The sequence below is a fragment of the Methanogenium cariaci JCM 10550 genome (assembly GCF_001315945.1).
Classification (GTDB): Archaea; Halobacteriota; Methanomicrobia; order Methanomicrobiales; family Methanomicrobiaceae; genus Methanogenium; species Methanogenium cariaci.
Genome location: NZ_BBBG01000004.1, coordinates 1 through 53,053 on the forward strand (window position 1 = coordinate 1; position 53,053 = coordinate 53,053).

Sequence of the window (53,053 nt, forward strand, 5' to 3'; positions counted from 1 at the left end):
AAAAACTCCTGGAACTTGGCCTTGCTGCGCGAGGAATAATGCATGCTTACATCTGAAGAGAAAGAACAGTTTATTCGTCAGATCCCGATTCTGGGAGAAGACGGGCAGGAAAAACTTAAACATGCCGCGGTACTGGTGGCGGGAGCGGGAGGGCTCGGAACATCTATCGCCCTGCACTGTGCCTTTGCCGGATTCGGCACGGTCCGTATCGCAGACTGCGACAGAATTGAACGCTCGAACCTGAACCGTCAAACTCTGTACCGGCTGCATGATATCGGGAAGATAAAAGCTGATGCGGCAGCGGAGAGAATACGGGGGGGAGTCACCCCGTATCTCAAGGTGGAAGCAGTAAACATGACCATCACGCCGGATAATGTGCTGAAGATCACAGAGGATATGGATATCATCATTGATGCAATGGACAACTATGATGCCCGGTATATTCTTGCAGATGCGGCAGAAGAACGCGGCATCCCGTTTATCCATGGCGCTATTGACGGATTCTACGGCCAGGTTGCAACCATCATACCGGGCCGGTCCGCCTGTCTGCGCTGCATAGTTCCCCATCCCCCTCCCAGAGAAAAGTCCCTGCACTCTCGGCCACGACAGGCATTGTCGGCAGCATCCAGGTGACAGAAGCGATAAAGTGCATTGTGGGGGGGACGGGCACCCTACTTACCGACAGGATACTGATGTGGGACGGGCTGCATGGTGATACGGCTTTGATATACATCAGTTCTCTCAGAGACTGTCCGCACTGTGGAAATAAGGGTGAAAGTTAAATGGAGCAGAAGAGATGAAAGTGACGGTAAAGACATTTGCAACGCTGCGCCGATTTATGGAGAGGGAATCCCATATGGATGTCGAGCCCGGCATCACCATGGGGGAATTCCTTGAGATGCTCACAGCAGCACACCCCCCCGGCCTCAAACATGAACTGTTTGATGAAACGGGCGAACTCCGAAAGTATGTGAACATCCTCAAGAACGGAAGAAACATCCATTTTATCAACGAGCTGGGGGGACGGTCCTTGAAGAAGATGACCTGATTGCCATCTTTCCGCCTTCCGGTGGTGGATGAGGAAGGAATCCCCCCCATCCCTTTTTCCAATTCTACGCGTTTTTTCACTGCGGCACGGGAGGACAGATACAGCATGTTCCGATGCACAGATATATGCCCATATGAGTAATATTCAATGGTGGAGAATATCAGTTATGAAAGTATGTATCACATCAAAAGGCGATTCACCAGAATCAGTTCCAGAAAACCGCTTCGGAAGAACCCCGTTCTTTGTCGTATACAACGATGAGACCGGAGAGGTCATCGAGGCAATCAACAATGCAAGCGCAAATGACGCAAGTGGTGTCGGACCAAAGGTTGTCCAGATGCTCGTCTCAAAGGGCGTCAACGTGGTTGTCACCGGACAGGTTGGCGGCAATGCCAACAAGGGCCTTGAAGTCGCAGGCATTCCCACCTATGCATTCGGTGAGGCAACAACCGTTGCAGAGGCATATGTTGCGTACAAAGCAGGAACACTGGCCCGTATCGTCTAAAAGGAGTGACGATTCCATTACTACCGGAATGAAGATCGTTGTAGCAAGCGGCAAAGGTGGTACCGGCAAGACCATGGTCTCTGTCAACCTCGCATGGGCATTATCACAGTCACAGGAAATACATCTGATAGACTGTGATGCTGAAGAACCGAACGTCCATCTCTTCTATCCCGGTGGGAAGAATGAAGGGCCGGTTACAATGAATGTCCCTGAGGTTGACAGCGAAAAATGTACTCTGCGGTGCATGCGGAGAATTCTGTCGGTATGGAGCAATCTCAGTTCTAACTGAATCAGTGATGTTTCAGGCACACCTCTGTCATTCATGCGGCGGATGTATACTGTCCTGCCCGGTGGATGCCATCACAGAAGTTCCCCGCCGGATTGGAATGATTACCCAGAGCCATCCCTCACCCACACTCACCATAATCTCTGGCATTCTTGATGAAGGTGAAATTGCTGCACCGGCAGTAATTAAGGCCGCAAAAGAAGCGGGAGAATGGGACGGTGTGTCCGTTCTTGACGGCCCGCCCGGCACTGCCTGCCCGGTTATTGAGACACTGGATGGTGCCGATGCGTGTATTCTTGTCACTGAATCAACACCCTCCGGCCTTGCTGACCTCAGGCGGGCTGCACACCTCGCAGAGGCTCTTGGTATCCCATCAGGAGTTGTCATTAACCGAAGTGACAATGAGGACGGCCCAACACTCGCATTCTGCGCAGAAGAAGGGCTGCCGGTTCTTTTAACCATTCCTTTTGACCGGGAGATCGCTGCAATACAGAATCGGGGGGGTGCCATCCTCTGCTCAGAAAAAGAAGATTGGAAAGAGGCTTTTTCCCAGCTGTACAAGGACACCATGCTATCGCAGGAGGTAAATCATGAAGACCATCGCAGTGATGAGCGGCAAGGGCGGCACCGGCAAGACCATGGTCGCCGCCGGATTTTCTGTATTTTCAGACGAACGACTGCTTCTTGCAGACTGTGATGTCGATGCGGCAAATCTCAGTCTGCTTTTAGAGACATCAAAGACCGAATGCCGCCCGTTCATGGGACTGGAGTGCGCAGCCATTGAACAGACCAAGTGTGTTGGATGTGGGATTTGTCAGGTTTACTGTCGATTTTCTGCAATCAATCAGGAGGATGACGGAATATTTTCTGTTAACCCCCTGAAATGTGAGGGATGCGGCGTATGCTCCTTGTCTGCAGAGAAGGTGCAGTTACCATTTCCGAACGGCAAAGTGGCGAGGTCTGCCATTCTGACAGCCCGCATGGTCGTCTCTTCCATGCAGAACTCTTCCCCGGCTCCGGCACCAGCGGCCGTCTGGTCTTTGAGGTCAAAAAGGACGCTCTGAACGACGAACCGGATGTTCCGGCATTTCTGATCGACGGCCTCCGGGAATCGGCTGCCCGGTGATCTCTGCCATCAGCGGTGTGGATGCCGTTGTCCTTGTGACGGAACCCGGCATATCAGCCCTCCATGATCTCAGGCGGCTGGTCACGATCTGCAGACAGTTTAAGGTACAGATGTTTCTGGTGCTCAACAAAGCAGACCTTGACGAGGAACGGGCAGATGACGTCAGAAGTTACTGTGCGGATGAAGCAATTGAGATCATCGGAACCATACCCTTTGACCCGGCAGTTATCGAGGCTGCCCGGCGCGGGGGGGAATCTGTCGCAGGCATGGACGCCCCGGCTGCAGTGAGTCTGAAGGAATCTTGGAAAAGACTCTCTGCTGTGATGGGGGGGATCTCACAATGAACTGTGGTGCCGGAGGGGGGGCAACCGACGACGTGGCCGCCCCCCGTCGTGCCAGGATGATAGAGACCGAAGGCATGTGGCGGTGTTATGCTCCCTGCTGTGGGAGAGGTCAGCACCCGCAAGAGACGGTCACTCTCCTTCCCGAAGAGCTGGAGGCATTCCGGCTGGTTGACAGCGAGGGTCTGGACCAGGAATCTGCCGCAGAACGGATGCATGTCTCCCGGAGAACACTCTGGCGTGATGTCCATACTGCCCGCAGGAAAGTGGCTGATGCCCTTTCAGAAGGAAAGGTCATTGCATCTCAGACTGTGGGCACGCAGATCAGGATGCCTGCATCCTTTCAGATCAGGAGAATGAAACCCTGCCGCAACCGGAAGAGTAATTATGCACATATGAGTAATAATGATCTGTTACACAGGAGTGATAAAAATGCCAGGATTTGATGGAACCGGGCCCAGCGGACGTGGGGGCACGGACAGGCCGTGGGCAGGGGGCGTTGCCTGCCTGCGGGAACAGTCGCACCAGAACAGGGAGCGGCAGCCGGATCACCGGAAACAGTGCCGCCTGCACCTGCCTATCAGTTTGGTATGGGAGGGGGATTCGCTGCTGGCCGTGGCAGAGGAGCCGGTGGCCGCGGGTGCGGTCGTGGATGCGGCCGTGGATTTGGACGCAGATAACCGAAATCAAAACAACCGGGAATGCGATTTCCCGAAAAACAGGATCTTGCAGAGAACAGGTCTGCTGATCTCTCATCCTTTTTACTGTCAGACGAATTCCATATGATTAAACCTGAACACATACCAGGTACGTATATCCATGGAATCACACACTACGCAGATACTATCCATTGCCACAATCATTGTTCTCATTGGTATCATTTTCTCTCTCGTTCTGTTTCCCCAAGTGATATGTGAAGGAAAAAACGGTGAAGAAGCATCGGACACCCGTGACACGCTTTATCAGGTATCGACCATCAACGCCCTGCTCCAGAGTGTCTATGACGGTATCGTTCCCATCGGTGAGGTCAGAAAGCATGGCGACACCGCCATCGGTACCACGGATGGGCTTGATGGGGAGTTGATCGGGGTGGACGGCGCGTATTATGTCATCCGTACGGATGGAGTGGCATATCCGCTCGCAGACACCGCAACCACTCCGTTTGTCTCTGCCACGTTCTTTGATAGTGATATTACCATCCCTGCTGATACCATTGCCAATATCAGCCGGTTTGAAGATCAGCTGGAAGCAGGGCTCCCGTCTGCAAATGTGGTCTACGCCATCCGCATTGATGGCACGTTTGACTATGTGGAGACACGGAGTGTGCCAAAACAGTCCCGGCCGTATCCGAAGCTTGCAGAGGCGGTAAAGGAACAGACGGAATTTGAATTTCATAACACCACCGGCACCATCGTGGGCTTCTGGTCACCGGAATTTGTGAGCGGCCTCAATGTGCCGGGGGGGTATCATATCCACTTCATCACCGATGACCGCCGCGCTGGCGGGCATGTACTGGACTTCAGTATGACCGGTGGGGAGATTGAAGTCGATATCACCCCCCCTGACCTTTACATCGTGCTCCCCCCCACCGAGGGTGATTTTTATCAGGTCAACCTCACCGAAGACCTGAGTTCGGCACTGGCATCCGTTGAGAAAAATTAAATTCCTTATTTTCCGGATGGCATGAGAGCAGGGTCCGATCCAAAACAAAAGAGGCGGATCGGATTTATTCTGCCATCATCTTTGCGGGAACGTGCGCCAGTGGCGGAGGCAAAATCCCCTGCCGGGAAAGTTCGACCCATGCCCTGCGTGTCACCTCTGACCGGAACTCAAACTCGGATCGGAGATCATTGACATATGCCTTGCCACGAACTCTCCGGTAGAACGGATAGTCCTGCAAAAGAACCGTATATGGGCGTGTGGGGGGGAGACATACACATATTTCGAGGTGATGAGTGCGTCTTTGAGAATATTCATTGCCAGGCCTGCATCCGACCGGGAATCGATGTAGATGTCAATGATGACCATCATCTCAGTCTTTCCGGCATTCTGGCTTGCCGTAGCTCCTGAAAGATGGCATAATTCGGAATGGATACCACCGAATCGTCAGGGGGGGTCACCACCCGGGTTGCCCGCAGGCCGATATCGGTGACCTCACCATACGTACCGCTGACCTCTATCTTGTCACCGATCTGGTAGGGTCGTTCAAAGGCGATCACAATGCCGCCGATGATATCGGCAAAGATATCCTTGAGCCCAAATCCGATTGCAGCGCCGAACAGTCCGGAGAACAAGGCAAGTTCCGTAAGGCCCGGATCAAAGATGGTCTTCAGGATGAAATACAGCGCAGAGACGTAGACAACGATCTTCAGGAGAGGGATGACCATCGTCACCGTGATACGGTATCTGCCCGCCTTTTCAGAAATCTTTCGCAAAAGAAAATCCGCGACTTTGACGATGAGGTATGCTGCAACAAGTGTCAGAACAATCGTGATGGCGGCATCCGGATCCGGTATGGCCAATGTGATCAGGGAACCGTCAGCAGCAGAGGTCACATTTATTTCTGCCATCTACCACACCATCCTGATACGCGTTACATACCCCCCCTTCACACAGCTGAGCGCCTCGGGTTTTATCTGGAAATATCCCTTCTCCTCAACCACCAGTCCCTGGTTTGTCAGGCGGAAGAGGGCCTGTTTCAGGTTTATTTCAGGCCCTGCGATCTCTGCCAGATCTACCACGCTGACTGATTCCATGGAGAGGATGATCATGAGCAGGAATGACTCATTGATATCAAGGTTGATGGCACAGGGAATGTCGGGGGGGATGTCCGCCACCCGGAGCGTCTTCCCTTCAAGGGTGGTGTCCCATAACTGCTCTGCCACCCCCCCATAATTGCCATCTGCAATCCGGACGATTTTGTCAAAGGCAGTCTCTTCGGCATCTGCGGGATGAATACGGTTTGCATCGCCATTTGTTTTACGGAGGTGCGGCACCGGGACAGTGAACGGTTTTTTTGAAAAGGGCAGCCTCATCGTCCACTGATGAGCAGAAATGAGGGGGGGGCCTCTTGGGGGGGCGTTTCTTCCCCGATAAATTCAATGCCCTCCGTATACCGGGACATGATCAGTGGTTTCAGGGTCTTGCTGTTAATGTCGGGCAGATCGATGATGACCGGAAAGAAGGTGTCGATGTGTCGGGTTGCCTGAAGATAGGACCAGGTAAAACTGTTCCACTGGGTGATGAAGAGCCGCTCTGATGTGGAGAGGTGATCCAGAAAGGCATCCAGCATTGCAAATCCGCCAATCTTTCTCGTGGCGAGGAAATGGCAGTGATCCATCACCACGATATCCTTGTGGCCGGTGATTTGGGTGAGAAAATTCCTGCTTTTGACAATCGAGAAGAAGGGGAGGTGAATAACCCGATCCGGATGGCGACGCAGTATGCCGTCCATCAGGATGTTCTGACCGGCGAACGGGTCAGCGATGACCGCGATGTGAGACGGCCGGTTACGGTCATATGCATCCACGACCGCAGTGATCCTGTCCCATTCAGTCTCAAAAAGGATGGGGGGGTGAGTAAGATCTGCGGCAAAGTCCGGATCCCTGCCCATATGTCAGATAACGGTAGCGGAGCCTATATCCTTATGCTATTCTGTTTTGGTGAATTCACCCAGGCGCGAAGACCGCATGGATCATCGGTCACCCACCCGTCTGCACCGGAGGATGCTACCTTTTGGTATGCTTCAGGGGGGGTATTGAGTGTCCAGGTGATGACAGACAGTCCCTGCCGGTGTGCCTCTGTGACCATCTCCTGCGTGAAAGTATTGGTACGTGGAAGAATAGCATCCGCACCAGTATAAAGAACCGGGGGGGCAAACGGGTCGTCGCAGTCCGTGGAGCAGATGAGGCCTGTCTTCACCCGGGGGGGGAGCAGACGTTTTACCGCCCGGATGCTCTCCGGGTAAAAGGAGACAATCCAGAGGGAGTCAGGATCATATTCGCAGAGAATACTGCACACGGCCTCTTCGGATCCGGATTCTTTTATCTCTGTCACGATTCCGCAGGACGCAGGCGGAGGTCACACACATCCTGCAGTGTCGGGATGGGATGGCCATCCCCCCGCGTCGAACTGCTGAATCTCCCGGAGCGTCTTTTCGCTGACCAGCCCGCTGCCGTCTGTTGTACGGTCAAGGGTGGCATCGTGCATCACCACCGGTATGCCGTCTTTTGTCAGGCGTATGTCAATCTCCACAAAATCCGCGCATCTCATCCCTTCCTTCAGGGCGGTTACGGTGTTTTCCGGATGGATGGCCTGTGCTCCCCCCCGGTGTCCGACAATAAACATGCCTTTCCCTGTGGGTATTCAGGTAATATGAACTGGTCGATGATCACGGGAATTATGGACATAAAGGAACGGCCGTTATAAAAATCAGGAAAAAAACAGTAACATCTGTCCGGGCAAAAGGTATGGTTGCCTACGAAATATCAAATGAATCCAAAAAACAGGCCTCCGGCTCATTACCGGGGGGGGATTTTTACCATTTCTGCAGAGACCGTTGACGTTGCAACGTCTCTGTCATGTTCACCGAATGATATCCGCGAAAGCTAATGTCCCGGATACCGGAGCGGCAAAAAAAGAAGATTAGTATCTTCTGTATTCGGTGCGCGGTCTCTGAGGACGTGCTTCGTCGATTCTAAGTGTGCGGCCTTCGAACTCGGTCTCGTTGAGAGCTTCCATTGCTTTCTCTGCCTCTTCAACGGTGCCCATCTCAACGAACCCAAATCCTTTGCGCTCAATGACACGGACGTCCTTAACATCGCCAAAATCTTCAAATATTTCTTTGAGTTGAGCTTCCGTAACTGAATACGTAAGATTGCCAACGTATAACTTGCTGCTTTCCATTTAAGTACTCCAATCTGGGATAGTATCTCAGATAGTATGTACTATCTTGGCGCTCATCGGTTATATTATGTCGTGCTGTCTCCCGTGAAATGATGGAGAGACCAACAGACAAATCAGTGCATCAACTGTGCTGGCAGGACGTGCATTTGCATGCCTGACTATTCTGTGAAATATATGGCTTCTGCAAAAAATAGTGAGTGAATTCCTGGCGGATTCTTAAACGGGACGATACATGGGAAATTTACGTGATGCACTTCGGATTCAGAAACACAGATGCAGGTATTTCTCCACGCGTATCTGATCATTCAGAGATGTCTGTGATACGGGCTTGGACGGCACGGTGTCAGCCGACCTATCATCTCAGGGGGCGCACCACAGGATATGGAGTGCCGCCCCCCCATATGAAAATGAGGAGGTACGAAATAAAAATAAAAAAACATTCTCTCCCCATGGGATACAGAAATCTGTTCTGCATGGGTGGCGGACACCTCATATTATCCCGACATTTCCCTGCGGCATATATTTTTTATATGTTAGTGTAGTAGTAGGGAATAGTGAGAACCATGATCTGTATGGGATATGCAAACATTTCAAATGAAAACAGTGAGAAGCTGAAGGCAATTGAAAAAGAGATGGGCGTGACACTTCTCGCCTATGAAGTTCCAACCTATTCTAACCTGAATGAAGATGACCTGAAAAGAATCAAAGATCTTGAAAAAGATCTGGGTATGGCACTGGTTGCATACGAAGTGTGATCCGGCCAGATTCATTCATTTTTTTAAGATGCTCCGGCAGATCTCAGTCTGTTTGGACTCACACTCCCTATCAGGAGTTGAGAATATTTGTCAGGTGCTGATGCAGTCTGGACAGATAGCCCGGTCACCATGGCTTGGGGAGATCATTTACCCGATCAGAAGGTTATCTTCAATAAATCATACTCACCCATTTGTATACTGAACAGATACCCAAAAATGGACAACCCACATGTCAGACGCAAAGAAAAAATACGGCACAAAAGGCGCCCGCAATATGGATGAGATTGCAAGGACCATCTTTGCCCCCGATATACCCAGTCATCGCAGAGATGATTATTGGGATGTCCGGGATTATGAAAGGCACCTGTATTGACCTTGGTAGCGGCCCGGCAATACTTTCAATTGCTGTTGCACAGCAATCCGATCTTTCAGTTATTGCGCTGGACTACTCAGATGACATGCACAAGGCGGCATCCCGCAATATTGAAGATGCAGGTCTTTCCAGTCGTATTGGTATTCTCTGCGGCGATGTGCATGCTATGCCTTTTGATGACGACTCTGCAGATCTCATCATCAGTCGGGGGGGATCCATGTTCTTCTGGGATGACATTCACACCGCCTTCCGGGAGATATATCGGGTATTAAAACCTGGTGGCATGACCTACATCGGGGGGCGGGTTTGGCAACAAAGAACTGCGGGATGGGATTGCAGCTGCCATGATCAAAAAAGAACCCGGAATGGAAGGAATTTAACCAAAAGAATATCTCACTTGAGAATGCAGAACGTTTTCAGACCATGCTCAATGAAATAGGCGTGCCGAAGTACAAGATTATGCTCGGGGGGGATGAAGGATTCTGGATTGTTATATCGAAGACTGAAACAGGGGGGGCACTGGCCTGAAATGCACCATCTGCAATCACCGCCATTCCATGGACTCCAAATATTCATTGATATTATCTGAGTGATAGTGGCACGGGAGCTCTCCCAGACAGGATTTTTCCGTAGCATTCTGTCATTATGTTATCTGACTGCTGATCTGATTTCAGCATCTGCAAAATATCCAAACTGTTTCCTGTTGTACCATGTTATTCTGTTTTTTTTCAAAAAATCCCTGTATTTCGGATAGTATGAACGATATGCCGCAATAATACCATTCTAAAATGTATGGGCTTGAAAAATACGGGATTTAAGCCATTTTCTGTTCAATATGGCGAATTTAATGGCGATTGTCTACCCTCATATCTCCTTTATCCGGCATAGATATAAATAGAATTGCCCCTTGATCCGTCATCGTATGGAAGGGATAGAGTTAATCATCCAGACTCGGGCATTTCCCAGCCATGGGCGGGCTCGCGTTCATGAATCAGTATTGCCCTTTCTTGGGGGGGTAAAAGAAGGGGGGGAAGCCATTGAGGTGCATAGCATTTCTCTGAGTGATGATGAAAAACCAAAGCAGGTCATAGTCACCATCTACGCTGATGCAATGGTCGAGAAAGGGGGGGTGATACGAGTAAGTCCGGAAGATATTGCAAAACTTGCTGTAGCGGAGGGCGACATGGTAAACGTGCAGCGAAAAGTTCCCATTACAGAATATATAAGTAAAAAAGTGGGCCGGACAGGAAAGGCGGTTCAGGAAGGGGCGGGCCATATGGGGGGGGAAAGTATCGAAAAAGGCGCAAAAGAGGTTGGCGCAAAGATCATGCCGGGTAATGAAAAAAATGAACCCGAACCCAAGCCTGAGGAGTGAGCGGGAAAATGGCCACAGAGTCACTTACTCTTGAATGGTGGTCGTGGTTTCAGTCGCTTTTATGGGTCATACTCATCTTTATTGGTCTCATCATTCTCTTTTACATCATCAGGGAGATACACGATGCCAAAGTGGCGCCCCGGCTCGCAGAGATTGAACTGGAAAAAGAGAAACTGCAGTTGATGAAACTTGATTATGCTCACCGGGGGCCAGCCATTCTTCCGGGTACCTCCGGAAAAACTGGAGGAAATTAACACTCTCGATCAGGAGAATATCAGAATGGAGGCCGATATCTTTGCGAAACAGAATGCAGTTGACCGGAGAATCCAGCGGCTGGAAAATTCGGTGAAGAGCACAAAACTGGACCATATGGTTGAAAAAATAAAAGACGAGGAGAGAAAAATCCGGTGATGGAATATGTATGAAACAGAAGGTTCCAGGACACGGCAAAAATCTTCATTTACCGAATCACTGGCATCGGTTCCCCCCCAAGCCATTGACAGAACGCTGCCTTCTATGGATAAACGCCTGGGCGAGTACCTTGATGCCAATATCACATCCCTCATATCCGAATGGGGGCTGGTCACACGCTTTACCCTTGAGGATCTTGAACACCGTCTTGATGCGGTCAGTACAGATATTAGTGGCCTGGAGAAGGAGAAGGTCGCACTTAAAAACAGGGCATCTGCTCTTGAACAGGCCCTGCGTGAAGTGGAGGAGAGGTGATGGCAGGATTTGATGATTATATGAATACCTATCTTGACCGCAGGATGAAGGATATCATTGGAGAATGGAATCTTGGCACGATGCAGGATCTGGGAGATTATCAAATTCGTCTGCGCCAGGTAGAGAATGATATCCAGGAGATGGGTCATTTCACGCAGGACGCTGATGCAAAACTCACTGATATGGAACAGAGGCTGGAGAAAGTCAGGGAGGGGAAGAAATGACCATAGCCGAGGTTCTCCTGACAATCATTGTCATCGCAATAATCGCATTCATTCTCTATTACTATTTCAGAGGATCATCCGGGCATGTGTCAATAGGCCGCCCGATGGAAAGCCGGGTGGACGAGTATCTGGACCGTCACTTTGAACATATGGTTGAAGAATGGTCCCTGATGGATACGTATCAGGTACGGACATTTCGTGAACACAATGATCCGGCACTCACGGAAGAAGAATACCGGATGAATGGTCTGAAAGAATTCAGGCATGAGATGACGGATACCCTTGCAGGTCTGGAGGAGCGACTGAATGTTCTGGAAAGAGAAACCCGCAGTGAATAGCCGGGCCCATAAGCCGGTACCGTTTTACGCATGCCTGAAAGGGGGGGACATTCCTTCGATGCGGAAACAGGGGGGGAACCTCCGCAGAAGGATTCGTCCTCCTTCTCAAAATATTACTGTGATCTCTGCAACGATGCCTTTCCCCCTCACCATGTTGCGCCAGTGCACGCTCTGCGGCAGATGGGCCTGTTCTTCCTGCTGGACACAGGAATTTTATGTCTGTAACTCCTGCCACGGTACATATAAACTCCATATTCAGCCATTGCTGCAGTCAGGTTCTGTTGAACACAAGGAATGACAGACTGCCCGGAGATGATATCCATACGGTTTGCTGAATGGTTCTGGTAATTATGCCCCCCCCGTCGTCATGAGTGAAACTCTTATTATGCTGCCTTCAGGGTGAACCGGATTGCCGCACCATCTTCAGGCTTTCCGGGTACCCGGTCATCTGCAGATACTGCCATGGTATTCTGCCACCAGACTCCCGACAATGAACAGCCCCAATCCTTTTCCACTCCGTTTTCCCTCCTTCCGGAAGCGGTCAAAAATATGGGGGGGTTTCATGTCATCGGGAATTCCCGGCCCGTTATCGGCAACACACACCACAACATCCGGCCCGTTCTGTTCCACCGTAATGGTGATCTCAGGGTTTGGAGCAGAAAATTTGACGCTGTTTCCCACGAGATTCATAAATATCTGTCCAATAAGGTCATCTGCGAGGACCATCAGATCCGTTCCGGAATAGTGGAATATGGCATTCTCATACCGTGATATCTCCATCCGAATGACCGCATCCATACTGACCTTGCGCAGGGCTGTGGTCCGTTCACGCAGAGTCCGGATGGTGGAGACATTGGTGATGATATCAATGCTCAGGTTTACCGATGCGAGGGAATTTTCGGCATATTTCTTCTCATTCCCTTCCAAAGTGCCTGAGAGGATCTCAAGGTATCCCAACGCTCCGGTATTCGCATTGTTTATATCATGTGCCATGATGTCAAGATAGAGATTCGTCTCATTGTTGGCTATCTCCAGCCGTTTGAGTAAAAATGCCCTCTCCACTGCAGTTGATATCTCAGAACAGACTGTTTCCAGAAAGTCCCTTTCCTTATCCGGAACCGGATGGTTCCTTCCATTGAAAAGAAGGATGCCTCCTACAGCCTTTTCATCACAGACCAGCGGGAGAATAGTGGCGTTACAGATCTCAGGGTTTCGGAAGATAAAGTCTGCTGACTTCGGGTTGTCAGGGCCCGGGGACATAAATACTGAATTACCACTGGTAAAAACATCGCTGACCAGCAGGTTCCTGAGATCCTGGGGGTCAAATATCTGCATGACTGCGGTATCTTTTGGATTTTTTCCGTATAGATATCTAAACTCTTCGGACTGATAATTTTCTGTAAGAGAAAATATTCCACCCATCTGATAGCCCAGGAGATTCACTGTTTTTTTCAAAAGTGCAGAAAGAATCACATCCGGATGGTCGGATTTATTCCCGATACTGATAATCTGATTCAGGTGACTGAGGTTTTCATTTGAAATGCGCAGTTTTTCCTGTGCACGCTGAAGTTCAGCATGCTGCATGATGGCAGTATCATATGCCGAGAGGAGAAAATCAAATGTTTTCATCCGGTCTGCGGGTATGTGATAATTTTCCCCCCATTATGGAAATATGGTATCGATTTCGCAGTATTGTCTGCTCCCGTACGCCGTTTTGGTGCGGAAAGCATACTCTTCACCCGATCGATGAGATATTTCTCGTGATACGGTTTGGTGATAAAATTGTCCGCTCCGGCCTGAAGGGCATGTGCAACATCCCTGCTGTCTGAAAGGGCAGTGAGCAGAATAATCGGAATATTACAGTATGCGGGATTTTTTTCAGAATTTCACAGAGTTCATACCCATCCATAACCGGCATAATTACATCACTGATAATAAGAGCGGGTTTTTTCACTCTGATCAGTTCGAAGGCTTTTTTGCCATCTTTTGCTATCGCTGTTTCATAGCCATGCCGCTTCAGCATATCTCTCAGGGCTTTAGCCTGAGTATGGCTGTCTTCGACAATCAGGATATACATCTGTCCACCATATCTATTGTATATTATATGGTATGGCCGGATATATTTGAATGTACCGATATTAGCCTATTTTGATGATTTACTGGGGATAATGCAGTGATAAACCGGATTGTTGTGATAATCCTGATACCTCATATGCCCAGGCCGTAACCCGGACATCACAGATAGGGGTGCATCTGCTCTTTTTGCACTCTGCATTCAATGATCGGTGTCCTTCCTGTTATTCGAAGAGACCTGCAGAAAATATGCTGTCGGTGACGGCTTGCCTGCTGCTAACCGGTGCGAAAGGCAGAGACGTGAGGAAATGAGTGCAGTGCCGGGTGGGTCTGCGGGCGGTTCGCAGAGTGCTACGGATAGACCCATTCACTCGGAATACACGCAGCATAGTTCGCAGTTTCTGCAATGCCGGACCTGCTCTTTTTTCGTGGTATCAGAGGTTCGTAAAGAGACGGATGCCTTGTCTGCGTCCATCCGTGAGAGGCACCGCTCGCGGCTATAATTTCCATGGGGGGGAAATGCCTGCTGCGGACAGTGGTTCTGACATGGCCGGCTGCATTCACCGCAGGGCGGGAGGTATTCACGAACCTGCGGCTTCTCCACATCAAGGTCTGCCCATAGCGCCCGGAAGCGTATCCGCGGGCCGAAACCGGGCACGATGACCAGATTATTCCTTCCAAACATGCCCAGTCCGGCGAGCACTGCCGCATCTTTCAGATAGATCCCGCCGTCAGATACCGCATACGGTATGTCATGTGCCTCCCTGCCATGCAGTTCACAAAGCCACTGGGATAGAGCTGTCGTGATCCCGTAGAGCATCCGGTCTCCGGGTGTGCTTCTGCCCTCCTCCCACCAGTCCATCTCAGGATGGTCAGTACTGTGGTACAGCCCGAGCACAATGACCGACCCGGAATCACGGGCCAGCCCCTGCGGCCCGGCACGCTGTGCAGACGGGCAGTCACGGAGCAGACGGGCCGGAACAAATCCTGCCACGCTCGCACCGAGAGCGATGGCTTTGGCAAGGAGTTCGTTCATGATCCGGTGGTCTTGTTCTTTCCCCTGCGTATCCTCCGGTTTCATATCATCACTGGTATTGCATGGGGGGGCTTTTCAGAGAAAAATATGTTGCTGAAAAACGAAAAGGCACATGACATACCTGCATTAGATAATCCCGGTGGCCGTAAAAAGAATAGGCGCTGCTCATGTTCCTGAAAAACAGGAGGCTGGTTACCTATGGGCCTCTAGTGACTGCCCGTCAAAAGAAGAGAATGAATTGGACAGAATGGAATGAAATTGAATCTAAACAGCAGCGATTGGAGGAAAAATAGATAAATTCAGGAAATTCTAATCTGAACCGCCCAGATCTTCGAAGAATTTCATGCCCGTAGGTGCGTGCTGTCCTACTTCCTCATAGAAATATTTCACATAGCCCGGTTCTGAATCCTCAATCGACTGCTGGATGGTGCGCACCAGCCAGGTTGGCAGAATTTCATTTTGATCCAGCGAGTTCATAATGACAACAACTGCTTCATCTACATCGGTCTTATTTTTCCATCGGTATCCCATGACGTATCACCTCTTATCCTGAGGGGGGTATAATGTGAATACTCCTTATATAGGTAACGGCGACTGCGAGGATCTCCGGTCAGCAGCACTTCGATAGATCAGGTTCAGTGCTTCGGCAAGCCATTTGCAGAGAAGGTCAGATCGGATTCTCGCACTGCCCGACTGAATATCTTCTGCATCCGTGCATTGTTCCAAAGAGGAACTGAGGTAATCAACCTCTGCCTGAAGATCGGGGGGGTCCACATCAATTGCATTAAAACAGTCTGCGATGACCTGCGGTGCTGGCCACCCGCCTGCACCCGGTTTCATGGAATATGTGCTCGTTCTCCCGACAACACGGATCTCTTTGAGTGAGAAGAAGGATGCCTCTTTGAGATCCCGTAGGGTAAAGGAACGATCTGATGGATGGTTATGCGTGAGGATACTGTCGGTGATCCGCTGCTTTAATTCCTCGGGGATGACGGTGAAAAATCCGCTTCCGGTGTTAACGGCATGGAGTGTCAGTATGGAATCTCCCTCTTCAGAGAAAATACCGGTTATCTCCGCATCCCTCAGGTGTCGGATTTTGCGTTCAAACCGGACAATCTCCGGGTGGACCGCAAAATCAGTATCTCTATTCATCTCCTCCCCCCCGGAGGAACCTCATCGGATCTGCCTTCTGTTCGATTTTTTGGTTCAGAGGCATACTATTCGGCCTATGGCATTCAACAATTGCGGCAGAACACCGGACAGATAGACGATCGGTGGAATCGGGGAGAATTATTCCCGGATTATCCGGATGTAACTGCTGTATATCAGCACCCTGTATCGGTTTTGAAGCAATGAACGCATGAACATGTGAGAAACCGGGCATCTTCCTGCTCATATCAAACCACCCAATCCAATCTTCAAAACAGGTGAGCAGGTGATAAAATACCTTCTGCCCATACGGGCAGACCCTCTAGTACGAAATATAATCCGGATGATCTACGACAGTGCATCTTCCCTGTTTTCCGACTCCGTAATTCCATCTATCATGATCTGGGCTCCAAAAACGGATCCATCCTCGGATAACGGTGATATGTAACCCCTGAACTGGATATTTTTCCCCCCCATTTTGACCGGTATCCGACATGCATGAAATTTACCTGCACCCCCCCCGTCTCAAGAGCCCGTTTCAGAATATCGGAAAGCCCGGCACCTTGCAGGGTGGGAAATGTCAGAAGATTTATGTTCCGGGTCTCTTCTCCTTCCAGCGAATTTAGTATCGCCATCATCTTCGGGTTGACATAGTCAATGATCCCTTTCCGGTCACAGGTGATGATACCAACAGGAGAATTTTCTGCCAGGGAACGATAGCGTTCCTCACTCCGGCGCAGCGCCTCCTCTGCCTGCTTGCGCCAGGTGATATCTCGTGATACGCCGAGCACTCCGGCCGGACTTCCGTGAACATCACGCAGACAGCGGACTGAATTCTCCACCCAGACCGTGGAACCGTCCTTACAATACTCCTCTGTCTCAAAGAGAATAGTTCGGTTCGGGTCAGCAGTCCCGGTTGCTTCATGTGCCAGTTCTTCCTCAAACCGTTGCACTACCCTCTCACAGGATTTTGGTGTCATCTTCTCTTCAAGGGACTGAGCCAGATCCTCTTCAGCCGTGAAACCCCCCCGCATTGTTTTCCCCCCCGATGGGCTGACATAGGTCAGGTTAAATTCCATATCAAACATCCAGATATTGTCTGCAGCATTATCTGCGATGAATCGGTATTGCTCCTCACTCCGCCGCAGTGCCTCCTCTGCTCTCCGGCGGGACACTGCGTAGTTGATCTTGTTGATCAGTTCGGCAAACTGCGCACGGGGATCGCCCCCCCCTTTCTGAATATAGAAATCGACTCCATTGTTGAGCGCCTCAATGACGACATCTTCGCGGCCCCCCCTGCCGGTAAAGATCAGGAATGGAATGGTATTTCCTTCGGCCCTGAGGAATTTGAGAAATTCAATACCATTCATCTCCGGCATCTCGTAGTCAGATATGATGGCATCATAAGAATGCTCTAAAAGCATTCCGATGGCTTCCAGCGGACTGGATGCAATAGTAACAACAAAATTCCCGGAATGCTCCAGATACCGTTTGCTCAGTTCAAGAAGTGCAGGTTCATCATCCACATATAAAATGGACCTTGTATCGGATTGGTTACCTGCAGATATCACATATAATCGGTTTTCAAATCATACATATATATGTTTTTAATTGTACAAGGCCCATCTCGATTCTGATTTGCTATATTGAAATGTGCCATACGTTGCAGATGATAGGATCTGCATAAAAATCAGCGTTCATTTGTAAACCCGGAAAACAGCACACATACATACTCCCACAGGTAAACATGACTGAATGGATATCACAATGGGATACAAAAGCGGAAACAAAAGTGCATGTCACACCTCCACAGGCAAGGATGACTGAACAGGGGGGCCCATATAAATACTACAACACGAGAAAGAGATGTCAGACCCGTTTACTCAGTCACCTCCACCAGTATCTGAACCTGTACTCAGAGGAAATAATATGTTTTGAGGACGCATCTGTGACATCCATACGCCCGTTTGAAACAATCGACCGGATTGAGATCCGGCATTTGACGAAGACCTACGGGGGGGATGTCACCGCGGTCTCAGATGTGAGTCTTGATGTCGTCGGCGGAGAACTCCTGGTATTGATTGGAGGATCGGGATCGGGCAAGACGACAACGCTTAGAATGGTCAACCGTTTAATCGAACCAGATTCGGGTTCGGTCAGCATCAACGGCACTGATATCAGGGAATTCGATGCAGTCATCCTCCGGAGAAATATTGGTTATGTGATCCAGCAGATAGGTCTCTTTTCGCATATGAATGTGCGTGACAATATCGGTCTTATCCCGAAGATTGAGAGCTGGAAAAAAGAACGAATCGATGCACGGGTACACGAACTGCTTGAGATGGTTGACCTGCCGCCGGAGACTTTTGCTGCACGCTATCCGCGGGAACTCTCTGGTGGCCAGCAGCAGAGAGTGGGTCTCGCACGGGCGCTTGTCATGAACCCGTCTCTCTTCCTAATGGACGAACCCTTCGGTGCCCTCGACCCGATATTACGAAAACAGCTGCAGGAAGAATTTCTCACCATTAAAAATGACATTGGGCGGACGATCATCTTTGTGACCCACGATATTGACGAGGCGTTCAAACTCGGCGACCGGATTGGTATCATGCATGACGGAGAACTGGTTCAGGTTGGAACACCAGAAGAACTGATCTTCCATCCGAAAACGGATTCTGTTGCACATCTCGTCGAAGCCAACCGGAAATTCCGGCATATCGAAAGTTTCACGGTGCAGGATCTGATGTCACCCCCCCTTTCAAAACGGTATTTTTTCGATGCCGCGATGCCTGTTGCAGAGGCGATGGGACGGATTCTTTCAGAAACCAGTGGCATTGCAGTTATCATGGAGAAAGGAGTGCTGGGGGGGAACAGTTACCCGACACGACATCATCAAAAACCGGAACCGCAGTCTGGTTCTGGGGGGATATTGCAACGGCACCCCCCCTCACGGTTGCACCGGAGGATGCGGTTGTCCCGGTATTGCAGGAGATGAAACAGAAAAACCGATCCTCAGCACTGGTCATCACCACGAAGGGGGAGGTATCGGGAATGCTTATTTCTGATAGCGTCCTCTTCCATATCATTTAGCAGGAGGACAGGCGGGGGGGGAACATGGTTGTTGAAAAGGTAATCGCGGTCTGGAACCAGTTTCACCTGACAGAGAGAACTGTGGAACATCTCCGGATGTTCTCGATATCCCTCGCCATTTCCGTCATTCTCGGTATCACTCTGGGAATTGTGCTCTACCGGCATCGGCGCTATGCAGAACCGGCGTTAAACGGTCTCAATGTCCTTGAAACATTTCCGGATATGGCCCTCCTTGTTTTGCTGATACCTGTCGTGGGAATTGGGGGGGAGGTTCCCACGATGATCGCCTGTATCATCTATTCGTTGCTACCGGTCACCCGGAACACCTACACCGGGCTTGTTTCCGTGAGGCCGGAGATAATTGAGGCAGGAACGCAATCGGCCTGACCGAGGGAGAACTTGTCAGAAAGATACGCATTCCGGTTTCACTGCCGATGATGGCCGGGGGGGGAATCCGAATTGCCATCGTCTTTACGATGGGCATCGTCACGTTGGGGGGGGTATCATCGGTGCCGGGGGGGGACTGGGGGGGCGCCCCCCCTGCAGACGGGCATCGTCCTCCTCCTCCCGGAGGTTATTATCGTCACCGGTCTGTGGGTGGGCATCCTTGCGGTCATCTTTGACGGGTGTGCAGGAATCATTGAGAAACGACTGAGCGTGAGGTACGGGGAATGGTAGCCCTTGAGGCAGTGCTGACTGCCACCGTGCAGCAGGTGGTTCTCGTGTATGCGTCACTCGCGGTGAGCATTCTTGTCGGGATTCCCCCCCTCGCGGTTCTCGCACTCCATAACCGCAGCCTGGAAAAGATCATCATTACCTTTGCAAACCTGGTGCAGGCGATTCCGACATTTGCCGTTGTCGCCATTGTCGTTCCGTTGATGGGCATCGGATTCTGGCCCGCCATCTTTGCGATTATGCTGCGGGCCCTGCTGCCGATTGTCAAAAATACGTGGACGGGACTCTCGTCCGCTGACCCGGCGTCCATTGATGCGGCAACCGGACTGGGCCTGACCTGGTGGCAGACCACCCGGTTCATCCGGTTTCCGCATGCCTATCCCCCCCGATGTTTGCCGGCATCAAATTCGCCGCCGTTCTTGCAAACAGTGTCGCCATCCTGACTGCAATCATCGGTAGCGGGGGCCTTGGCACGCTGGTTTTCGAGGGTCTTGCAGGCATCAATATTACGACCATGCTTGCGGGGGCCCTGCCTGCCATTCTGATTGCCATATTCCTGGATGTCTCATTCACCCGTCTGGAACACCGGCTGATTGCGGGCAGATGGTTTGGCAGCGGTGGCGGCCCGTTCTCCTGAAGATCTTTGCTCTCCTGAATAACACATATATGTCGGTAACTACCTATGCAGTGCGAGGGAATATGCATGAAGGGGGGGATTGCACTATGGGGGGGGAATTTTGATGGCAGGCATACTGATTCTTCTGTGCGTTGCCGCCGGATGTTCGGAGACCGCGGGGGGGGAACCGACGCCACAGGGCCGGGGGGGAAACCGCTACGATTGTTATCGGGGGGGGAAAACCATTCAATGAACAGTACATCCTTGCGGAGATGCTTGGGCTGCTTTTGGAAGAGCAGGGATATAAAACCGAGATCAAGTCAGGAATGAATGACCTCACCCTCTATGAGGGCATCAAAAAAGATCAGGTGGACGTGTATGTCGAATACACAGGGACTGCGTATTCACAACTGCTGAAGCTTCCGCCCCCCCTTGAGACATGGAACCCGGATGTGGTGCATGAAGACGTCGTATCCGGGCTTTCCAAAGAAGGAATTACGGTACTATGCCGACTGGGGGGGTTCCGGGATGATTACACCATCGCCGTCAGGAAAGGCTGGGCTGATGAAAACAATGTCAGCACAATAGAAGATCTTGTGCCATACGCAGGCGACATGGTCTTCGGAAGCGACCTTGTGTTCCATGAACGCGAAGACGGTCTTCCTCGGGTCAGGGAGGTATACGGCATCACCTTCAAAGATGTAAAACCCATGTCGCCGACACTGGTGTATGAAGCAATCGCAAACAAACAGGTCGATGCGATTCCGCCCTACACAACCGATTCACGGGTGGATCTCTACCGTCTCCGGACGCTTGAAGACACGAAAGCAGCACTTCCCCCCTATGAGTCAATGATTGTGATGCGTGATGGTCTCGCAGGCAATGAGAACGTCACCGCGGCACTGCTTGTCCTTGAAAACAGGATTGACACCGAAACCATGCGCAGTCTCAATGCAGAGTTTGATATTGACAAACGTGACGCACGGACAATCGCGAGGGATTATCTGGTCAGGGAAGGGTTGATCTCCGGCTGATATTGGATGGAATGGTGGCGTTACATCGCCGTTTTAGGGTGCTGGATCGGGAAAACAATTCGGCACCCATTTTCGTTTATCTCCCGGCATCGGTGATCCGGAAGAGTTTGTCACCGGGTCTGACCGGAACGGATATTTTTATGCCGCAGTTTTCTCCTTTTTCGACAGACAACACAGACCTGTGATTGATCTGTATCTCGTCGATGACATGATAGTGTGCGGGTGTCTTTTTACCGTAGATGAGAATTTTATCACCGACACTCAACCCGTTCGCACGGATGGCGAATTCTGCCACCCGGATTTTCGTGTAATAGTTTACCACCTCGCCGCAGTAGGTCTTTGACTCTGTTGCCGCAGGCCCCCCCGGCTGATCCAGTCGGTATCAAGACCCTTGTAAAATCCCTCAGTAAATCCCCCCCGGTTGTAGGTCTTTGCGAGTTCTTCAGTGAGCATATCGACAAGGGGGGGAGTATACCTGCCTGCAGCTATTGCGTCCAGCGCCCTCCGGTAACAGGACACGGTTGTCTTCACATATTCTGGGGGGGCCGTATTCTGCCCTCAATCTTAAACGAGCTGATGCCTGCGTCAATCAGTTCGGGAAGTGTCCCAATTGAGCAAAGGTCTTTGGGGGGGCTGAGGACATAATTGTGGCCGAGAATATACGCATTGTCCTCGTCTTCCACATCGATAATTTTGTAGAGCCTCCGGCAGGGCTGTATGCACTGCCCCCCGGTTTGCGGATTTCCCGAATGTCTCGCCGGACAGAAAACACCTGCCGGATTCACTCACGCACATCGCACCATGAACAAAGGTCTCAATCTCACAGTGCAGGTCGTCACGCTTCGCCTCTCTGCTGATGGCAGCGATGTCTCCGAGGGAGCATTCCCGTGCCAGAATAATCCTGTCAGCGCCCATTTCTGCATAGCACCGGAATGCCTGATAGTTTGAGACACTCGCCTGAGTTGATATGTGGATTGGGATTCCTGCTTTTTTTGCCAGATGAAACACTGCCATATCCCAGCAGATGATGGCATCCACACCGGCATCGACGGCAGCCGCCACTGCCTGCTCCACTCTTTTCAGTTCATGGTTGTAATAGATCGTATTGAGTGTCAGATATCCCTTCGTCTGGTGTTCATGCAGGTAACGCATGACGCCCGGCAGTTCATTCAGCTCAAAATTGCCTGCGTTATCCCGCATATTCATATTTTTAATGCCGAAGTACACAGCATCAGCACCATTCTCCACCGCCGTCTGTAAGCATGACCAGTCACCGGCAGGTGCCAGCAGTTCCGTTTTTGTCATCAATTCTCTTTACCCACGCTTGAAAGTTCAATTGTCCCAATCGTCATTTGGAAGGCAACCCTCGTCATTTATTCGATTTTGATTCCAGTGCTCGGGCCAGCCGCGACCGCTCAAGGGCGACGCCCAGCTGCAGGCCGATTGACGATATATTGTCCAGACTGGTTGGCAGGTAGGGTTTCACATCCCTGCTGCCCATGTTTAAGAGGCCCACCACCCGGTCACCGATTTTTATCGGCAGGATGAGCAGGGTGCGCAGCCCGTTTTCTCTCATCGCAGGGTCCAGCATGACAAATTCCGGCATATCGGGGGGGGTGATGTATATGAGATTCCGTTCCCGGAACGCCCGTTCAAAGAGGCCGTCAAACATACCTGATATGCACATCTGCCGGAGATTTTCCGGCATGTTCCGGTGCACCCGTGCCGTCATCTCATCCTTCTCGTCCTTGAGGTAGACGCAGCCCATCTCAAAACCTAGGGAGGACATCGTTGATTCAATGGATTTCTCGAGGATGGATGTCTCGTCCCTGGTGTCGTTGAGTATGCCCGATATCCCGTTCATCGCAATCAGAGTGTTGATAAACTCAGACCTCTCCCGGTCCAGCCGCTGCATCTTCAGGGCGGTAGATATCTCGTCTGCGACAAGCTCCACATTTTCAATCCCGGTGGTGCTCACATCCGTATTCATGAACAACAGTATTGCTCCCGTCGCCCGCTCTTCCTCAATGATTGGCACCGAGACGACGTTCGTTACGGATGCCACGCCGGTTCCTTCCCTCAACAGAGAAATGATCGGATCATCCTCTCCTGCAGAGACGCTCTCCAGCGTTTCCATGCAGCGGGTTATGAGAGGCGAGATGCCAGTCTTGATCTCGTCTGTCACATCAAATGTGCTGTAGGCCGTGTGCATGTCGGCCATAACTATGGCGCAGTGGGCATACGGCAACAACTTTTCCCTGACACCCTTCATCGCCTCCTTTAACAGTTGTGCCTCATCCTGAGCGTTGCCTGCTGCCCGGATGATATACAGCAGGGCTTCAAGGTGTCTCCTGCTCCGCTTTCTGTTGGAAAGATCCTCTCCTACGATGGCAACGCAGCCGGTCTGCACTCCTGTGGCGGGCAAAAAAAGAGAGATCCGGTAGGGCCGGTAGATGCCTGCCTTCTCCATCAGGTCCAGTTCCATGGCATGGGCGATGCCGGTCTTTTTTGCCCTCATCGCCCCCTCCAGCTTCGCTGTCTGGTAGGGTCGGATGAGCTCCCGGATGGTTGCTGCTTCCGGGAAGAGAGATGCGAACAGCCGGTTTCTGAAGATAATCCGCAGATCATCATCCAGCGTCAGCACGATCATCTCGGGATGGTCCAGCCGATCCTCCAGTTCTGCCTTGTGGAGCTGAATTTCGCTGAGTTCAAATGCCATGGACGCCAGCATGCTGACCTCACGGGACGGAGATTCATCATCCGGACAGATACCCATATCCGGTTTTGCATCCGGGGGGGTCTGTTTTACCATCCACAGTTTGTTGCGGCCGATGTGTCGGTAGTCCAGAATCTCTTTTGCATGGAGCATACCCAGATACTTCAGAACAGTCGCCCTGCTCTTGCCGATGCCCATCGAGATCTTGTCAAGCATGCACTCTTCCGGGGGGGTGTGTGACTGCATGTATGACAGGATCAGGTTTTCTGTATCCGAGAGATCAGGTGTTGGCGTCATATGAATCTATACTATATAGTCTAATGTCGCTCCGCCCTTATTAGCGTAACGGATCCGGGTGCTGCCCCCCCGAACAGAGGGATTTCCCGGAATAATCAGGTATGGTCTGCTCGAATTTCCTGAACGATATAGCGACCTGCGTAACTATTAAATATGCTCGAACTATATCATATAGTTAGACGATGAAGTAAAATCTGGGCCCAGAAGCCCGCAGATTAACTTTGAACCACGGAGAGGAAAAACGATGACATACGATATAATCGGAAACGAACTGAAAGAACTGCTTGGACTGAAAGGCAGCCCTGTTGCCGTAAAACTGGTAAAGAACAAGGCTGACATTCCCGCTGGCTATGATAAGGTGCCGGAGAAGAGCCGCCACTGCCAGTTTGTGCAGGATGCCCGGCTTACCGGAACGAAAGGATATGCCACAAAAGAGGAGCACATGTGCAAGGGCGGTGCCGGTGTCATGGGTATCGAACCCATCCCCCCCGAATCTGTCGCCAAAGGGAACACCTACCACAAACTGGGCAACTTCAAAACAGCAGAAGGGGCACTTGACACAGTCAATGCCATCCCGAAGAGCAAGGGGAGTTACTATGCATCCCTTTACTCCCCCCCACTGGAGACTGCGGAATTCGAGCCCGATGTTGTTGTGATCGTTGCCACACCCCCCCGACAGGCGCTGAGACTGAGCCAGGCCTATCTCCACGAAAAAGGCGGCAGAGTATCCAGTGACTACTCCGGCATTCAGTCGCTCTGTGCCGATGCGGTCGTCGCCGTCAGAGAGCGGGGCGTGCCGAACATGACACTGGGCTGCAATGGCTCGCGGAAGTTTTCCGGCATTGCAGAAGAGGAAGTCATCCTCGGTATCCCGCCGAAGAACCTGCCTGCCATCGCTGAGGCGCTGAAGATGTTCAAAGACAAGTGGGGATGATCATGGTAAAGACCATCAATGCACAGGGAATCAAATCCCCCCCCAATTCAGCCATCCTCGCAGATAATGTCATCAAAAACATGGATGACCCCCCCGGAGAGGAGATACGCTTTACGCTCAGCCCGGGTGCTGAGGAGGGCATGGATGCCGTCGCCCGTAGGCACGGCTACACGCTGGAGATCACGAACTCAGATAATCTTATTGAGGCCCGAATGATGCCTGCAGGAAAGACCATGAAGGAAATTAACGTAACGGGGGGGACTTCTGTCCCGGCCCCCCCGTGATCACCGTGGGCAACATCCTTGCCACTCTTTCCACAGGAGAGAGAATGAAGGTGATCGCCGCCAGTCAGGAGACTCTGGACGACATCACCATGGCGGTGAAATCCGCAGGTTCCACCGTTGTTTCGCAGGGCACAGAAGGGGGGGAACGCTACTACCTGATCGCCGAGAAGGCAGAGAAGCAGGAGCCGTCTCAGCCGTGGTGAACCGCGACCGTGTGGTGATTGCGCAGAGCAATGGCATCGGCAACGCCGAGCGGGCGTATGCGACCTTCCTCTTCTCGCAGGTAGCCCTGAGCATGGGCAAAGAGGTCACCATCTTCCTGTTGATGGACGGTGCGGGCATCGCAAAGAAAGGCAATGCGGCAGGGGGGGTGAAGCACCCTGATTTCGAGCGGCTGGATCTTCTCATGGACAAGGTGATCAAGGCCGGTGCAACCGTCTATGTCTGTGAACTGAGCGCAAAGTTCCGGGGGGCATCGGCCCGGACAATCTGGTTGACGGCGTCCGGCTTGCCGGTGCCGCCACCTATCTCGAACTGGTGAGCAACCCTGGCAATGCCATCGTAAATTTCTGAGGTGAAAAAAATGGAAATAACATATCAGGTCATTGCCCTTGCAGTCATGTTCAGTGGAATCGTCAGCGGGTTTATCACCTTCAGGATGCTGGGGATGAAACTGGCGCCCCCCCATTTCGGTGCGCTCATACTCGCCCTGCTAGTCACTGTCGCCGCTGTTCTGACCGGAAATATCGCCGTCGCGTATGTGGCTGCACTCCTGCAGACAGTAGCCGCCGCCACGGCCTACACCCAGATGTGGACAACGCTGAAGTACAGCTTCCAGACATCACCGGGATACGGGCCCCACCTTGCACTGGTGACGCTGCTTCCGGTGCTGGCTTTGGCCGGAGTGATGCTGTAACCCTATTGCGGATGCCATATCTTCCACAGATACCCCACACAACCACTATTTTCCACAAAATATTTTTTCATAACATCCGGATAAATCCTGGCAATTTCATGAATCAAGCGTACAAAACCATAATTTTCACGCCCTCTTTCTGTGGCACCAATCCTCGTCTCACCGCCCCCCCCGCCACGGCTCCCGCAGGTGGCAGGGCAGCAATCACGCAGCGGGCAGGTGCCGCAGTTCCGGGGGGTGGGTGGGACACCCGGTTACCGCAGCATACCCGGCAGTGAGCGCTGCCGCATCATCCCCTCCATATGCATCCCTGAGCCGGGCCGCCTCAATGGCGACCTCATCCGGGACTGATTCCGGGTAGTACCCACTCCACGCTACATCGGAGAGTCCCGCCTCCCGGCACATTTCACAGAGACGTTCCATCTCATCACGCGACGGGCCGGGGGGGTGATAGTAGAGGACATTGTTGGGCCGGAACCCGATGAGGCGGTAGGGCACCGTTGCATCAAGAGAGGCGATGAACTCCGCGATGGCGACCACCTCGCCATCTGTCATCCCGGGAATGACCACTGTCCGCAGAACCCGAATCTTCTCCCGACCCTCATGCACAAGATACTCTGCATTCCTGAGCACCGGGGCGACCGGAGCACCGGTCAGGGCACGGTGGAGTCCATCGGAATATGCCTTTATCTCGAGGGTGATAACATCGCAGAAGCGAACCGTCTCCGCCATTGTTTCCTGTGTTGCAAATCCACCGGTTGAGAGCCCAATCCCACAGCCAAGTTCCTGCCGATCCACCTCACATGCTACCTCTCTGATGTAGGGGGGGAGGTGGATGATCGGGTCACCACCGGTGAAACTGATAGTGTGGATGGAAGGCCCTTCAAAAGCCGTAATTCGCTCCTTAGCGTCAGCCACCAACACCGCCGGCGGCACATACCCGGCATAATACCAGCCGGGATCAGGATACTGCGAGATGCGGTAGGCGTTGCAGTGGAGACAACGGTAACAGCAGCCAGCCAGGGTGACAATGTAACTCCGGAGGGACGCAGAACACATCGTTGCTGCCACCTCTGCCTGACCAACACGGCAGACACCAGTTTCTCCCTGCAAACGGTCAACACCACACTGCCACTCACACAGGCGGCATGAACGATACCCTTCCATACCTTCCGTTGGCGTGCGGCCCACTAAGAAGGTATGGGAAAAGTGAAAGAGTGTTTCTCAGAAGCATGTTCTATGACGGGAAAAAAAGAGGGAGAAACCTTCACGGCTCCTGCTGAGTGGAGCAGTGAATCCCGCCACCGCCGAAGTTGATCGGGATGGTGCTGATCATCACTATCGTGCGGTTGGGGGAAGAGCGACTGCAAAATCTCTTCCGCCTTTTTATCAGACTCTTTCAGCGACTCCGGCATCCCCCCCATATCAGGCATCCAGTATTTCTGGCCGAGCACAATATCATTTGATATTAGGAAATTGCAGTAACTCTGGGCTGGTACAACCGTTACCGGCTGGCCGAACGGGAAGGCGGTACCGTCAGTATACTTCGCATAAGCGGTCAGACTTGCATACGCTTCGTCCTCGGGTGTGGCGGTGAAATAGATCATCTCGGGCACCGGCATGCGGACAATCTTAAACGGCTTGCCGTCCTGATCAACGGCGTTCTTCAGAATTTCATAGTTTGCCTCCATCCTGCGCCGGTTTTCTGCCGCCACCTCACTTTGTGCCGCTTCCTCCTCAGTCACCTCTGCGAGCAGGATAGTGTCCGATGAAACAAACCGGCAGTATTCATCCACATGGTTATTGGCGGCGGCCGTACGGTAGGCAACACCGACACCATCGGGGCCGGGAATCGTCGTGGTGTCGTAGCGGTCGTCATCGACAAGCCCCCCCTGCTTCAGCCAGATGATATTTGTCACCCCCCCAAAGAGCCGCCCAAACTCACTCTCGAATTCCTCGCGGGCCAGATTCGGATTCCGCTGGAACTCGCAGGCCTCGGTGGTGATGAGCGTGCCCTTTCCGTTGAACTCCCGGTCTCCGCCCTCACTGACCAGCCGGGTCATGACGCTCTCCAGCCCCATATCGGCCGCCACATCGCGGTCGATACGCTCCATCATGCGTGACTGCACGTCACTCTCTGCAAAGTAGCCCCAGCAGTTAAATCCGCAGTCGATAATCCGCTTCTCTCCGTCGGGATTGACGGTGAAGATGGGGGGGCCGAAATCACGCCAGTAGAGCATGGTGAAGTTCTTCTCATAAAATGAGATGTTGCCTGTCGGGATACTGTTCTCATTCAGAACAGAGAGCACATGCTCCTTCTGTGCACTGTCAGGCACACAAATTTTGACATGCACATTTGGTTCAAGTGCACGGACGATATCAATCATCACAACGTCAGTCGGATAACCGTTGATGTACTCTTTCGTCAGCCACCCCAGCCAGACCGTGCTCTGTTCTTCAAACTCACCCGGAAATCGCCAGGAAGTATCCTTTTGTACGTTTTTATCCATTTCATCATCACCCATAAGTGCACATCCTGCAGGAACCAGAAGAGCAGCAACCAGTATTAATCCGCCAAGGTACAGGCTCGTTCTTGATGTATGTTTCATAATTAACTCACCAGGTATGATTGAAAGTCATCATATGTGGGATAAAATACTTATCATTTGAGATTTGGCACTAATATTAAATCAAATAGAGTTGATCAGGAGTGATTGAGGAGGCAGCACCCGTATGCGGGGGAACTCAAAAAATGAAGTTATTGTGTGTTTTCTTTCTTCAGCTTTGCTTCCAGCTGGTCGAGGAGTTTTCTTATTTCCTCAATTTCCTCAACTGTGATCCCGTCCCCCCCTGAAGCAGCGGTGCCGGTATCTGATATCACTTCCCCTCTCCACAGGGTGATCACTTCGTCAAGGGTGTCGGCCACAAAGGTCTCTCCGCCATGCGCCACAACGAGCCCTATCTCCATGACCTCGCCGGTCTGTGATATGACCGGGATGATCCAGATTTCCTCTCCATCGAGGATATACATGATCGGCTGGACGATCTCAAGGCCCGAGGCCATTGCGACCAACTGGTTCTGCTGGACATTGGCGGCTGCACCGAGGTCATTGTAGTATCCCGGTGCCTGATAGAAGGTGAAATCACCGTTCTGGGCATCGCAGAGGACATAGCCAATCATCGAGGCATCCTTGCCCGGTGTGGTGATGGCACTGAACCAGTACTGGTTGCCGTCCGTTCCTTCTACCATATAGACATCCGGGTCTCCGGTGGTGAGAGTCGCCCCCCCGGCGGTGCCGTGATCAATGTAGACCTCGCCGGTCGGGTATTTGAGGTTGCGCTGGCCCCCCCACCATGAGTTGATCCATCCGTCAGAGAACCGGCCCCACCAGTCAAGGTAGATTTCGGTGAGGTCTTCGTCCCAGACCCGCTGGATCCAGGACGGCTGCTCGCCGATGTTGTAGAATTCATTCGTGCCGGTGACGGGATCGGTGATGACAATGCCCTGTGGCACTTCCCCGATGAGACCATAGAGGGCCGGTTGTGTAAGGAGAGTGACCCACCGCGGACTGTTCTCCGTATTCAGCTGGAAGACCGGGTTATGGATGACATAGGCGGGGGGGTAGTCCTCCCAGATATGCCGGGTCAGATCATTTTCGAGGATGGCATTCGGGGGGGTGTAGATCATGGGAATGCCGGTGATGCGCCGGGGTTCGGCCCGGGGGGGGTCTTCAGCGGAGACGATGACATATCCTTCTGTGCCTTCATAGGCATAGATGAGGGATTTATCGAGAGATGTGTAGTCCAGCGGTGCCAGCCACTGAAGTTCACCGTCAATGAACTGGACATCAGGCTCAAAGACGCCCACCTTATATCCCAGATTTCCAATGACTTTGTCGGCCCGCCAGATTGCGGTCTTTGACGAGGTCAGTCTGATGTGCTGGGTGTCGATGAGGTCGGTCACATTCTCTGCCGTCTCAACCTGCGGAATCTCGGCAAGAGCCTGTGCCCCCCCGATGACCTGTGCCGCGGGTATGAACATGGGTATTATAAAGAGTGCGAGCGTCATGGCCGCCCCCCCCGATAATTTTCATCTCGTCCACATTGTGGATGAATGACGAGGCAAACCCACTCACTGCAACGGAACCGGTAATATATGCGAGAATCGTTATCGGTATTAAAGCCGGTGTTGTGATGTAGAGGGCCGCCCCCCCTGATACAATTCCCCCCGAGGAGGATGAGGGCGGGGTGGTTCAACTGGAGTTTTTTGTCTTCAATACGGAAGGCCCAGATTGCCGTCAGGACCAGCCAGAAGAGTATGATCAGGATACTCATTTGTGTAGATAAGGTGGGTTTCTATGCTACATGAGAGTATAGTTTAGAGAGCCGTGTTTCCCAGATATTTTCTCATCAAAATTCCGGGAATGGAATCATTAAACAAATACGGCGCCAAGAGTTTCTTCTCAGGACCAAACGCTGGTATGACCGGATTTCATATCTATATCATCCAAAAATCAGACTGATCCTGAGTAAATTTCCCGGATCATTCCTATTGTGTCCCGGACTTTGTTGTGATAAAAAAGAAGAGATAAAAAGCCCTGTGACGGATTTATTTCACCGGATAAATCTGGGCATCCCGTGCGGCTTTCACATCAACGAGGCAGTACCCGTTGCTGCCGTCGCTCCCGTCAAGGTCGTCCCAGTTGGTTTCAAACTCCTCCTGTCCAGCGGCAAGGGCTTCCTCGAAGGTGTTTGTGGAAAGCATCGTCGTTTCAAGCGCATGGATTTCATCTCCGTCATCGGTGGTCGCCCAGGCGACGTAGGCATGACCGGGGATCATGACGATGTAGGGGGGGCGCATCGTCAGGGCCTCAAGGGCCGAGGCAAAGAGGACGGCGCCGTCGATGCAGTTTGCCGACTGGAGGCCGAGGGACACATCGGGAGTGCTGATCCTCTGGACATATCCCATGGGCTCAAAACTGGAATCAAGGTTGACATAACTGACTCGGTAGTTTTCTTTGAGGGCATTATATATGGCCTTGACCTGCAGGTCGGCGTAGGCGGCTTTTTCTTCCGAAGTGCATTCGTCGCCGCACTGGTAGCCGGGGGGGAGAGATCGGATCATATCAAATGTGGCATATCCTGGATCGTTCTCCGGGGGTTGCATACTCCTTTGCCTTCGCGAGCAGTTCCTTTACTGCTGGGGAGGAGGGTGTGACGAAGACGGGCAGATATTCGTAGAGGTAAACTGTTTCCCCCCCGTCGGTGTCGGTTATTTCATAGACCATTGTATCGGCAGGGAAGAGATCGATTGCGGCGGTCTGCTCGTCGTAGACATGCCAGCCATCCGGGGGTCTCATACTCAACCGTCATATGCAGGTTCATCTTCGTCGGTGTGGTGACGTTGTCGATGGTTTCGGGTCTGATGATGAGGGTCTGAGTTACCTCTTCTTCCTCATACGGGGGGGTTAGTTCAACGGTTGTCACCGCAGGTGAACTGTAGCCGTCAAAGACGGAAGTCATCCGAATCGAGATGCTTTCATTCCCGTTATTTCTGATGCTATAGATGCAGTCGGGCTCTTCGCGGTAGGCGAAGGTGTTGTAAAATGCGAGCGGATACTGGCTGGAATATCCCATTTCTGCGGATATCGGGCCGGTTGCCTCGTCATCATAGTCAGAGAGACAGCCGGGGGGGGATGGCGATGGTGAGGAAAAGGGCCAGTATCAGTGCGAAAGGCAATGTCGGTTTCATAGTGAGTCCCATGTTATGGTTATATATTCAGGAAATTAGGAAATAAAGACTGTTAATTTAATATATTCCATAGCATAGGCAAGGATGATTTTGCCTCTGATGAAGATGAGAAAGGAGATGTTGTTTCCGTAAGCACGGAGAATTCTCAGGAATTTGAGACCGTCAGCATCTGGAAATCAGATACAAATACATCGAATTCCCTGGGACAAAATCTGGATTACTGCATCAGAGAGGGCAATCTACAGATCTCACAGGGAGAAAATGATATATTTTGCAAATAAACCCGATTGAGGGGCACGGATCACATCTATCCATTTTTGGCAAGGCACTGTTTCAGATTCGTCACAATATCAAATCGACAACCGGACTAATGCACAGAATTACGATTTCAAAAGGAAAACCTGGATATTTCCTTTAATCTAACGAGACTCCCAGATCACAACACCCATCATTATTCAAATCAGTCCAGCAGGAACACCCCCCCGGCGATCCACAACAATGACGTCCAAACGGGCATGTCCCTGCAAGCGATGAAGAATCATCTCCGGAGTCATTCTCCTCATCTGACTCAATTGTGTCTGTATTGTTGTCCTGATATTTCTCCGGCGGATATAATACAAGCTCATCCTGGACATCTCCTGCATTATCAGTAGATAAGCATCCGGCAAAGCAACTGAACATACCAATAATCAGAGTAATCTGAATGAAATATTGAAAACTTCGTATTTGCAAATATATCACCTCAAGGATGTAGTTTCCTTCGTGTCATTGTTACCAGCCATTTTCGATGCATAATTACATGCGTCATCGTCAAAACACATAACGCCAATCCTGACCAGTCATGAATTACTGTCATAACCCCCCCAATGTTCATACTTTGATAATTCAGTCCCAAAAAATGAATGAGACCAGGCCATTTGATGATGCCAGTGATCCCACACAATATAAATGACAGTAACATTGCCATATCAATATTATAATTTATATCTTTTCGATTCATTTCTGTTTTCAAACCAATATGTCGTGTTTTTTGTCAATGCGAAATCCCTTTCGTGCAATAATTTCCTTCAAAATTACCATTTTTCAAACATTTTCAAAGAATGATATATTTGTATAATATATGTTGTGAATGTCCCGTCAATGACCCGTAATAATTACTAAAGACTGTTTTTATGATCCGTATTCGATGAAATATTAAATATGGAACATACCTCAGGGCATCTATTGTGGTAATTGGGATATTCAGAAATTTCACCTGCCTTTGAAAAGGAGTGGGCCTAAGGAATTATCACCCTCATTTTCTCCTCATAACCACCAGTCCGATGCAGAATGCACATAATAACGTGAGAAAAATCCCCCCACCCAGAACATCCGGTGATTCGTCCGGTTCTTCAACCTCATTAAATATTTCATAATCCGGTTTCTGAAGCATTCCATCCCTGACAGATGTGTAATCGGATACAAACTGCCTGATTTCATCCTTACTTGCAGTCTTCTCGAACTTCACTTTTTTCCTCATTTCCGCGAAACCTTCCGGGAACATATCTTCCGAAACCGTGAGCATAACAGAATCTCCGGTGGAAAGCCGTGATACTTCAAACCAGTAACTATCAGGAGTTCTTGCTTTTGAAGCCTTCTTTATTGCAGACGGGGGGGATTGATTTGTAAGAACAGATCCGTCAGACAGGATCAGTTCCATTTTTCCCCGGGTGTTGGAGTCCATGTCAGAACCAGTGCCTGTAACATACCATGCAGCATGAACTGAGCCGTTTGAGATGAGACCACACTTCAGGCCAATATCTGATCTTTCAGGAATTTCATCTCCCCCCCATATTTCATTAATGCCTGATAGAATCGCCCGGTATGTACATGCACAGCAGACGCAGACATCAGGGTTTTTCCCTTCAAGCATTCCATGATATTTTCCGACATCATCAACGCTTATTTCCACCGGCACCCCCCCATTGTCTGATACAACGATCGGCCCAAGATCAACTTCAGGAGCAGGAGACGCACCAGGCATGTGAGCAGAAACACCCTGGCAAAGCACAAGAGCTGCAAACAGAACAAATAATCCAATCTTTTTCATAATACACCAATTTTTAAATTGTTATTTTCCCATTCAAATATTACGTAATTCGGTAGTAATCAACAGTGGCCGAAAATAATTCGGAAAAACGCACAATCAACAGAGATTTATGGAAATAAAGAAAAAACCCAACTTCAATCAGTTTCAGTTCTAACCATCCGAAATAGCAAAGAGCTATCGTGTCAGTCAGATTCCCTGCCTATTGTATGGTGTCATCCTTTTTCCTCTCTCTTTGATCTCCCGTATTGGGAAATCTGAGGACATAATGGGTGTATTTTTATTCATATTTTTTGTTGGAAATATACGGTCTTTAATGCCTTTTATTTGCGAAAATAATGGTTGATTACGGATTACTAAGGGGTCGTTATTGATGGATATTTTGGGAGGATATATTGTATATCTCCGATCGGGATCCGCCCACTCCGCGCTTCTGTGTGGATCCATTTTTCCTGCTCAGATATCCGCAGGATGTGCTGTTTAAGAGTTATTTGACCACAGACATCGGTACATTGCCCAAAATAACGGGAAAAATACCGTACAACTGCAGGAAAAAGAGCAGACAGCATGTCCGGTGCCCGACCCGGAATGTATACACAGTATCCAGGGATAAGATACGGAAGGTGAGTGCAACCAGTAACGTTCTCATGAAAAATCCACTTCCAGTGAGGAGACGCATACTCCTCCCCCCTCTCTTTAAGCGTGAATTAAAACCTGCCTGCCATGAGCACAAACAGGTCTGATTGGGGAACCGGGGGAGTTTCGGTGTCACCGACAGAGATTGTTTCGTCCGGGTAGCCCAGTTTTTCGCAGATTGCAATCCTGCATGCAGAACCTTTCGCCCTCAGGTGATCAGCAAGAACGGACGGAACAAATCCGGGGGGGTCTGCAATGACAAAGACAATTTTGCCTCGTGCAATCTCAAAACAAATCTCCCGAACTGCCTGTTCATGATCCCTGGCATGGGCGTTCACGATTGCCGTTGTTGTCATGGCTACGCCCAGTTTTGCACAGGCGTACTGGTAGGAAGAGATGCCGGAAATTACCTCCCCCCCCAGATAGCCGAGCCCCGCGAGCATGGGGGGGTCTCCCGTTGAGAGGACGACTGCATGCTCCGGCAGATTTCGGAGAGCCTGGTAATCCGTGATGACATGAACGGCACACGTGCTGCGGATGTGGGCCGCGGCACGAACAATTGCCCGATCAGAGCCATAGATGACATCAGCTTCCCGTATTGCGGCAACGGCCTGCTCCGTGAGCATCCCCGGCCCGCATCCGACACCAACAACAATCACTGTGAATCCCCCTGTATTCTTCCCTCACGATCGATGATGACCACCTGAACGTTCGGCATGCGCTGTCTGTAGTCGGTCAGATTTTTCTCAAGTATCGCTGTCCACTGTTCTGACATGGTTAACTCCTCAACCGTCCCATATCCGGTGCCTTCGAGAATTCCGGGATTGATAAACTTCATTATCAGCGCCGGAAGACCACAGAGGATAGCCTCTCCTCCGGCAGCCTCAATACCCCCCCTCTCCATGAATTTGCCCACCAGCACCACTTCACTTTCGGGAAAGAGCAGCCTTGCATACCGCAGGCCCACCCTCCCGGTGGTCAGCACCGGCATGGCGGCACGGCTGATTCTGTCGAAGACATCCTCTGAGAGGTGGTCATCCCACGGTTCGACAAGACCCGTTGAGCCCAGCACAGAGATGCCTCCGACAACTCCCACCTCGGGTTGAGGGTCTGTCTGCCGATATTCGCACCGTCGGGTATGGTGAGTGCAACAGAGACTCCGGTCAGATTGAGGGTGCGGGCCGCCTCCTCTATCGCACCCTGTATCGTCTGCATCGCGGTATGGCTGATTGCCGCATCGCCGATCTGATATCGCGGCGTTGTTCGCTCAAACCGTCCGATGCCCGCACCTGCATGAAGGGTGAGACCGGATGCGGTCTCTGTTGCCCGTGCACAAAAAAGCAGTTCTGCGGTGATATCATTCGTATAATCGCCGGAGTATTTCCGGGCGGCACCCGACCCGTCCCGTCCCTCTGCCCTGACCTCACATCCGAGGCCGCAGGGAAGACTGATGAAAACCGACGATACCGGTGCTCGCAGGGACAAAACCGCCGCCTTGCATGCAGCAGCGGCAGTTGTCCCGGTGGTAAACCCCCCCGCTTCAGAATAGTGCCTTTGGAGGTGAGCACTGCGAGGCCCTGTCTGACCTGTTCGAGGGCTGTTTTGTCTGCGCATACCCTGACCCACTCGTCAGGATATGCGAAGCCGGTCACCGGATCGTGTATTGTCATCGTCTTATCGCCGGTCTTCAAGGTGCATCGTGATTATTTCGTTTAAGGACGCTACTGCAGGGGGGGGTGTCCCTCCGCGTGTCCCAATGTTGGAGATGGATGGGACATTCTTTGTACGGAGCAGCTCCTTTGATTCCTTTGCATTGACAAACCCGACCGGAGTGCCGATGACGAGCGCGGGCATCATTCCTTTGTCGATCATTTCACAGACCGAGATCAGGGCCGACGGGGGGGCATTGCCGATGACGACGATCGCATTCTCAAGCTGATCCTGCAATGCGATAAAACCCGCCGATGTCCGGGTGATTCCCTCTTTTTCGGAAATGTCCGCACCATAATCCAGCGCACAGAGCACATCGGAATGGTGCTCTTTTTTCCGGATACCCGTCTGCACCATCCTGATATCCGTGATGACGGGTGCTCCTGCCGAAAGGGCCCAGAGCCCTGCGTCTACGGGATTGTTGGTGAAGGCCATGAGGTCAGCCATAACAAAATCCCCGACCGCGATGGCGCATCGCTGGCGGATTCTGTCCTCGGGCGTATCGTTTCCGACCACCGCACGGGCAAGGCCCCCCCTGCTCGTGGAAGAAATTTTGTAGCCCTCAGTGGTGTCCGCTCCCGGATCAATATACGTATTTTTGGTCATAGCCCCCCCTCGGTGTGATCATCTGCTCTTTTCCGCAGGCCGTCCCCCCCATGCGTGATTCGTCTCCGCCGATAATTACGATGGACCGCATATCGACAAAGCTGTCATCCGCAAAGAGCGTCTTCAGGGTAAAGAACCGAACTTCCTGTTCGTCCCGGAATGCATTCTTCACAACGGTCACCGGCACGTCTTCATTTTTGTACTGCAGTGCAATGACGATGGCCTGTGCAAGATTATCCGGGCGGCCCTGCTCTTCGGGTTGTAGATTGCGACCGGCACCCCCCCCATCTGAAAGGCGAGAGCAAGCCGTTTCTCGATAATTTCCCCCCCCGGGGTCAGGAGATCCGAGAGTGAGATGGTGACATAGTCCCCCCCGGAAAGGGGGGGGAACCAACAAGTGAGGCTGCTGCGGTTGCCGCCGTCACACCGGGTACGACTTCATAGTCGATGCAGGAATTGTCATGCTCCAGCACTTCCAGCACGATGCTTGCCATACCGTATACGCCCGGATCGCCGCCGCTGACCATGCAGACGGTCTTTTCTTTGGCAAGCTCCACACACCGCCGGGCCCGTTCGACCTCTTTGCCCATGGAGCTGCGGATGATTTCTTTGCCCTCCAGCAGGTCTTCAATCAGCCGGAGGTAAAAGTCATTGCCGATGATGATATCCGATTCCCGGATAACCTCTTTTGCCCGTCCGGTCAGCTGTTCCTTTTTTCCGGGGCCGATGCCCACGATGAAGAGTTTTCCGTTGTTATCGGATGATGGCAACGGTCACCCCCCCTCCGTATGCTTGTTTTTTCATGATGATTTCTTTCCTTTTCGAGAGGGCAAGCGCCGCAGGTTCTGCGACCCCCCCCGGCAGCCCCCCCAGTTTATCGAGAGCCCGTGACGGCGAAGGGGGGGATGTTCTGCCCTGATGAACGCATCGTCCACCACGATCAGGTTCCCCGTTCAGCTCCCTGACTGCCTGTATCAGCCCGGCTTCATCCTTCTTGATCTCAGCCGTGGCGTATGCCAGCACATACTCTCTGGCAATACCGGCATCGGCACATGCCGATGCAAGGGCATGGAGAATTTCTTCTTTTTTGGTTCCTCTCCTGCAGCCGATGCCGACAATATACTCGCCTTTCTTCAGCAGCACCGAGACTCCGGGTGATGCGATGGCAATGGCCGAGGATGCAATCAGATGTATCGCGACCTTCCCGTCAAGGATGCCCGCGTTGACCGTTCGTGTCGAGTCTTTGTTGATGATCTCAAGTCCCCGTTCTGCTGCGGTTGACTCCACCGAAGGCAGATGCCGTGTCTCGGTGGCGGTGGTAATAACCGGGTGCAGCCCGAACTCTTCCAGACGTTTTGCCATTGCGTTCCCGCCGTGGTGTCCACCGAGAACAGGGATGGCATACCGAAAGTCGGGACTGACGACCACCAGACACGGGTCAGTCCATTTGTCGTGCAGGTGAGGGGGGGTGGCAGACCGGATTGCAATCCCTGTGGACATGACCGCGATGATCGTGTTGTAGCATTCAAACGCCCTGCCAAATGCCCCCTTTTGAGTATACGACTAAGTCGGCATCTATCCCGTCTGCCAGTTCCTGTGCCCGGGCCGCCGTAGTTTCCAGGGATATTATGACTGTGTCTGTCATCCGTAGAGGTGGGAATGGGTATAGGACGGCCCGTCGGGGTTCACCACGTCACCGATGATGATGAGTGCGGTCTTCTCAATGCCTGCGGCCCGTGCCTTCTGTGCGATATCGGCAACGGTTCCGCGTACGGTCTTCTCGTCAGGCCAGGTCGCGTGGTAGATGACTGCGGCAGGTGTCTCCGGGGGGGGTAGTGCACCTTTGCCATGATCTGCTCCAGCTGTTCGGTGCCGAGAAAGATCACCATCGTCTCTCCGAGGGCCGAGAGTTCCGCGATCTTGTCCTCGTCCAGTGTCTTTCCGGCGGGCCGGGTGATGACGACCGATTCGGACACCCCCCCTTTGAGAGTATACTGGATGCCAAGGGACGCGGCCGCCCCCCCGAAGAACGATGAGACGCCGGGAACGCGTTCGACGTCAATGTCTGCGGTGTGCAGGATATCCACCTGCTCGATGATGGCGCCGTAGAGTGCGGGTCCCCCCCGGAGTGGAGACGGACGACCGTTTTTCCGCTCTGTGCCGCCGCAATCATAATATCCGTCATATCGGCAAGCTTCATCCCCCCCCAGCTGTCATATTTTTCCGTGGCAGGGCAGGCATCTACAAGCTCCGGGTTCACGAGAGACCCGGCATAGATGAGGACATCGGCCCGGTCCAGTATTTCCTTTCCTTTTACGGTGATAAGACCGGGATCGCCGCATCCGGCCCCCCCGACAATGTATATCGTTGACATCTTTTTCTCACTTCCCTGCATAAAGAATACTGAAATAGGGACTCTCTTCCGGGAGTTCATCTGTCTGATAGATCTTCTGACCGTCCATATACATCTTCTCGGCGAGAATGAACCGCTGATATCCTGATTTTTTCAGTTCATCGGCCGTCTCTCTGGACGTCTCACCTTCAGACGGATGGTTGCGGTCTGCTCAGACCCGTCGGTAATTTCGATACCGCCATTGAGGGTGATACCCGCAGCGGAGGCAAAGGCGGTGATGGAACTGACGCCGGGGGGGACAGCGGTATACGCAATTTCCGGATATTTCCTGTCCAGTACTTCACAGAGTCGGCCGAAGGTACCGTAAAAATTCGGGTCTCCGAGGATACAGAAGACGGCAAGACCTTCTTTTGCACCAGGAGCGATGATGGCAGCGTTCTTCTCAATGCACCGGGTGATATGATCTTCATCCGCAGTCATGGGAAAGGAGAGCACCACCGGGTCTTTCCGGTAGGGTGCGATGATATCCTTTGCCACGTTTCCGGGCACAAATACCTGATCCGCTGCTTCGATCAGTTTCACTGCCTTTACGGTCAGAAGTTCCGGGTCTCCGGGGGGGCCAATGCCAACGGCGACCAGCATCTACTGTTTCACCTCTCCGACGATGATGTATACGGGATTGATGGGCTGAAACATGATGTCGCCCACCAGTTCATGGGAGCGTGAGACCTGTATGTGGAGGGCCTCAACGAATATGCCCAGTTCTTTCATTGTTCTGACCGTCCGTGAGACGGTATCCAGGAGAACGGCGTTTACCACAATTCTTCCCCGGACAATCTCTGCGAGCTTTTCCAGCACGGTCTCGATGTTACCCGAACCCCCCCGACAAAGGCGCAGTTCAGCTCATCGATGTCATCCAGCACGTTGCCTGCCTCGCCGTGAATCAGGGTGATATTGTTTTTTTCTGCCGTTTCAATCGCCTTTTTTGCGTATTCAACTGCTTCAGCACGTCTGTCGATTGCATATACGCGGCTGCATCGCTCAGACGCCTGAATGGATATCTTTCCAGTGCCGCATCCGATGTCAGCCATCACATCTCCCTCGTTTATCCTGAGTTTGAAGAGAGATACTGCCATCACTTCGTCCTGGGTCGGTCCGCCTTTGAGTCCCATTAATGCATGCATTATTTGTTTTAATTAAAATAAAGTGTTGCATATCCGCGGGCGAAGCAGAAGCTCAGGCAGCATGCAATGAAAGAAAGAGGAAGGGAAAGAAAACAGAGAGCAGATGCATCTGTTATGCCGGTTGATGAAATCTGGATGCGTTGTTCTGCTGCAACGAAATTGATAGTTTAATAAAGTTATTTTGTTATAACACAATTAATGCAGAATTTATCCATCATCCTCACAAGTGGTACTCTCATTGGGATTGCCGTTCTGGCGATGAAATCCGGCCTCGGATGTGGCCTTTCAGGACTGAACAAAAGGGAAATGATTGGATTTGCCGCCGGATACGGCATTGTTGCCTTCCTTGTCGGACTGATTGCAGCGCTCATCTCCCCCCCGGAGGTGACCGACATGGTTCTGGGTGCCGGTCTGGGCATGCACCTCATTATTGCTGTGGGACTGGTCTATTTCGGCATACAGACACGAAAGAACTGGCTGTCGGGAAAAAAAGACATATCACGCCACACTTTCCTCTGGGTATCCGCTCCGTGTCCGGCATGCATGACCGCGACCTTCCTTGCATGCATCGTCCTGACCGATTCCACCGGCATTTCCGGCATTATCGTCAGTTTCATCGTCTCCCTCATTCTCGCTTTCGGTATTGTGGTATCAGCTCTTGGTATATCATGGGCATCTGCCCGGGGGGGCGGATGGAAAAATCCGTCCCGTCTGGGAGGTGCGATGATCATGCTCGGTCTCTTCTACCTGCTCTGCCCGCTTGTCATCCCGGCATACATTGAAGCACAGCAGCTTCAGGGGGGGAAGATCATCATCGCATCTCCGCCGGATACCGGGATTGGCCTTCTCATTCTCTGCATACCCATCTGCGTCGGGTTTGTGATCAGCAGGATGCAGCGTGCATCGTCCGGGGGGGGAGGCAATAATGGAAGTCGCATCATCTGTGATGGAAGTCCTGTTCCTCTTCTCTGAGGCACTGCTTTATCCGGCCATCCTGCTGTTGATCGCTCTTGTCATCTGGGCGCTTGTCATGATCGGCCAGGTCATATCGGAATATTCCGGAAGAATACGGGATATCAGTCAGATCCGGGAGGCAGGCAAACGAGCGTACACAGAGATCAACGCAAAGAACTCTGCCGGTGCCCGGGAGGCTTTTGCCACCATCCCCCCCTCAACCCTATGGTCAGGAAGTTTGTCACGGATATCAGTGCCTTCTTCGGGGACGCCCGGTTTTCGCTCGAAGCAGAAAAGCTGCTCCAGGACTATGAACTCATCATTGGAAAAGAGCTGCAGCACCTGAAGATCCTCACCCGGACTGCTCCGATGCTCGGCCTTATGGGAACACTCATTCCGCTCGGTCCCGCACTGATGGGACTCTCCGCGGGAAATATCCAGACCCTCGTCTCCAACCTGGTCGTGGCCTTCAGCACCACCGTACTCGGACTGCTGGTGGGCGGAGTTGCCTATGCCATCATGCTGATCCGGCGTGGCTGGTATCATCAGGACTTCTCTGACATGGAGTATATCGTGGAGGGCCTTGAATGAAAAAGAGACAGAGACGTTATCTTGAGACCGAAGAGGATGACGACCCCCTTGGGGGGGCATGGCCAACCTCTTTGATGTTGCCATGGTCTTTGCCGTCGCCCTTCTCGTTGCCCTGGTGCTCTCGTTTAATATTCCCGAGATGCTCGACGATCAGTCCACCGTCACTTTGGTGAAGAACCCCCGGCACACCCGATATGGAGATCATCGTCAAAGACCAGAATAAAATCACGGTGCTGAATATGACAGATCAGGTCTCGGGCGGACAGGGCACCAAAATGGGCACTGCCTATCGTCTGGAGACCGGGCAGGTCATTTATGTGCCTGATAACGAAACACATTCATAACCTTTTTTGCATCAGGAATATTGCTTCAGCCCGGAATGGTGATGTACGGTCAGCTCTGGATTGATCAATTTAAGTTACTTTAAAACAAAAAAATATGTTACAGTCCGGCAGGCAGTGCAAACACCCCGGACTTTGAGGCATAGTATGAGTATGAATGAACGACCCCCCCGACAGGAGTGGCTGTGTGCCTCTTCATCATGGTTTTCCTGATTGCTGCACCGGCAGCAGCGGGGGACATGAATGATTCGGGAATGAACGTGACGGCATTAAATGAAACACTACCGGCAGATATGCCGGAGAACGTCACCGCAGAAGAAACGTCGGAGATTACGCCAACGGTTACCCCCCCGGAAACGACACCGGAAATGACGGCCGCACCAGCAGCATCTGTTGCTGAACGTCACAGACTGGCAATCATCGCAGGTGAGACCTGCAATATAACCGGACTGAAATACGCCATTCCGGGTGCGCCACTGGCGGTAACCCTTCTGAATGAGACCGAAGCGTTCACATACAACTTTTCTTCGGAACATCTCATCTTCGCTGCATCCGTGGACAAAGCAACCGCAGAGCAAATTCGCGTGACGATGAACACGGACGTGCCGGTCGTGGTCTATGACCTTCCTGATAGTGTGGCTGTCGGAACACCGGCAGATGCGACCATCGCAGCATACTGGACGAATGGCGGAACCGAGAACTTCTGCAATATGTTTGTCTACATGGATAGCCTCTACTTTGAGAACACCACGTCGGTAGACCCTCCCGTCATCGCAGAATGCCTGAGCGCACACCTTGTTACCATTGTCACCAACGATTTGGAGAGGCAGGGTTCGATTGTAAATGCAACCGGCATGACCAGTCTGCAGATCACGCTCTGTAATGAGACGGAATCCGGATTGCATGATTTCAGTGCGGATGAACTGATATTTGCTGCATCCGTCAAAAACGAGACCCTCGAACAGATTGATGCGGCCGCCACTGAGAACACCACCCTTGTGGTCTGCGGACTGCCGGTCAATGCCACCATAGGTACTCCCGCAGATCAGACAATTACGCAGTTGTGGGACGAAGGCGGCGATGAAAATATCCTGGAGATGCTCCGCTACATGGATTACCTCTATTTCGGAAATGAAACCAGGTCTCTGTTGCAGCAGGCAGAAGGGGGGGCACCCCCCCTCTCGATTGTGATGATCATCGGCGGCGAAAGTTATGTCCCGATGTATCTTGAGGCAGGGGGGGAGAAATGCCCCCCCGCAAACGTCACGGTCTATTCATCCAAGCACCTGCCGGAGAATCTCAACCTTACGGGGTACGACCTGGTCTTCATGGAGATGTTCGGTGCGGGCATTGATATCATCGAACCTGCAGTGAACAATGCGACTGCCGCAGGTGTTCCGGTTGCTGTTATCCATGCCGGGACATATGAGTATCTCGGCACGGTTGACATGGCTCCCCCCCATGCGGTTGTTGAAGAATACTGGCAGAACAGTGGCCCGGAGAATGCACGCAGACTGATAAACTATATCAGTGCTGCCATCTGCGGTGCTGACATCCTCATTGAAACTCCTGTTCAGACCCCCCTCGGAGTGCATCTATCATCCCGACTCCGAAGAGCTGTTTGAAAATCTGGACGACTATATGGCATGGTACAGCACAAACAGCACCTACGACCCAGCGAAACCAACGATTGGTATCGTCTTCTACGGCAGCCACTACAAATCCGGCGATCTCAAGGGTGACCATGCGATCATGCGGGAATTCGAGGCACAGGGCGCAAACATCATTCCCGCCTTCCTCAATTACAAAAACCCACATGTGATTGATCGCTTCTTTGTCAAAAACGGAGTTCCCGTCGTTGATGCCATTGTCAATACCCGGTGCTTTAGATTCTACGGCTCTGGCAGTAATCCCGAGAGAGGCATTGAGGAGCTTAAAACCTACAACATTCCTATCATCAACGCCCTGGTGGACTATTCCAAAACACCGGAAGAATGGGTGAACTGCACTGATGGCATCACCGCTTCAAAGGTCGGCTACTCAATAGGAATGCCGGAACTGGACGGCCAGACTGAATTCATCTGGACAGCGGGCAGAGGCGTAGATCCCCCCCGGACAGAAGATATCGGTTTTCGCCCCATCACCCTGTCGCAGAGCAGATCCACTGGCTGGTAGAGAGAGTCATTGCACTCTCAGATCTCAGAAATAACGCAAATTCCGGGAAACATATTGCCGTCGTCTACTATAACCACGGCGGCGGCAAAAACAACCTCGGTGCCAGCTACCTTGACATCGTGCCGAGTCTGACCAACCTGCTGGATGCAATGAAGGACGAAGCTATGCCGTCAACGGCGAGGTGCCGACAGAAGACGAACTCCTTGACCTGATGCTCCTCCAGGGAAGAAATGTGGGTACATGGGCTCCCGGAGAGCTCGACCGCATGGTCGAAGACGGGGATGTCGTCCTGCTCCCTGCCGCACAGTATGCCGCATGGTTCCACGAGCTCCCCCCCCTGGACAAACAGGAAGAAGTGATCGCGAAATGGGGTGAACCGCCCGGAGAGATCATGGTCTACCACACCGGCGGAGAGGACTATCTGGTAATCCCCCCCACCATCTCCTTCGGGAACGTGATCCTTACCCCCCCGCAACCGACCCGGGGGTGGCTGCAGGATGAAAAGATACTCTACCACGATAAAGAGCTCCCGCCCCACCACCAGTACATCGCCTTCTACCTCTGGCTGCAAAATCAGTTCGGGGCGGATGCCATTGTACACTTTGGCAGACACGGCACACAGGAGTGGCTCCCCGGAAAGGAACGGGGGGGTCTCTCCGCAACAGACGACTGGCCCCCGCTCCTCATCGGCGACTGTCCCAACATCTATCCGTATATCATGGACGGACTCGGCGAGGGAACGCAGGCCAAGAGACGGGGGGGAAATGCTGTCATCATTGACCATCTCACCCCCGCCCATCGTTGCCGCAGGGCTCTACGGAGATTATTCCACCCTGCACGAAAAGATTCACAAATATGGTATCACCAACGACACCCTGAAAGAAGAATACCGGAACAGTATCACGCAGCTCTATGAGAAGATGAAGATCAGCACCATCCTCGAACGCTCCCCCGAAGACGTTGAACAGATGTCCGAAAACGAATTTGCTGCATTCATCAACGGTGACCTGCACCAATATCTGCACGAACTCGGTGACGAGTTCATCCCCTACGGACTGCACATTCTTGGAGAACCTCCCGAAGGGGGGGATGACCGTGTATCCCTTGTCCGGGCGATGCTCGGCGAGGCGTTTGAGAAGGATGTCGGTTCTATCTGCCCTGACCCCCCCTGAGCATATCCGCAGCACACGGGAACAGCACACTCATTGAGGCCCTGATTGCCGAAGTGATTATCAACGGAACCGCTCCTGCAACGGCACAGAATGCTGTTCTCGGAGATTCCTCCGCTGCGGTGACGGCAGGCCTGAACACGGCAGTCGGCTACGCCGCAGATATCGAGGCGTGCTCCGTTGAGACTACTGCTGTGATCAACGCACTCGGCGGTGGCTACACTCCGCCAAAAACGGGCGGCGATCCCATCCGAAGTCCGGAGAGTCTGCCCACCGGCAACAATTTCCACTCCTTTGATTCACGACTGATGCCGACAGAGGAGGCATGGAACGTTGGTTCACAGATGGCAGACAGCATGCTAGAGCAGTACCAGGCAGCACACGGCACCTATCCTGACAAAGCGGCCTTTGTACTCTGGGCCTGTGAATCGATGCGGCATGAGGGTATTACCGAGTCTGAAGCACTCTCTCTGCTTGGAGTTAAACCCGTCTGGAAAAGGGGGGGAAGATCAAGGGCGTGGAACTCATCCCGTCAGATGAACTCGGACGGCCCAGAATCGATGTGGTCTTTATCGCATCCGGTCTCTACCGGGACACCTTCTCAGACAAGATTGAACTGCTCGACGATGCCGTCCGCCTTGCCGCACAGGCTGAAGGGGACTTGTATCCGAACTATGTAAAAGAGAACAGCGATGCGTTGTATGCCAAACTGATCAGCAGAGGATTTGATGAGCAGACGGCACGGCGCCTTTCCATGTCCCGGATTTTCTCCGCTGCCCCCCCCGGTGCCTATGGCACCGGTCTTTCCGGTGCGATTGATTCCAGTGATACCTGGGATGATCCCGAAAAACTCGTGGATCTCTATCTCAGCAAACTGGGGGGGTATGTCTACGATGGTGAATCGTGGGGGGGCGAACCAAACAAGTTACTCTTCCGGGACAATCTGGGAGAGGTGGATGTCGCCGTTCACAGCAGGAGTTCGAATCTCTACGGGCTGGTTGACAACGATGATTGTTTCCAGTACTTCGGTGCCCTTTCCATGGTGATCAAATCGATATCGGGTGTCGAACCGGATATGTTCATCACCGATCTCCGTACCGTCGGTGTGCCGCAGACCGTCACTCTCAAAGACTATATCCTGAAAGAACTGGAGGCACGCTACTTTAATCCGAAGTGGATTTTGGGGATGATGGAACACGGCTATGCCGGAGCACGCTACATGGACAAGAAATTCCTGGAGAACCTCTGGGGATGGACGGTGACAAACCCTGAGATCATCACGAGCGATATATGGGATCGGGTCTATGATGTCTATATCAAAGACGAGCACGATCTCGGTCTCAAAGAGTTCTTCGCCGAGAATCCCTATGCCTATCAGTCCATGACCGGACGGATGCTGGAGACCGCCCGCAAAGGCTACTGGGATGCAGACCAGGAGGCACTGGAGACTCTCGCGACGGAATACCAGCAGTCTGTTCAGGCAAACGGGGTGACCTGCTGTCACCACACCTGTGGCAATATCGCCCTCTCCGATTATACGCAGAGCATCATTGACGGAATGGAGACGGATGACTCCGGGAGCAATGATGACCCGTCGGCAGAGATTATAAAAGAAAAACCGACTGAAGGACGCGGGAGATGCAGCAATGCAGCAGGATGACCCACAGACCGGTGCAGAATCCGTTGCCAACACGACGGTCACCGGGGGGCTATGGCGAAAATTTACAGGAACCCGCCGCTCCGCAGGTTGCACCACCCGATGTTGGCGTCTCCGGACAGGTGATGTCGCAGGTCACCCATGAGACCGGAGAAACGGGGGGGCCTACCAGCACCCCCCTTGTCCCGATTCTCATCGTGGGCATTATTATCAGTGCCATCTTCGTGGGTATCCGGTGGAAGAAGACATAATCAGACAGACAATCCCTGCTCTCTGTCAGTGACCGGATGTCATTGCAGGAGAGCAGAGGCAACCGGGCACGGATGCCTGTTTGCCCCCCTCTTTTTTGTATCGATCTTTCACCGGGAGGAAACTATTCCGTAGTATTTCATGGTGTCTGAAAATCTCTGTCTTGGACGGAGGAAAGAAAAACAGGATTGGGCCCCCCCGTTCGCCCATATAAATTTCAGGGCTGCTTTTTTACCGACAGTATGGTATTCACTAGTCCTGATGCACTGGTGTCGGTGAAGTATGCGTGGGTGTATCCCGCGAGGACGTTCTGCAGGTAGATGCCGTCTTTGCCATCTTCAATGCCCCCCCGACCCCCCCGTGTTAATTCGAGGGCATACTGCACGTCCGGGGCGACGTGCACTTTGGTATAGTGGAATTCATGCCCGCGGTAGACTGTGCCCCCCCGGGAAAACAGGCGTCTGCAGCGGTGCACTCCGCATCAACGTATCCCAGTGCCTGAAACCGATCCATCTTCACGGTCTCCGCCGGTATGACGCCGCACATCCTTGCCTTTTTTCCGTCCATCCCGATACTATCGGTGAGATAGATGAGGCCGCCGCACTCTGCATAGACGGGCATGCCCCCCCTGTCCGCAGCTTTTTTGACCTCATTCCTGCAGGGTGATTGTTCCAGTTCGGTGCAGTGGAGTTCGGGATATCCGCCGCCGAAGTAGAGGGCATCCACCTCGGGCAGGTGGTCGGTGAGGGGACTGAAGAAGACCAGTTCGGCACCCTGTCTTCGTAACCGGTCAAAATTATCCGCGTAATAGAAGTTGAAGGCCTGATCATATGCAACCCCCCCGATTCTGACCCGATCCGTCTGACCTTTCCCTTCGGTCTCATCGGCCCGGACAGCAACCGTGCTCTCTGCGATGTCGATGATCCGATCGACGTCACAGTTCTCCTCCAGGATATCCCGGAATTCTGCAATTGCACTGGTTTCATCTGCCATCCGGAGTCCGAGGTGTCTGCTTTCGATGCTTTTGTTCTTTTCCCAGGGAATGTAGCCGAATGCCGGTGCCATGAGAGACTGTTGGATCATCTCTGCATGTCGTCTGCTCCCGACCCGGTTGAAGATGACTCCTCCGATTTTTACATTCGGATCAAATGTGGCAAAGCCCAACACCTGCGCATTGACACTGCGTGAAGTGCCTTTTGCATCAACGACCAGAATGACCGGGCAGCCGAGGATCTTTGCGACATGGCCGGTGCTGCCGGTGTCTTCCCCCTTCGAGACCGTCAAAAAGACCCATGACCCTTCAATCACGGCAATATCCGCGCCATCGGATGCCTGCCGGAATGTGTCAATGACACCTTTCTCCCCCATCATATAGGGATCAAGGTTTCGCGACGGCCGTTTGCAGATGGCGGTGTGGTGGGTGGGGGGGTCAATAAAGTCCGGGCCCACCTTGAACGGCTGGACGGTCAGCCCCCCCCGTTTCACCAGAGCGGACATCAGTGCACCTGCGATGGTGGTCTTGCCGCATCCACTGTGGGTGCCTGCGATTATAATGGCGGGAATCATCTGATTCAGGTATTGTCCTGAATGATTATGTTCTTTTATCTTTCCCCCCCTTTTTTGTTGACGGGTGGTGCGTTGGTTTTCATTCGCCTGAAAGGGAAGCCACGGTAAATATCACGCATTCGTTTCAGATATCTTAACAACGTTCGGAAGAGACAGACTGTAGGAAGGAAATATACATTGGATCTGATCATCGGCGGAGGCACCTATGGAGAACGTGCCTTTGCACACATACAAAACACAGACGGGCCGGTCATCGTCATCGACACGGACTCGTTGTGTCACGTCCAAAAAAATACGGGCTGCCTGTTGTTACTGTTGAACAGATCACTGACCCGGGAGAACGGCAGCAGAAATCATATTTCATTCCGGGCGGCATCGCAGAAGCAGCACAGGTTGTTGCCGCATGCAGGCCGGAGAAAGTGTTCCCCCCCACCGTGCCGGTGCATGTCTCTGCGGGTCTCATCTCTGAACTTAGCGGATTTGAACCGGAACCGGCAGGGGGGGCCGATGCGATTGCCGCATGCATCCCGGAACGATTCGTTGTCGGCAGAAATGGTGCAGACATCTACGGTTCGCTCAACCCGGATCAGCTTTGCAACCCTAATTGCCCGGAACCTTCCGTCTGTCCTGTCACCGGTGAACAGCGGAACCAGCCCCCCCTCTGGTCACTATTCCGAAACTCTCTTTCCGCAGGAGTTGTGCCAGGATCGGGTATTCACCGGACGGTCATTATTCAAAGCCGTCAGTGTGGGCCCGGCCTCGGGGTATATCCGGGGTTTGGATCTCTTTGCAGCCATGGAGGATGTCGGGGGGGAAGCGGATACTGCATGGATTGGGACTGCGTGCAAGTGCCATGGTGTGGTGACGGCACTGAGAAAAAAAGTTTGACTGGAAAGGCAGGAACGATCGGTATCAGGTCAGGGAGTGCAGGATCAAACACTGTGTTCTACACCTGAGTTAACGATCCGGGTGTGTCATACATTTTCGGTAAATTATGGTTTTCCCCTGTCTATCATTCATACAGGGCCCTGTTGAACGCATCGTTCTCAGAGATCAACGACTGCGTGAACGGGTGCTGCGGGCGGCAGAAGACCGATTCGGTCTCACCGATTTCAACAAGACTGCGTCCGTAATGACCGCCACACGGTCGCACATATACCGGATCACATCAAGGTCGTGGGAGATGAACAGAAAGGTGAGGCCATACTCCTGCTGGAGATGTTTCATTACATGAAGAACCTCTGCCTGTACCGAGACATCAAGGGCCGAAGTCGGCTCGTCTGCCACGATAAACGATGGACTGACGGCAAGCACACGGGCAAGCACAACGCGTTGTGTCTGTCCACCGCTTAGTTCATGGGGATATCGGCACAGATAGTCAGCGTTCAGACCGACCTTTTCAAGGAGAGCCAGTTGTTCTTTCTCCCGTTCTGTTCTGTCAGAAACGCCTCCCTGCCTGAGTGCCTCGTCCAGGCATGCACGTACCGTCATACACGGGTTCAGGGAGCCGGTCGGGTCCTGGAAGATCATCTGCATCTTCGGGCGAAGCGTCCGCAGTTTTCTCCGGCGCAGACGGAAAATATCAACGCCTTCAAAGCAGACCGTGCCTGAATCTGCTTCAATGAGCCGGAGGAGCAATTTTCCCAGCGTCGTCTTGCCGGACCCGCTCTCTCCAATCACACCGAGACACTCGCCCCCGGTGTATTGAAATGGATACATCCCGAACCGCCATTGCTGTGTCTGATGCAAAGAGCCCTTTCTGGTATGTCTTACTCAGGTCAGAAATCTCAATCATGGAACAAACACCTGACATATCGTCCGTTGCTGATTTCCTGCAAGGGAGGATGGTGCTCCCTGCAGCATTCATGGCACCTGTCGCACCGTGGAGAAAACCGGCATCCGGGCGGAGCGTTGATGAGAGACGGACTCATTCCCGAAATCGGCGAGAAACCTCTCTGCGGAAGCGAGCCAATCAGCCCACGGGTGTAAGGGTGAAGCGGCCCGGAGAGCAGATCTGCGGTGCTGCCGCACTCAACAATTTCCCCGCAGTACATAACCGCAATACGATCACAGATTCGGGCAGCGGCCGCGAGATCGTGAGTGATGAAGAGCATAGACCGTTTCCGGCCGATATCCTGCAGGAGCGAGACAATCCGGTTTTTCACCGGGGTATCAAGGCCGGTGGTGGGTTCGTCTGCGATAAGAAACGAGGGGTTCCCGGCAAGGGCCATCGCTATCATGACCCGTTCATTCATGCCCCCCCGCTGAATTCATGCGGATATGCGTCATACCCCCCCGTTTCAGGATCACTGATTCCCACCTCTTTTAGCAGACGGACTGCCTCAGAACGTGCCGCATCTCCGGTACATCCCTGGTGGAGTTCAACCGACTCTGCAATCTGCCTGCCAATGGTAACGACCGGGTTGAGAGAGGTCACCGAATTCTGGAGTACCATCCCGATTCCCCCCCCTCCCCCCCGGATCTGCCGCATCTCCTCTTCGCCGAGCGCAAGAAGATTGGTGCCGTTATAGACAATCTCACCGGAGATCAGGGTATCAGGATGCAGAAGACGCAGAATCGCCATTCCCAGAACTGTCTTTCCGCACCCTGTCTCTCCGATCAACCCCCCCAGAATCTCACCGGGTTTCACGGTGAGATTCACGGTATTCACCGCCCGTACCAGTTCATGGCCGCTCTGAAACGAGACCGAAAGATTGCGTATGTGCAGAACGCCTGCACCAGTCTTTGTCATGCCGACACCTCGGGATTTCTCTGCCTGAGCCGTGGGTTCAGCCGGTCTTCAAGGCCGAACCCGATCATGGCAAGACCGACTGAGAGCACCGTCACCGCAAGACCGGGAGGGATGATCCACCACCAGAGACCAAGGGCAAAGGCACCGCTCGCATAGGCACGGTTGATCATCTGTCCCCAGTCAATAACCGCCGCATCGCCGATACCCAGAAAACCAAGACCCACTCCCATCAGCATGAAACCCTGTGCAGAGAATACAAATTTGACGGTGATGAGGGGCAGAACATTGGGGGGGATGATATGACGAAGCATGATGTACGTATCTGACAACCCAAGCGCACGGGATCCCAGAATATGACTGGTCTCGGACAGTGACAGAACCTGGGCCCGGATCACCCTGGCGGAATGTGTCCCTCCAATCGCACCCATCAGGAAACTGATCATATATATC

Annotated in this window: 70 protein-coding genes and 9 pseudogenes (1 of these 79 cut by a window edge); 42 read left to right on the plus strand and 37 right to left on the minus strand. The window is 52.3% G+C overall.

The window, feature by feature from the left end:
• Positions 1–42: 42 nt before the first annotated feature.
• The 10 genes from JCM10550_RS04690 (at position 43) to budA (ending at position 4,968) form a co-directional block, all read left to right on the plus strand.
• Positions 43–633 carry a HesA/MoeB/ThiF family protein gene (locus JCM10550_RS04690; RefSeq protein ID WP_062397344.1) on the plus strand — a complete coding sequence of 197 codons (591 nt, stop codon included), beginning with the start codon at positions 43–45 and terminating at the stop codon, positions 631–633.
• A gap of 163 nt (positions 634–796) precedes the next feature.
• Entirely contained in the window at positions 797–1,048 is a 252-nt protein-coding gene (locus tag JCM10550_RS04695) for a MoaD/ThiS family protein (protein ID WP_245618741.1), read from the plus strand.
• A 166-nt stretch (positions 1,049–1,214) separates the two neighbouring features.
• Entirely contained in the window at positions 1,215–1,553 is a 339-nt protein-coding gene (locus tag JCM10550_RS04700; RefSeq protein WP_172673766.1) for a NifB/NifX family molybdenum-iron cluster-binding protein, read from the plus strand.
• On the plus strand, positions 1,513–1,842 hold the full coding sequence (locus JCM10550_RS21965; RefSeq protein WP_245618742.1) for a P-loop NTPase: 330 nt from the start codon (positions 1,513–1,515) through the stop codon (positions 1,840–1,842). The genes JCM10550_RS04700 and JCM10550_RS21965 overlap by 41 nt, the downstream gene beginning before the upstream one ends.
• 7 nt (positions 1,843–1,849) lie before the next feature.
• On the plus strand, positions 1,850–2,536 hold the full coding sequence (locus JCM10550_RS04705) for a 4Fe-4S binding protein (protein ID WP_245618743.1): 687 nt from the start codon (positions 1,850–1,852) through the stop codon (positions 2,534–2,536).
• A 195-nt stretch (positions 2,537–2,731) separates the two neighbouring features.
• On the plus strand, positions 2,732–2,965 hold the full coding sequence (locus JCM10550_RS21970; RefSeq protein WP_245618744.1) for a hypothetical protein: 234 nt from the start codon (positions 2,732–2,734) through the stop codon (positions 2,963–2,965).
• Positions 2,962–3,309: a hypothetical protein gene (locus JCM10550_RS18165; RefSeq protein ID WP_157199933.1), complete on the plus strand. Its 348-nt coding sequence runs from the start codon at positions 2,962–2,964 to the stop codon at positions 3,307–3,309. The genes JCM10550_RS21970 and JCM10550_RS18165 overlap by 4 nt, the downstream gene beginning before the upstream one ends.
• Entirely contained in the window at positions 3,306–3,752 is a 447-nt protein-coding gene (locus tag JCM10550_RS04715) for a DUF134 domain-containing protein (protein ID WP_062397348.1), read from the plus strand. The genes JCM10550_RS18165 and JCM10550_RS04715 overlap by 4 nt, the downstream gene beginning before the upstream one ends.
• Positions 3,739–4,092: a DUF5320 domain-containing protein gene (locus tag JCM10550_RS04720; RefSeq protein ID WP_062397350.1), complete on the plus strand. Its 354-nt coding sequence runs from the start codon at positions 3,739–3,741 to the stop codon at positions 4,090–4,092. The genes JCM10550_RS04715 and JCM10550_RS04720 overlap by 14 nt, the downstream gene beginning before the upstream one ends.
• A gap of 33 nt (positions 4,093–4,125) precedes the next feature.
• Complete coding sequence (gene budA / locus JCM10550_RS04725) at positions 4,126–4,968, plus strand: acetolactate decarboxylase (RefSeq protein WP_062397352.1); 843 nt, start codon at positions 4,126–4,128, stop codon at positions 4,966–4,968.
• Between the two features lie 150 nt (positions 4,969–5,118).
• Here budA and JCM10550_RS21975 read toward each other — a convergent pair whose 3' ends face one another.
• The 7 genes from JCM10550_RS21975 to JCM10550_RS04760 all read right to left on the minus strand — a co-directional run bounded on the left by JCM10550_RS21975 (position 5,119) and on the right by JCM10550_RS04760 (position 8,211).
• Positions 5,119–5,337, minus strand: a complete 219-nt coding sequence (locus tag JCM10550_RS21975) for a hypothetical protein (protein ID WP_062397353.1) — start codon at positions 5,335–5,337, stop codon at positions 5,119–5,121.
• A complete protein-coding gene (locus JCM10550_RS21980; RefSeq protein WP_062397355.1) occupies positions 5,334–5,876 on the minus strand; it encodes a mechanosensitive ion channel family protein in 543 nt (180 codons plus the stop codon). The genes JCM10550_RS21975 and JCM10550_RS21980 overlap by 4 nt, the downstream gene beginning before the upstream one ends.
• Entirely contained in the window at positions 5,877–6,341 is a 465-nt protein-coding gene (locus JCM10550_RS04740; protein ID WP_062397357.1) for a hypothetical protein, read from the minus strand.
• Positions 6,338–6,919, minus strand: coding sequence for a hypothetical protein (locus JCM10550_RS04745; protein WP_062397359.1), 582 nt, complete (start codon positions 6,917–6,919; stop codon positions 6,338–6,340). The genes JCM10550_RS04740 and JCM10550_RS04745 overlap by 4 nt, the downstream gene beginning before the upstream one ends.
• A 23-nt stretch (positions 6,920–6,942) precedes the next feature.
• Entirely contained in the window at positions 6,943–7,362 is a 420-nt protein-coding gene (locus JCM10550_RS04750; RefSeq protein ID WP_062397361.1) for a glycerophosphodiester phosphodiesterase, read from the minus strand.
• Positions 7,363–7,386: 24 nt separating this feature from the next.
• Positions 7,387–7,653: a glycerophosphodiester phosphodiesterase family protein gene (locus tag JCM10550_RS04755; protein ID WP_062397363.1), complete on the minus strand. Its 267-nt coding sequence runs from the start codon at positions 7,651–7,653 to the stop codon at positions 7,387–7,389.
• A gap of 297 nt (positions 7,654–7,950) precedes the next feature.
• Entirely contained in the window at positions 7,951–8,211 is a 261-nt protein-coding gene (locus tag JCM10550_RS04760) for an RNA-binding protein (protein ID WP_062397365.1), read from the minus strand.
• A 572-nt stretch (positions 8,212–8,783) separates the two neighbouring features.
• Here JCM10550_RS04760 and JCM10550_RS04770 point away from each other — a divergent pair.
• The 9 genes from JCM10550_RS04770 (at position 8,784) to JCM10550_RS16860 (ending at position 12,300) form a co-directional block, all read left to right on the plus strand.
• Complete coding sequence (locus JCM10550_RS04770) at positions 8,784–8,966, plus strand: hypothetical protein (RefSeq protein ID WP_157199934.1); 183 nt, start codon at positions 8,784–8,786, stop codon at positions 8,964–8,966.
• 329 nt (positions 8,967–9,295) lie between these two features.
• The gene (locus JCM10550_RS04775) at positions 9,296–9,778 is read left to right on the plus strand and encodes a class I SAM-dependent methyltransferase (RefSeq protein WP_245618745.1); all 483 of its coding nucleotides are present in this window, start codon (positions 9,296–9,298) and stop codon (positions 9,776–9,778) included.
• A gap of 603 nt (positions 9,779–10,381) precedes the next feature.
• The gene (locus JCM10550_RS04780) at positions 10,382–10,714 is read left to right on the plus strand and encodes a hypothetical protein (protein WP_157199935.1); all 333 of its coding nucleotides are present in this window, start codon (positions 10,382–10,384) and stop codon (positions 10,712–10,714) included.
• 8 nt (positions 10,715–10,722) lie between these two features.
• Positions 10,723–10,968: a hypothetical protein gene (locus JCM10550_RS04785; protein WP_157199936.1), complete on the plus strand. Its 246-nt coding sequence runs from the start codon at positions 10,723–10,725 to the stop codon at positions 10,966–10,968.
• Positions 10,969–10,993: 25 nt separating this feature from the next.
• Complete coding sequence (locus tag JCM10550_RS24370) at positions 10,994–11,125, plus strand: hypothetical protein (protein WP_281175260.1); 132 nt, start codon at positions 10,994–10,996, stop codon at positions 11,123–11,125.
• Positions 11,126–11,131: 6 nt separating this feature from the next.
• A complete protein-coding gene (locus JCM10550_RS04790; RefSeq protein ID WP_062397375.1) occupies positions 11,132–11,440 on the plus strand; it encodes a hypothetical protein in 309 nt (102 codons plus the stop codon).
• On the plus strand, positions 11,440–11,664 hold the full coding sequence (locus JCM10550_RS04795; protein WP_062397377.1) for a hypothetical protein: 225 nt from the start codon (positions 11,440–11,442) through the stop codon (positions 11,662–11,664). The genes JCM10550_RS04790 and JCM10550_RS04795 overlap by 1 nt, the downstream gene beginning before the upstream one ends.
• Positions 11,661–12,002, plus strand: coding sequence for a hypothetical protein (locus JCM10550_RS04800; RefSeq protein WP_062397379.1), 342 nt, complete (start codon positions 11,661–11,663; stop codon positions 12,000–12,002). The genes JCM10550_RS04795 and JCM10550_RS04800 overlap by 4 nt, the downstream gene beginning before the upstream one ends.
• Positions 11,995–12,300 carry a hypothetical protein gene (locus JCM10550_RS16860; protein WP_172673767.1) on the plus strand — a complete coding sequence of 102 codons (306 nt, stop codon included), beginning with the start codon at positions 11,995–11,997 and terminating at the stop codon, positions 12,298–12,300. Before JCM10550_RS04800 ends, JCM10550_RS16860 begins: the two co-directional genes overlap by 8 nt.
• A 146-nt stretch (positions 12,301–12,446) precedes the next feature.
• Here the strand turns inward: JCM10550_RS16860 and JCM10550_RS04810 are convergent, their stop codons facing one another.
• The 5 genes from JCM10550_RS04810 to JCM10550_RS04840 all read right to left on the minus strand — a co-directional run bounded on the left by JCM10550_RS04810 (position 12,447) and on the right by JCM10550_RS04840 (position 17,786).
• Complete coding sequence (locus tag JCM10550_RS04810) at positions 12,447–13,631, minus strand: GAF domain-containing sensor histidine kinase (RefSeq protein WP_062397383.1); 1,185 nt, start codon at positions 13,629–13,631, stop codon at positions 12,447–12,449.
• An 811-nt stretch (positions 13,632–14,442) separates the two neighbouring features.
• A complete protein-coding gene (locus JCM10550_RS04820; protein ID WP_062397386.1) occupies positions 14,443–15,156 on the minus strand; it encodes a hypothetical protein in 714 nt (237 codons plus the stop codon).
• Between the two features lie 264 nt (positions 15,157–15,420).
• The gene (locus JCM10550_RS04825) at positions 15,421–15,642 is read right to left on the minus strand and encodes a hypothetical protein (RefSeq protein WP_062397388.1); all 222 of its coding nucleotides are present in this window, start codon (positions 15,640–15,642) and stop codon (positions 15,421–15,423) included.
• 45 nt (positions 15,643–15,687) lie between these two features.
• Positions 15,688–16,263, minus strand: coding sequence for a hypothetical protein (locus tag JCM10550_RS04830; RefSeq protein WP_062397390.1), 576 nt, complete (start codon positions 16,261–16,263; stop codon positions 15,688–15,690).
• Positions 16,264–16,655: 392 nt separating this feature from the next.
• Positions 16,656–17,786: a PAS domain S-box protein gene (locus tag JCM10550_RS04840; protein ID WP_062397393.1), complete on the minus strand. Its 1,131-nt coding sequence runs from the start codon at positions 17,784–17,786 to the stop codon at positions 16,656–16,658.
• A 422-nt stretch (positions 17,787–18,208) separates the two neighbouring features.
• Between JCM10550_RS04840 and JCM10550_RS04845 the strand changes: the two genes are divergently transcribed.
• The 7 genes from JCM10550_RS04845 (at position 18,209) to JCM10550_RS04860 (ending at position 21,675) form a co-directional block, all read left to right on the plus strand.
• On the plus strand, positions 18,209–19,255 hold the full coding sequence (locus tag JCM10550_RS04845; RefSeq protein WP_083475334.1) for an ABC transporter ATP-binding protein: 1,047 nt from the start codon (positions 18,209–18,211) through the stop codon (positions 19,253–19,255).
• Between the two features lie 119 nt (positions 19,256–19,374).
• Positions 19,375–19,737 carry an ABC transporter permease gene (locus JCM10550_RS20395; protein WP_218185123.1) on the plus strand — a complete coding sequence of 121 codons (363 nt, stop codon included), beginning with the start codon at positions 19,375–19,377 and terminating at the stop codon, positions 19,735–19,737.
• Between the two features lie 72 nt (positions 19,738–19,809).
• Positions 19,810–20,028, plus strand: coding sequence for a hypothetical protein (locus JCM10550_RS20400; RefSeq protein WP_218185124.1), 219 nt, complete (start codon positions 19,810–19,812; stop codon positions 20,026–20,028).
• Complete coding sequence (locus tag JCM10550_RS04855) at positions 20,022–20,468, plus strand: ABC transporter permease (RefSeq protein WP_218185125.1); 447 nt, start codon at positions 20,022–20,024, stop codon at positions 20,466–20,468. Before JCM10550_RS20400 ends, JCM10550_RS04855 begins: the two co-directional genes overlap by 7 nt.
• Positions 20,414–20,662 carry a hypothetical protein gene (locus JCM10550_RS20405; protein WP_218185126.1) on the plus strand — a complete coding sequence of 83 codons (249 nt, stop codon included), beginning with the start codon at positions 20,414–20,416 and terminating at the stop codon, positions 20,660–20,662. The genes JCM10550_RS04855 and JCM10550_RS20405 overlap by 55 nt, the downstream gene beginning before the upstream one ends.
• A 103-nt stretch (positions 20,663–20,765) precedes the next feature.
• A complete protein-coding gene (locus tag JCM10550_RS24375; protein ID WP_281175261.1) occupies positions 20,766–20,894 on the plus strand; it encodes a hypothetical protein in 129 nt (42 codons plus the stop codon).
• A 19-nt stretch (positions 20,895–20,913) separates the two neighbouring features.
• Complete coding sequence (locus JCM10550_RS04860) at positions 20,914–21,675, plus strand: glycine betaine ABC transporter substrate-binding protein (protein WP_245618746.1); 762 nt, start codon at positions 20,914–20,916, stop codon at positions 21,673–21,675.
• Between the two features lie 76 nt (positions 21,676–21,751).
• Here the strand turns inward: JCM10550_RS04860 and JCM10550_RS20410 are convergent, their stop codons facing one another.
• The 4 genes and pseudogenes from JCM10550_RS20410 to JCM10550_RS04875 form a co-directional block, all read right to left on the minus strand.
• Entirely contained in the window at positions 21,752–21,997 is a 246-nt protein-coding gene (locus JCM10550_RS20410; protein WP_062397396.1) for a hypothetical protein, read from the minus strand.
• A pseudogene (locus JCM10550_RS20415) lies at positions 21,991–22,209 on the minus strand (U32 family peptidase); the annotation flags it as partial. The pseudogene JCM10550_RS20415 and the gene JCM10550_RS20410, both read right to left, overlap by 7 nt.
• Before the next feature lie 51 nt (positions 22,210–22,260).
• Positions 22,261–22,980: a peptidase U32 family protein gene (locus tag JCM10550_RS20420; RefSeq protein WP_062397397.1), complete on the minus strand. Its 720-nt coding sequence runs from the start codon at positions 22,978–22,980 to the stop codon at positions 22,261–22,263.
• A gap of 64 nt (positions 22,981–23,044) precedes the next feature.
• Entirely contained in the window at positions 23,045–24,688 is a 1,644-nt protein-coding gene (locus tag JCM10550_RS04875; RefSeq protein ID WP_062397399.1) for a GAF domain-containing protein, read from the minus strand.
• A gap of 244 nt (positions 24,689–24,932) precedes the next feature.
• Between JCM10550_RS04875 and JCM10550_RS04880 the strand changes: the two genes are divergently transcribed.
• From JCM10550_RS04880 to JCM10550_RS04890, 5 genes are read left to right on the plus strand one after another with little or no spacing between them, the layout of a single operon-like run.
• Positions 24,933–25,622, plus strand: a complete 690-nt coding sequence (locus JCM10550_RS04880; protein WP_062397401.1) for a DUF169 domain-containing protein — start codon at positions 24,933–24,935, stop codon at positions 25,620–25,622.
• Positions 25,623–25,624: 2 nt separating this feature from the next.
• Positions 25,625–25,906, plus strand: coding sequence for a hypothetical protein (locus JCM10550_RS21985; protein WP_245618747.1), 282 nt, complete (start codon positions 25,625–25,627; stop codon positions 25,904–25,906).
• Between the two features lie 5 nt (positions 25,907–25,911).
• A complete protein-coding gene (locus JCM10550_RS21990) occupies positions 25,912–26,109 on the plus strand; it encodes a hypothetical protein (protein ID WP_245618748.1) in 198 nt (65 codons plus the stop codon).
• Positions 26,103–26,447: a DsrE family protein gene (locus JCM10550_RS21995; protein WP_245618749.1), complete on the plus strand. Its 345-nt coding sequence runs from the start codon at positions 26,103–26,105 to the stop codon at positions 26,445–26,447. Before JCM10550_RS21990 ends, JCM10550_RS21995 begins: the two co-directional genes overlap by 7 nt.
• 42 nt (positions 26,448–26,489) lie before the next feature.
• Positions 26,490–26,822 (plus strand): DUF5400 family protein, encoded by a 333-nt coding sequence (locus JCM10550_RS04890; RefSeq protein ID WP_062397672.1) that lies wholly within the window; start codon positions 26,490–26,492, stop codon positions 26,820–26,822.
• Between the two features lie 204 nt (positions 26,823–27,026).
• Here the strand turns inward: JCM10550_RS04890 and JCM10550_RS04895 are convergent, their stop codons facing one another.
• The 16 genes and pseudogenes from JCM10550_RS04895 to cbiT form a co-directional block, all read right to left on the minus strand.
• Entirely contained in the window at positions 27,027–27,989 is a 963-nt protein-coding gene (locus JCM10550_RS04895; RefSeq protein ID WP_062397403.1) for a radical SAM protein, read from the minus strand.
• Positions 27,990–28,012: 23 nt separating this feature from the next.
• Entirely contained in the window at positions 28,013–29,431 is a 1,419-nt protein-coding gene (locus JCM10550_RS04900; RefSeq protein WP_245618750.1) for an agmatine/peptidylarginine deiminase, read from the minus strand.
• Between the two features lie 149 nt (positions 29,432–29,580).
• Complete coding sequence (locus tag JCM10550_RS04905; RefSeq protein ID WP_062397405.1) at positions 29,581–30,891, minus strand: hypothetical protein; 1,311 nt, start codon at positions 30,889–30,891, stop codon at positions 29,581–29,583.
• Positions 30,888–31,157 carry a hypothetical protein gene (locus JCM10550_RS18170; RefSeq protein ID WP_157199937.1) on the minus strand — a complete coding sequence of 90 codons (270 nt, stop codon included), beginning with the start codon at positions 31,155–31,157 and terminating at the stop codon, positions 30,888–30,890. Before JCM10550_RS18170 ends, JCM10550_RS04905 begins: the two co-directional genes overlap by 4 nt.
• A 274-nt stretch (positions 31,158–31,431) precedes the next feature.
• Positions 31,432–31,947: a hypothetical protein gene (locus JCM10550_RS04910; RefSeq protein ID WP_062397407.1), complete on the minus strand. Its 516-nt coding sequence runs from the start codon at positions 31,945–31,947 to the stop codon at positions 31,432–31,434.
• A gap of 1 nt (position 31,948) precedes the next feature.
• Positions 31,949–32,110, minus strand: coding sequence for a hypothetical protein (locus JCM10550_RS18175; RefSeq protein WP_172673768.1), 162 nt, complete (start codon positions 32,108–32,110; stop codon positions 31,949–31,951).
• Positions 32,100–32,459 (minus strand): hypothetical protein, encoded by a 360-nt coding sequence (locus JCM10550_RS04915; protein ID WP_062397409.1) that lies wholly within the window; start codon positions 32,457–32,459, stop codon positions 32,100–32,102. The genes JCM10550_RS18175 and JCM10550_RS04915 overlap by 11 nt, the downstream gene beginning before the upstream one ends.
• A 1,409-nt stretch (positions 32,460–33,868) precedes the next feature.
• Entirely contained in the window at positions 33,869–34,597 is a 729-nt protein-coding gene (locus tag JCM10550_RS04920) for a hypothetical protein (protein ID WP_245618751.1), read from the minus strand.
• Between the two features lie 770 nt (positions 34,598–35,367).
• Complete coding sequence (locus JCM10550_RS04925) at positions 35,368–35,955, minus strand: cobalt-precorrin-7 (C(5))-methyltransferase (RefSeq protein ID WP_062397412.1); 588 nt, start codon at positions 35,953–35,955, stop codon at positions 35,368–35,370.
• Positions 35,952–36,966: pseudogene (locus JCM10550_RS04930) on the minus strand (cobalt-precorrin-5B (C(1))-methyltransferase). Before JCM10550_RS04930 ends, JCM10550_RS04925 begins: the two are co-directional and overlap by 4 nt.
• Before the next feature lie 4 nt (positions 36,967–36,970).
• Complete coding sequence (locus JCM10550_RS04935; RefSeq protein WP_062397414.1) at positions 36,971–37,612, minus strand: precorrin-8X methylmutase; 642 nt, start codon at positions 37,610–37,612, stop codon at positions 36,971–36,973.
• Positions 37,590–38,382, minus strand: a pseudogene (gene cobJ, locus JCM10550_RS04940) (precorrin-3B C(17)-methyltransferase). Before cobJ ends, JCM10550_RS04935 begins: the two are co-directional and overlap by 23 nt.
• The gene (locus JCM10550_RS04945; RefSeq protein WP_245618752.1) at positions 38,366–39,112 is read right to left on the minus strand and encodes a cobalamin biosynthesis protein; all 747 of its coding nucleotides are present in this window, start codon (positions 39,110–39,112) and stop codon (positions 38,366–38,368) included. Before JCM10550_RS04945 ends, cobJ begins: the two are co-directional and overlap by 17 nt.
• A gap of 141 nt (positions 39,113–39,253) precedes the next feature.
• Positions 39,254–39,986 (minus strand): annotated as a pseudogene (locus JCM10550_RS04950) (SAM-dependent methyltransferase).
• Positions 39,987–39,993: 7 nt separating this feature from the next.
• Positions 39,994–40,607, minus strand: a pseudogene (locus tag JCM10550_RS04955) (cobalt-factor II C(20)-methyltransferase).
• A pseudogene (gene cbiT / locus JCM10550_RS04960) lies at positions 40,608–41,137 on the minus strand (precorrin-6Y C5,15-methyltransferase (decarboxylating) subunit CbiT). It abuts the pseudogene before it with no gap.
• A 210-nt stretch (positions 41,138–41,347) separates the two neighbouring features.
• Here cbiT and JCM10550_RS04965 point away from each other — a divergent pair.
• The 10 genes and pseudogenes from JCM10550_RS04965 to JCM10550_RS05005 all read left to right on the plus strand — a co-directional run bounded on the left by JCM10550_RS04965 (position 41,348) and on the right by JCM10550_RS05005 (position 48,287).
• Positions 41,348–42,121: a DUF2162 domain-containing protein gene (locus tag JCM10550_RS04965; protein WP_062397416.1), complete on the plus strand. Its 774-nt coding sequence runs from the start codon at positions 41,348–41,350 to the stop codon at positions 42,119–42,121.
• 207 nt (positions 42,122–42,328) lie between these two features.
• Positions 42,329–42,694 carry a MotA/TolQ/ExbB proton channel family protein gene (locus JCM10550_RS22000; RefSeq protein ID WP_245618753.1) on the plus strand — a complete coding sequence of 122 codons (366 nt, stop codon included), beginning with the start codon at positions 42,329–42,331 and terminating at the stop codon, positions 42,692–42,694.
• Between the two features lie 58 nt (positions 42,695–42,752).
• On the plus strand, positions 42,753–42,917 hold the full coding sequence (locus tag JCM10550_RS24380) for a DUF2149 domain-containing protein (protein WP_281175262.1): 165 nt from the start codon (positions 42,753–42,755) through the stop codon (positions 42,915–42,917).
• A 16-nt stretch (positions 42,918–42,933) separates the two neighbouring features.
• Complete coding sequence (locus tag JCM10550_RS24385) at positions 42,934–43,038, plus strand: DUF2149 domain-containing protein (protein WP_281175263.1); 105 nt, start codon at positions 42,934–42,936, stop codon at positions 43,036–43,038.
• 182 nt (positions 43,039–43,220) lie between these two features.
• The gene (locus JCM10550_RS04980) at positions 43,221–44,660 is read left to right on the plus strand and encodes a hypothetical protein (protein WP_157199940.1); all 1,440 of its coding nucleotides are present in this window, start codon (positions 43,221–43,223) and stop codon (positions 44,658–44,660) included.
• Between the two features lie 16 nt (positions 44,661–44,676).
• A complete protein-coding gene (locus tag JCM10550_RS24390) occupies positions 44,677–45,210 on the plus strand; it encodes a cobaltochelatase subunit CobN (protein ID WP_062397420.1) in 534 nt (177 codons plus the stop codon).
• Positions 45,211–45,218: 8 nt separating this feature from the next.
• Positions 45,219–46,126: pseudogene (locus JCM10550_RS24395) on the plus strand (cobaltochelatase subunit CobN).
• Positions 46,056–46,382 carry a cobaltochelatase subunit CobN gene (locus tag JCM10550_RS24400; RefSeq protein WP_281175273.1) on the plus strand — a complete coding sequence of 109 codons (327 nt, stop codon included), beginning with the start codon at positions 46,056–46,058 and terminating at the stop codon, positions 46,380–46,382. Before JCM10550_RS24395 ends, JCM10550_RS24400 begins: the two are co-directional and overlap by 71 nt.
• 53 nt (positions 46,383–46,435) lie before the next feature.
• Positions 46,436–48,039: pseudogene (locus JCM10550_RS24405) on the plus strand (cobaltochelatase subunit CobN).
• A gap of 23 nt (positions 48,040–48,062) precedes the next feature.
• Complete coding sequence (locus JCM10550_RS05005) at positions 48,063–48,287, plus strand: hypothetical protein (protein ID WP_157199942.1); 225 nt, start codon at positions 48,063–48,065, stop codon at positions 48,285–48,287.
• Between the two features lie 215 nt (positions 48,288–48,502).
• Here JCM10550_RS05005 and JCM10550_RS05015 read toward each other — a convergent pair.
• Positions 48,503–49,851, minus strand: a pseudogene (locus JCM10550_RS05015) (cobyrinate a,c-diamide synthase).
• A 275-nt stretch (positions 49,852–50,126) separates the two neighbouring features.
• Here JCM10550_RS05015 and JCM10550_RS05020 point away from each other — a divergent pair.
• The gene (locus tag JCM10550_RS05020) at positions 50,127–50,807 is read left to right on the plus strand and encodes a hypothetical protein (protein ID WP_062397431.1); all 681 of its coding nucleotides are present in this window, start codon (positions 50,127–50,129) and stop codon (positions 50,805–50,807) included.
• A gap of 97 nt (positions 50,808–50,904) precedes the next feature.
• Here the strand turns inward: JCM10550_RS05020 and JCM10550_RS05025 are convergent, their stop codons facing one another.
• From JCM10550_RS05025 to JCM10550_RS05035, 4 genes are all read right to left on the minus strand, one after another.
• Complete coding sequence (locus JCM10550_RS05025) at positions 50,905–51,570, minus strand: dipeptide/oligopeptide/nickel ABC transporter ATP-binding protein (RefSeq protein ID WP_062397432.1); 666 nt, start codon at positions 51,568–51,570, stop codon at positions 50,905–50,907.
• Positions 51,571–51,638: 68 nt separating this feature from the next.
• The gene (locus JCM10550_RS22010; protein ID WP_245618754.1) at positions 51,639–52,106 is read right to left on the minus strand and encodes an oligopeptide/dipeptide ABC transporter ATP-binding protein; all 468 of its coding nucleotides are present in this window, start codon (positions 52,104–52,106) and stop codon (positions 51,639–51,641) included.
• Positions 52,103–52,603: an ATP-binding cassette domain-containing protein gene (locus tag JCM10550_RS22015; protein WP_245618755.1), complete on the minus strand. Its 501-nt coding sequence runs from the start codon at positions 52,601–52,603 to the stop codon at positions 52,103–52,105. Before JCM10550_RS22015 ends, JCM10550_RS22010 begins: the two co-directional genes overlap by 4 nt.
• Positions 52,600–53,053, minus strand: the 3' portion of a protein-coding gene (locus JCM10550_RS05035) for an ABC transporter permease (RefSeq protein ID WP_245618756.1). The gene runs 143 nt beyond the window's last position; 454 of the gene's 597 nt are visible here — the last part of the coding sequence; its start codon lies off the right edge, out of view; the stop codon is at positions 52,600–52,602. The genes JCM10550_RS22015 and JCM10550_RS05035 overlap by 4 nt, the downstream gene beginning before the upstream one ends.

What these genes read in the sequence shown, in the direction of transcription:
- JCM10550_RS20405 (WP_218185126.1), top strand. Translation starts at nt 20,414, where the DNA reads ATGTTTGCCGGCATCAAATTCGCCGCCGTTCTTGCAAACAGTGTCGCC.
- JCM10550_RS04920 (WP_245618751.1), bottom strand. Translation starts at nt 34,597, where the DNA reads ATGCCTGGTGCGTCTCCTGCTCCTGAAGTTGATCTTGGGCCGATCGTT.
- JCM10550_RS04715 (WP_062397348.1), top strand. Translation starts at nt 3,306, where the DNA reads ATGAACTGTGGTGCCGGAGGGGGGGCAACCGACGACGTGGCCGCCCCC.
- JCM10550_RS04880 (WP_062397401.1), top strand. Translation starts at nt 24,933, where the DNA reads ATGACATACGATATAATCGGAAACGAACTGAAAGAACTGCTTGGACTG.
- JCM10550_RS20420 (WP_062397397.1), bottom strand. Translation starts at nt 22,980, where the DNA reads ATGACAAAAACGGAACTGCTGGCACCTGCCGGTGACTGGTCATGCTTA.
- JCM10550_RS04895 (WP_062397403.1), bottom strand. Translation starts at nt 27,989, where the DNA reads ATGGAAGGGTATCGTTCATGCCGCCTGTGTGAGTGGCAGTGTGGTGTT.
- JCM10550_RS22010 (WP_245618754.1), bottom strand. Translation starts at nt 52,106, where the DNA reads ATGAATGAACGGGTCATGATAGCGATGGCCCTTGCCGGGAACCCCTCG.
- JCM10550_RS04810 (WP_062397383.1), bottom strand. Translation starts at nt 13,631, where the DNA reads ATGAAAACATTTGATTTTCTCCTCTCGGCATATGATACTGCCATCATG.
- JCM10550_RS04775 (WP_245618745.1), top strand. Translation starts at nt 9,296, where the DNA reads ATGATTATTGGGATGTCCGGGATTATGAAAGGCACCTGTATTGACCTT.
- JCM10550_RS04790 (WP_062397375.1), top strand. Translation starts at nt 11,132, where the DNA reads ATGTATGAAACAGAAGGTTCCAGGACACGGCAAAAATCTTCATTTACC.
- JCM10550_RS04770 (WP_157199934.1), top strand. Translation starts at nt 8,784, where the DNA reads ATGGGATATGCAAACATTTCAAATGAAAACAGTGAGAAGCTGAAGGCA.
- JCM10550_RS04825 (WP_062397388.1), bottom strand. Translation starts at nt 15,642, where the DNA reads ATGGGATACCGATGGAAAAATAAGACCGATGTAGATGAAGCAGTTGTT.
- budA (WP_062397352.1), top strand. Translation starts at nt 4,126, where the DNA reads ATGGAATCACACACTACGCAGATACTATCCATTGCCACAATCATTGTT.
- JCM10550_RS04705 (WP_245618743.1), top strand. Translation starts at nt 1,850, where the DNA reads ATGTTTCAGGCACACCTCTGTCATTCATGCGGCGGATGTATACTGTCC.
- JCM10550_RS04800 (WP_062397379.1), top strand. Translation starts at nt 11,661, where the DNA reads ATGACCATAGCCGAGGTTCTCCTGACAATCATTGTCATCGCAATAATC.
- JCM10550_RS18170 (WP_157199937.1), bottom strand. Translation starts at nt 31,157, where the DNA reads ATGAGTATCCTGATCATACTCTTCTGGCTGGTCCTGACGGCAATCTGG.
- JCM10550_RS04890 (WP_062397672.1), top strand. Translation starts at nt 26,490, where the DNA reads ATGGAAATAACATATCAGGTCATTGCCCTTGCAGTCATGTTCAGTGGA.
- JCM10550_RS22000 (WP_245618753.1), top strand. Translation starts at nt 42,329, where the DNA reads ATGGTCAGGAAGTTTGTCACGGATATCAGTGCCTTCTTCGGGGACGCC.
- JCM10550_RS04820 (WP_062397386.1), bottom strand. Translation starts at nt 15,156, where the DNA reads ATGAAACCGGAGGATACGCAGGGGAAAGAACAAGACCACCGGATCATG.
- JCM10550_RS04690 (WP_062397344.1), top strand. Translation starts at nt 43, where the DNA reads ATGCTTACATCTGAAGAGAAAGAACAGTTTATTCGTCAGATCCCGATT.
- JCM10550_RS21980 (WP_062397355.1), bottom strand. Translation starts at nt 5,876, where the DNA reads ATGGCAGAAATAAATGTGACCTCTGCTGCTGACGGTTCCCTGATCACA.
- JCM10550_RS04720 (WP_062397350.1), top strand. Translation starts at nt 3,739, where the DNA reads ATGCCAGGATTTGATGGAACCGGGCCCAGCGGACGTGGGGGCACGGAC.
- JCM10550_RS04900 (WP_245618750.1), bottom strand. Translation starts at nt 29,431, where the DNA reads ATGAAACATACATCAAGAACGAGCCTGTACCTTGGCGGATTAATACTG.
- JCM10550_RS04905 (WP_062397405.1), bottom strand. Translation starts at nt 30,891, where the DNA reads ATGACGCTCGCACTCTTTATAATACCCATGTTCATACCCGCGGCACAG.
- JCM10550_RS24380 (WP_281175262.1), top strand. Translation starts at nt 42,753, where the DNA reads ATGGCCAACCTCTTTGATGTTGCCATGGTCTTTGCCGTCGCCCTTCTC.
- JCM10550_RS04945 (WP_245618752.1), bottom strand. Translation starts at nt 39,112, where the DNA reads ATGTCCACAGGGATTGCAATCCGGTCTGCCACCCCCCCTCACCTGCAC.
- JCM10550_RS21975 (WP_062397353.1), bottom strand. Translation starts at nt 5,337, where the DNA reads ATGATGGTCATCATTGACATCTACATCGATTCCCGGTCGGATGCAGGC.
- JCM10550_RS04910 (WP_062397407.1), bottom strand. Translation starts at nt 31,947, where the DNA reads ATGATCCGATCTCTCCCCCCCGGCTACCAGTGCGGCGACGAATGCACT.
- JCM10550_RS04740 (WP_062397357.1), bottom strand. Translation starts at nt 6,341, where the DNA reads ATGAGGCTGCCCTTTTCAAAAAAACCGTTCACTGTCCCGGTGCCGCAC.
- JCM10550_RS24375 (WP_281175261.1), top strand. Translation starts at nt 20,766, where the DNA reads ATGGCAGGCATACTGATTCTTCTGTGCGTTGCCGCCGGATGTTCGGAG.
- JCM10550_RS05025 (WP_062397432.1), bottom strand. Translation starts at nt 51,570, where the DNA reads ATGTATCCATTTCAATACACCGGGGGCGAGTGTCTCGGTGTGATTGGA.
- JCM10550_RS04700 (WP_172673766.1), top strand. Translation starts at nt 1,215, where the DNA reads ATGAAAGTATGTATCACATCAAAAGGCGATTCACCAGAATCAGTTCCA.
- JCM10550_RS04695 (WP_245618741.1), top strand. Translation starts at nt 797, where the DNA reads ATGAAAGTGACGGTAAAGACATTTGCAACGCTGCGCCGATTTATGGAG.
- JCM10550_RS04875 (WP_062397399.1), bottom strand. Translation starts at nt 24,688, where the DNA reads ATGACGCCAACACCTGATCTCTCGGATACAGAAAACCTGATCCTGTCA.
- JCM10550_RS24390 (WP_062397420.1), top strand. Translation starts at nt 44,677, where the DNA reads ATGGCATGGTACAGCACAAACAGCACCTACGACCCAGCGAAACCAACG.
- JCM10550_RS04855 (WP_218185125.1), top strand. Translation starts at nt 20,022, where the DNA reads ATGGTAGCCCTTGAGGCAGTGCTGACTGCCACCGTGCAGCAGGTGGTT.
- JCM10550_RS21970 (WP_245618744.1), top strand. Translation starts at nt 2,732, where the DNA reads ATGCGGCGTATGCTCCTTGTCTGCAGAGAAGGTGCAGTTACCATTTCC.
- JCM10550_RS04755 (WP_062397363.1), bottom strand. Translation starts at nt 7,653, where the DNA reads ATGTTTATTGTCGGACACCGGGGGGGAGCACAGGCCATCCATCCGGAA.
- JCM10550_RS24385 (WP_281175263.1), top strand. Translation starts at nt 42,934, where the DNA reads ATGACAGATCAGGTCTCGGGCGGACAGGGCACCAAAATGGGCACTGCC.
- JCM10550_RS04860 (WP_245618746.1), top strand. Translation starts at nt 20,914, where the DNA reads ATGCTTGGGCTGCTTTTGGAAGAGCAGGGATATAAAACCGAGATCAAG.
- JCM10550_RS04915 (WP_062397409.1), bottom strand. Translation starts at nt 32,459, where the DNA reads ATGGGATATTCCAGCCAGTATCCGCTCGCATTTTACAACACCTTCGCC.
- JCM10550_RS04795 (WP_062397377.1), top strand. Translation starts at nt 11,440, where the DNA reads ATGGCAGGATTTGATGATTATATGAATACCTATCTTGACCGCAGGATG.
- JCM10550_RS04745 (WP_062397359.1), bottom strand. Translation starts at nt 6,919, where the DNA reads ATGGGCAGGGATCCGGACTTTGCCGCAGATCTTACTCACCCCCCCATC.
- JCM10550_RS04785 (WP_157199936.1), top strand. Translation starts at nt 10,723, where the DNA reads ATGGCCACAGAGTCACTTACTCTTGAATGGTGGTCGTGGTTTCAGTCG.
- JCM10550_RS04935 (WP_062397414.1), bottom strand. Translation starts at nt 37,612, where the DNA reads ATGACCAAAAATACGTATATTGATCCGGGAGCGGACACCACTGAGGGC.
- JCM10550_RS21985 (WP_245618747.1), top strand. Translation starts at nt 25,625, where the DNA reads ATGGTAAAGACCATCAATGCACAGGGAATCAAATCCCCCCCCAATTCA.
- JCM10550_RS04830 (WP_062397390.1), bottom strand. Translation starts at nt 16,263, where the DNA reads ATGAATAGAGATACTGATTTTGCGGTCCACCCGGAGATTGTCCGGTTT.
- JCM10550_RS21965 (WP_245618742.1), top strand. Translation starts at nt 1,513, where the DNA reads ATGTTGCGTACAAAGCAGGAACACTGGCCCGTATCGTCTAAAAGGAGT.
- JCM10550_RS04760 (WP_062397365.1), bottom strand. Translation starts at nt 8,211, where the DNA reads ATGGAAAGCAGCAAGTTATACGTTGGCAATCTTACGTATTCAGTTACG.
- JCM10550_RS04965 (WP_062397416.1), top strand. Translation starts at nt 41,348, where the DNA reads ATGCAGAATTTATCCATCATCCTCACAAGTGGTACTCTCATTGGGATT.
- JCM10550_RS24370 (WP_281175260.1), top strand. Translation starts at nt 10,994, where the DNA reads ATGGAGGCCGATATCTTTGCGAAACAGAATGCAGTTGACCGGAGAATC.
- JCM10550_RS18175 (WP_172673768.1), bottom strand. Translation starts at nt 32,110, where the DNA reads ATGGTCTATGAAATAACCGACACCGACGGGGGGGAAACAGTTTACCTC.
- JCM10550_RS20395 (WP_218185123.1), top strand. Translation starts at nt 19,375, where the DNA reads ATGGTTGTTGAAAAGGTAATCGCGGTCTGGAACCAGTTTCACCTGACA.
- JCM10550_RS22015 (WP_245618755.1), bottom strand. Translation starts at nt 52,603, where the DNA reads ATGACAAAGACTGGTGCAGGCGTTCTGCACATACGCAATCTTTCGGTC.